The sequence below is a fragment of the Dolichospermum sp. FACHB-1091 genome (genome assembly GCF_014697585.1).
In the GTDB taxonomy this organism is placed as follows: Bacteria; Cyanobacteriota; Cyanobacteriia; order Cyanobacteriales; family Nostocaceae; genus Dolichospermum.
The window spans coordinates 1-57,671 of sequence record NZ_JACJSB010000022.1; the positions used below are offsets into that span (position 1 = coordinate 1).

General features: G+C 36.7%; 49 protein-coding genes. 31 read left to right on the top strand and 18 right to left on the bottom strand.

Annotated elements, in window-relative coordinates; all coding sequences use genetic code 11:
• The first annotated feature begins 402 nt into the window (after window positions 1-402).
• Entirely contained in the window at window positions 403-1,476 is a 1,074-nt protein-coding gene (fba, locus tag H6G25_RS14445) for a class II fructose-bisphosphate aldolase (RefSeq protein WP_190393083.1), read from the top strand.
• Between the two features lie 179 nt (window positions 1,477-1,655).
• Window positions 1,656-2,138, top strand: a complete 483-nt coding sequence (locus H6G25_RS14450) for a DUF29 domain-containing protein (protein ID WP_190393084.1) — start codon at window positions 1,656-1,658, stop codon at window positions 2,136-2,138.
• Window positions 2,139-2,398: 260 nt separating this feature from the next.
• Here the strand turns inward: H6G25_RS14450 and H6G25_RS14455 are convergent, their stop codons facing one another.
• From H6G25_RS14455 to H6G25_RS14485, 8 genes are all read right to left on the bottom strand, one after another.
• Entirely contained in the window at window positions 2,399-3,211 is an 813-nt protein-coding gene (locus tag H6G25_RS14455) for a carbon-nitrogen hydrolase family protein (protein WP_190393085.1), read from the bottom strand.
• 287 nt (window positions 3,212-3,498) lie between these two features.
• Window positions 3,499-4,152, bottom strand: a complete 654-nt coding sequence (locus H6G25_RS14460; RefSeq protein ID WP_190393086.1) for an HAD family hydrolase — start codon at window positions 4,150-4,152, stop codon at window positions 3,499-3,501.
• Window positions 4,153-4,277: 125 nt separating this feature from the next.
• Window positions 4,278-5,471, bottom strand: a complete 1,194-nt coding sequence (locus H6G25_RS14465) for an NAD(P)/FAD-dependent oxidoreductase (RefSeq protein WP_190393087.1) — start codon at window positions 5,469-5,471, stop codon at window positions 4,278-4,280.
• A 38-nt stretch (window positions 5,472-5,509) separates the two neighbouring features.
• Window positions 5,510-6,082: a GNAT family N-acetyltransferase gene (locus H6G25_RS14470; RefSeq protein ID WP_190393088.1), complete on the bottom strand. Its 573-nt coding sequence runs from the start codon at window positions 6,080-6,082 to the stop codon at window positions 5,510-5,512.
• A gap of 166 nt (window positions 6,083-6,248) precedes the next feature.
• A complete protein-coding gene (locus H6G25_RS14475) occupies window positions 6,249-6,608 on the bottom strand; it encodes a hypothetical protein (protein ID WP_190393089.1) in 360 nt (119 codons plus the stop codon).
• Window positions 6,609-6,684: 76 nt separating this feature from the next.
• Window positions 6,685-7,056 carry an MATE family efflux transporter gene (locus H6G25_RS14480; RefSeq protein WP_242034975.1) on the bottom strand — a complete coding sequence of 124 codons (372 nt, stop codon included), beginning with the start codon at window positions 7,054-7,056 and terminating at the stop codon, window positions 6,685-6,687.
• Between the two features lie 3 nt (window positions 7,057-7,059).
• Window positions 7,060-7,251, bottom strand: coding sequence for a hypothetical protein (locus H6G25_RS21260; RefSeq protein ID WP_242034976.1), 192 nt, complete (start codon window positions 7,249-7,251; stop codon window positions 7,060-7,062).
• 494 nt (window positions 7,252-7,745) lie between these two features.
• Window positions 7,746-9,374, bottom strand: a complete 1,629-nt coding sequence (locus H6G25_RS14485; protein WP_190393090.1) for a DUF655 domain-containing protein — start codon at window positions 9,372-9,374, stop codon at window positions 7,746-7,748.
• Between the two features lie 163 nt (window positions 9,375-9,537).
• On the opposite strand from H6G25_RS14485, the gene H6G25_RS14490 reads away from it, so the two are divergent.
• Window positions 9,538-10,680 carry a cysteine desulfurase family protein gene (locus tag H6G25_RS14490; protein WP_190393091.1) on the top strand — a complete coding sequence of 381 codons (1,143 nt, stop codon included), beginning with the start codon at window positions 9,538-9,540 and terminating at the stop codon, window positions 10,678-10,680.
• A 368-nt stretch (window positions 10,681-11,048) separates the two neighbouring features.
• Here the strand turns inward: H6G25_RS14490 and H6G25_RS14495 are convergent, their stop codons facing one another.
• The gene (locus H6G25_RS14495) at window positions 11,049-12,377 is read right to left on the bottom strand and encodes a DEAD/DEAH box helicase (RefSeq protein WP_190393092.1); all 1,329 of its coding nucleotides are present in this window, start codon (window positions 12,375-12,377) and stop codon (window positions 11,049-11,051) included.
• Between the two features lie 195 nt (window positions 12,378-12,572).
• Between H6G25_RS14495 and H6G25_RS14500 the strand changes: the two genes are divergently transcribed.
• Entirely contained in the window at window positions 12,573-13,334 is a 762-nt protein-coding gene (locus tag H6G25_RS14500) for a DUF1995 family protein (protein WP_190393093.1), read from the top strand.
• Window positions 13,335-13,420: 86 nt separating this feature from the next.
• Window positions 13,421-14,572 carry a DNA polymerase III subunit beta gene (gene dnaN, locus H6G25_RS14505; RefSeq protein WP_190393094.1) on the top strand — a complete coding sequence of 384 codons (1,152 nt, stop codon included), beginning with the start codon at window positions 13,421-13,423 and terminating at the stop codon, window positions 14,570-14,572.
• A gap of 273 nt (window positions 14,573-14,845) precedes the next feature.
• Here dnaN and H6G25_RS14510 read toward each other — a convergent pair whose 3' ends face one another.
• Window positions 14,846-16,222: a response regulator gene (locus tag H6G25_RS14510; RefSeq protein WP_190393095.1), complete on the bottom strand. Its 1,377-nt coding sequence runs from the start codon at window positions 16,220-16,222 to the stop codon at window positions 14,846-14,848.
• Between the two features lie 757 nt (window positions 16,223-16,979).
• Here H6G25_RS14510 and H6G25_RS14515 point away from each other — a divergent pair.
• The 23 genes from H6G25_RS14515 (at window position 16,980) to H6G25_RS14625 (ending at window position 44,450) form a co-directional block, all read left to right on the top strand.
• Complete coding sequence (locus H6G25_RS14515; RefSeq protein ID WP_190393096.1) at window positions 16,980-17,654, top strand: VWA domain-containing protein; 675 nt, start codon at window positions 16,980-16,982, stop codon at window positions 17,652-17,654.
• 60 nt (window positions 17,655-17,714) lie between these two features.
• Window positions 17,715-18,515: a PP2C family serine/threonine-protein phosphatase gene (locus tag H6G25_RS14520; RefSeq protein WP_190393097.1), complete on the top strand. Its 801-nt coding sequence runs from the start codon at window positions 17,715-17,717 to the stop codon at window positions 18,513-18,515.
• Between the two features lie 212 nt (window positions 18,516-18,727).
• On the top strand, window positions 18,728-20,917 hold the full coding sequence (locus H6G25_RS14525; protein ID WP_190393098.1) for a tetratricopeptide repeat protein: 2,190 nt from the start codon (window positions 18,728-18,730) through the stop codon (window positions 20,915-20,917).
• Between the two features lie 298 nt (window positions 20,918-21,215).
• Window positions 21,216-21,989, top strand: a complete 774-nt coding sequence (rfbF, locus tag H6G25_RS14530) for a glucose-1-phosphate cytidylyltransferase (protein WP_190393099.1) — start codon at window positions 21,216-21,218, stop codon at window positions 21,987-21,989.
• A gap of 44 nt (window positions 21,990-22,033) precedes the next feature.
• Complete coding sequence (gene lhgO, locus H6G25_RS14535; protein ID WP_190393100.1) at window positions 22,034-23,245, top strand: L-2-hydroxyglutarate oxidase; 1,212 nt, start codon at window positions 22,034-22,036, stop codon at window positions 23,243-23,245.
• Window positions 23,246-23,376: 131 nt separating this feature from the next.
• A complete protein-coding gene (locus tag H6G25_RS14540) occupies window positions 23,377-24,414 on the top strand; it encodes an SDR family oxidoreductase (RefSeq protein WP_190393101.1) in 1,038 nt (345 codons plus the stop codon).
• A 140-nt stretch (window positions 24,415-24,554) separates the two neighbouring features.
• Window positions 24,555-25,523 (top strand): glycosyltransferase, encoded by a 969-nt coding sequence (locus tag H6G25_RS14545; protein WP_190393102.1) that lies wholly within the window; start codon window positions 24,555-24,557, stop codon window positions 25,521-25,523.
• 57 nt (window positions 25,524-25,580) lie between these two features.
• Window positions 25,581-26,594, top strand: coding sequence for a glycosyltransferase family 2 protein (locus H6G25_RS14550; protein WP_190393103.1), 1,014 nt, complete (start codon window positions 25,581-25,583; stop codon window positions 26,592-26,594).
• A gap of 27 nt (window positions 26,595-26,621) precedes the next feature.
• On the top strand, window positions 26,622-27,470 hold the full coding sequence (locus H6G25_RS14555) for a phytanoyl-CoA dioxygenase (RefSeq protein WP_190393104.1): 849 nt from the start codon (window positions 26,622-26,624) through the stop codon (window positions 27,468-27,470).
• Between the two features lie 53 nt (window positions 27,471-27,523).
• Window positions 27,524-28,069: a dTDP-4-dehydrorhamnose 3,5-epimerase gene (gene rfbC, locus H6G25_RS14560; protein ID WP_190393105.1), complete on the top strand. Its 546-nt coding sequence runs from the start codon at window positions 27,524-27,526 to the stop codon at window positions 28,067-28,069.
• Window positions 28,070-28,071: 2 nt separating this feature from the next.
• The gene (locus H6G25_RS14565; RefSeq protein WP_190393106.1) at window positions 28,072-29,385 is read left to right on the top strand and encodes a Gfo/Idh/MocA family oxidoreductase; all 1,314 of its coding nucleotides are present in this window, start codon (window positions 28,072-28,074) and stop codon (window positions 29,383-29,385) included.
• A gap of 401 nt (window positions 29,386-29,786) precedes the next feature.
• Window positions 29,787-30,878 carry a glycosyltransferase gene (locus H6G25_RS14570; protein WP_190393107.1) on the top strand — a complete coding sequence of 364 codons (1,092 nt, stop codon included), beginning with the start codon at window positions 29,787-29,789 and terminating at the stop codon, window positions 30,876-30,878.
• A 53-nt stretch (window positions 30,879-30,931) separates the two neighbouring features.
• The gene (locus tag H6G25_RS14575) at window positions 30,932-33,160 is read left to right on the top strand and encodes a polysaccharide biosynthesis tyrosine autokinase (RefSeq protein ID WP_190393108.1); all 2,229 of its coding nucleotides are present in this window, start codon (window positions 30,932-30,934) and stop codon (window positions 33,158-33,160) included.
• A gap of 710 nt (window positions 33,161-33,870) precedes the next feature.
• Window positions 33,871-34,557, top strand: coding sequence for a heterocyst development glycosyltransferase HepC (gene hepC / locus H6G25_RS14580; RefSeq protein WP_190393109.1), 687 nt, complete (start codon window positions 33,871-33,873; stop codon window positions 34,555-34,557).
• Between the two features lie 129 nt (window positions 34,558-34,686).
• Window positions 34,687-35,631: a hypothetical protein gene (locus H6G25_RS14585; RefSeq protein WP_190393110.1), complete on the top strand. Its 945-nt coding sequence runs from the start codon at window positions 34,687-34,689 to the stop codon at window positions 35,629-35,631.
• Between the two features lie 64 nt (window positions 35,632-35,695).
• Window positions 35,696-37,540, top strand: a complete 1,845-nt coding sequence (gene hepA, locus H6G25_RS14590; RefSeq protein WP_190393111.1) for a heterocyst formation ABC transporter subunit HepA — start codon at window positions 35,696-35,698, stop codon at window positions 37,538-37,540.
• Window positions 37,541-37,607: 67 nt separating this feature from the next.
• Window positions 37,608-38,594 (top strand): glycosyltransferase family 2 protein, encoded by a 987-nt coding sequence (locus H6G25_RS14595; protein ID WP_190393112.1) that lies wholly within the window; start codon window positions 37,608-37,610, stop codon window positions 38,592-38,594.
• A gap of 25 nt (window positions 38,595-38,619) precedes the next feature.
• Complete coding sequence (locus H6G25_RS14600) at window positions 38,620-39,822, top strand: glycosyltransferase (protein WP_190393113.1); 1,203 nt, start codon at window positions 38,620-38,622, stop codon at window positions 39,820-39,822.
• Window positions 39,740-40,702, top strand: coding sequence for a glycosyltransferase (locus H6G25_RS14605; protein WP_190393114.1), 963 nt, complete (start codon window positions 39,740-39,742; stop codon window positions 40,700-40,702). The genes H6G25_RS14600 and H6G25_RS14605 overlap by 83 nt, the downstream gene beginning before the upstream one ends.
• Window positions 40,703-40,785: 83 nt before the next feature.
• On the top strand, window positions 40,786-42,210 hold the full coding sequence (locus tag H6G25_RS14610) for an O-antigen ligase family protein (protein ID WP_190393115.1): 1,425 nt from the start codon (window positions 40,786-40,788) through the stop codon (window positions 42,208-42,210).
• Window positions 42,211-42,388: 178 nt separating this feature from the next.
• Window positions 42,389-42,823, top strand: coding sequence for a hypothetical protein (locus tag H6G25_RS14615; protein ID WP_190393116.1), 435 nt, complete (start codon window positions 42,389-42,391; stop codon window positions 42,821-42,823).
• A 5-nt stretch (window positions 42,824-42,828) separates the two neighbouring features.
• A complete protein-coding gene (locus H6G25_RS14620; RefSeq protein ID WP_190393117.1) occupies window positions 42,829-43,059 on the top strand; it encodes a PIN domain-containing protein in 231 nt (76 codons plus the stop codon).
• A 509-nt stretch (window positions 43,060-43,568) separates the two neighbouring features.
• Complete coding sequence (locus tag H6G25_RS14625) at window positions 43,569-44,450, top strand: aspartoacylase (RefSeq protein ID WP_190393118.1); 882 nt, start codon at window positions 43,569-43,571, stop codon at window positions 44,448-44,450.
• On the opposite strand, the gene H6G25_RS14630 is transcribed toward H6G25_RS14625, so the two are convergent.
• The 3 genes from H6G25_RS14630 to H6G25_RS14640 all read right to left on the bottom strand — a co-directional run bounded on the left by H6G25_RS14630 (window position 44,433) and on the right by H6G25_RS14640 (window position 49,144).
• Window positions 44,433-45,542, bottom strand: coding sequence for a glycosyltransferase family 4 protein (locus H6G25_RS14630; RefSeq protein WP_190393119.1), 1,110 nt, complete (start codon window positions 45,540-45,542; stop codon window positions 44,433-44,435). The genes H6G25_RS14625 and H6G25_RS14630 overlap by 18 nt on opposite strands.
• A 114-nt stretch (window positions 45,543-45,656) precedes the next feature.
• On the bottom strand, window positions 45,657-46,439 hold the full coding sequence (locus tag H6G25_RS14635) for a PIG-L family deacetylase (RefSeq protein WP_190393120.1): 783 nt from the start codon (window positions 46,437-46,439) through the stop codon (window positions 45,657-45,659).
• Window positions 46,440-46,897: 458 nt separating this feature from the next.
• The gene (locus H6G25_RS14640) at window positions 46,898-49,144 is read right to left on the bottom strand and encodes a hypothetical protein (protein ID WP_190393121.1); all 2,247 of its coding nucleotides are present in this window, start codon (window positions 49,142-49,144) and stop codon (window positions 46,898-46,900) included.
• A 336-nt stretch (window positions 49,145-49,480) separates the two neighbouring features.
• Here H6G25_RS14640 and H6G25_RS14645 point away from each other — a divergent pair, with 336 nt between their 5' ends.
• The 3 genes from H6G25_RS14645 (at window position 49,481) to H6G25_RS14655 (ending at window position 53,309) form a co-directional block, all read left to right on the top strand.
• A complete protein-coding gene (locus tag H6G25_RS14645) occupies window positions 49,481-50,650 on the top strand; it encodes a glycosyltransferase family 4 protein (RefSeq protein WP_190393122.1) in 1,170 nt (389 codons plus the stop codon).
• Window positions 50,651-50,679: 29 nt separating this feature from the next.
• Window positions 50,680-51,816, top strand: a complete 1,137-nt coding sequence (locus tag H6G25_RS14650) for a glycosyltransferase family 4 protein (protein WP_190393123.1) — start codon at window positions 50,680-50,682, stop codon at window positions 51,814-51,816.
• A gap of 245 nt (window positions 51,817-52,061) precedes the next feature.
• The gene (locus H6G25_RS14655) at window positions 52,062-53,309 is read left to right on the top strand and encodes an ATP-binding cassette domain-containing protein (protein ID WP_190393124.1); all 1,248 of its coding nucleotides are present in this window, start codon (window positions 52,062-52,064) and stop codon (window positions 53,307-53,309) included.
• 51 nt (window positions 53,310-53,360) lie between these two features.
• On the opposite strand, the gene H6G25_RS14660 is transcribed toward H6G25_RS14655, so the two are convergent.
• From H6G25_RS14660 to H6G25_RS14680, 5 genes are all read right to left on the bottom strand, one after another.
• Window positions 53,361-53,879 carry a thermonuclease family protein gene (locus H6G25_RS14660; RefSeq protein WP_242034977.1) on the bottom strand — a complete coding sequence of 173 codons (519 nt, stop codon included), beginning with the start codon at window positions 53,877-53,879 and terminating at the stop codon, window positions 53,361-53,363.
• Window positions 53,880-53,943: 64 nt separating this feature from the next.
• On the bottom strand, window positions 53,944-54,726 hold the full coding sequence (locus H6G25_RS14665; protein ID WP_190393125.1) for an RNA methyltransferase: 783 nt from the start codon (window positions 54,724-54,726) through the stop codon (window positions 53,944-53,946).
• A gap of 162 nt (window positions 54,727-54,888) precedes the next feature.
• On the bottom strand, window positions 54,889-55,503 hold the full coding sequence (locus H6G25_RS14670) for a 2OG-Fe(II) oxygenase (RefSeq protein WP_190393126.1): 615 nt from the start codon (window positions 55,501-55,503) through the stop codon (window positions 54,889-54,891).
• A 277-nt stretch (window positions 55,504-55,780) separates the two neighbouring features.
• The gene (locus H6G25_RS14675; protein ID WP_190393127.1) at window positions 55,781-55,945 is read right to left on the bottom strand and encodes a hypothetical protein; all 165 of its coding nucleotides are present in this window, start codon (window positions 55,943-55,945) and stop codon (window positions 55,781-55,783) included.
• A 10-nt stretch (window positions 55,946-55,955) separates the two neighbouring features.
• Window positions 55,956-57,635, bottom strand: a complete 1,680-nt coding sequence (locus H6G25_RS14680; protein WP_190393128.1) for an AIPR family protein — start codon at window positions 57,633-57,635, stop codon at window positions 55,956-55,958.
• Window positions 57,636-57,671 lie beyond the last annotated feature (36 nt).

Consider the following 57,671-nt stretch of genomic DNA (forward strand, 5'->3'; position numbering starts at 1 on the left):
AAGCTGTTCTGGAATGGCTTGCATAATTGCTGTATTTGAAGATTAACCATAACTGCATTTGTTGATTTCACCCACTATAGTATTTCTATGGTGGGTTTTTTATTGAAAAAAAACAAAAGATTAGAATTTTATTTTTTGTGACACTTACGTAAATCCTAAAATATTTTTGTTGTTACTGAAACTTGATTAAATACGATACTAGTATTTAGTATCTATTTATGCGTTCATGATACATAAATTGAGAAAATCAGCCAGGAAAATTTTTCAACATAAGCAACCACTACTAGATATAATTTTCTGTAAGTTGAAAAAAACATTAAGATTAGCGTAAAAATTACATTAAAATAAAGATTACGCTTCTATTAAATTGACTGGCTGATACCCAAATTAGGAGGAATATATATGGCGCTTGTACCTATGCGGTTGCTTTTGGATCACGCTGCTGAACACGGTTATGGCATTCCCGCTTTTAACGTTAACAACTTGGAGCAGATTCAGGCAATCATGAAAGCAGCGACTGAAACAGACAGTCCTGTGATTTTACAAGCTTCTCGCGGCGCTCGTAATTATGCAGGGGAAAATTTCCTCCGCCACTTGATTTTAGCTGCGGTAGAAACTTATCCTCAGATTCCCATTGTCATGCACCAAGATCATGGTAATGCTCCTTCTACCTGCTACTCAGCTATTAAGAACAACTTCACCAGTGTAATGATGGATGGTTCTTTGGAAGCTGATGCTAAAACTCCTGCCAGCTTTGAATATAATGTTAAAGTTACCAGTGAAGTTGTCAACGTCGCTCACTCTTTAGGTGTCAGCGTTGAAGGTGAACTAGGTTGTTTGGGTTCTCTAGAAACCGGCGCTGGTGAAGCTGAAGACGGTCACGGTTTTGAAGGTACACTAGACCATTCTCAACTATTAACTGATCCTGATGAAGCTGTTGACTTTGTAGAAGCTACTCAAGTGGATGCTTTGGCTGTAGCTATCGGTACTAGTCACGGTGCTTATAAGTTTACCCGCAAACCAACTGGCGAAATTTTGGCTATTAGCCGCATTGAAGAAATTCACCGTCGTTTACCTAATACCCATTTGGTAATGCACGGTTCTTCTTCTGTCCCTGAAGATTTGTTGGCGCTAATTAACCAATATGGTGGCGAAATTCCTGAAACCTACGGTGTACCTGTAGAAGAAATTCAAAAAGGTATTAAGAGTGGTGTACGTAAGGTAAATATTGACACTGATAACCGTTTAGCGATTACTGCGGCTGTGCGGGAAGCTTTGGCGGCTAACCCCAAGGAATTTGATCCTCGTCACTTCCTCAAACCTTCTATTAAATATATGCAGAAGGTTTGCGCTGACCGTTATATACAGTTTGGTACTGCTGGTAATGCAAGCAAGATTAAGCAAGTTTCTTTGGAAGATTTTGCTGCTAAGTATGCTAAGGGTGAATTGGTCATGAGGGCTGCTGCTAAGGTTTAATCTTTCTTAGCAACAAATTAAGGTGTAGCTAGGCTATGCCTTTACAGAAATAAACTGGGAAACGTTACTGTTTCCCGGTTTTTTATATTAATTGTAATTACTTATAAATTTACTTGAGAATAACATCCCTGTGATGAATGTGATATAGTAAGACAATGGCGTAAATAAGGCTATCTCTTATGACTACCAATTTACAATCTACATTATTAAGTAGTTATATTTATGATCAGGATTATTGTTTGTGGATAGAAACTACAGCTAATTTATTACGTAATCACCAACTAGAACAAGTTGATTTTGAGCATTTGATTGCAGAAATAGAGGACATGGGGAAAGAAAAACGACGTGAATTAAAAAACCGACTCATAGTTTTACTAATGCACTTGCTTAAATATCAATTTCAATCTGAAAAACGTTCTTCTAGTTGGGTAAGTACAATTTGGGAACAGTTTTATCAAATTGAATCTTTATTGGAGGATAGTCCTAGTCTCAAACCTTATTATTTAGAACTATTTTCTGATTGTTATTTAAAAGCTGTTCGCGCTACCAGTACGGAAACTAAATTATCTATTCAGGTTTTTCCTATTGACTCTCCTTTTGAGCCTTTGGATGTCATTAATTCTGATTTTATCATGACACTGCTGAGTCAGGAGGAAATTTAATTTTTATTTTTGGTTCAATTAGTCTAATTGTCATTAGCTAAACCTAAATTTAGTTTAAGTTAATTATATTTTAAATCTTCTATTTGGCGGTGATTTGTAATTCAATATAACGTTCGCGTAGCGTGTCGATAGCTTGCGTAGCGACGCAGGAGCTATAGACATACCACTCCAGGCACAGACAACAGATATGGGGGTTTAGGGGGGGATATTTTGCGTAAGTCCTGTGTAGAAATGATCGCGGGCAAGATGCCCGCACTAGATTAAAATACGCGATGTTGTAAAGATGGCATTTGTCTGCGTACTTGTTCTAATCGAGTAGGTTTAATTTCGGCGATCGCTATTCCCGGTTTTTCGCCGGCATCTGCTAAAATTACACCCCATGGGTCTATAATCATAGCGTGTCCATGGGTTTGGCGACGGTGATAATTAGTACCAGTTTGAGCGGGGGCGATCACATAGCAGGTATTTTCTATTGCCCTAGATTGTAATAATACTTGCCAATGGTCTTTCCCTGTAAAAGCCGTAAAAGCAGCGGGTATAAATAAGACATCTGCACCGTGACTGGATAAATGGCGATATAATTCAGGGAAACGGACATCATAACAAATAGACAGGCCAATTTTGCCCAAATCAGGGGAAGAATAGACAGAAGGTAATTCTTGTCCAGCTTTGACGGTACTTGATTCTTGATAAGTATTACCATCAGGGACATTGACATCAAATAAGTGTACTTTTTGGTAACGGGCGAGTTCTTGACCGTTAGGACTGACAAGTAACGCTGTATTATAGACCTTACCATTACCATTTACAGGGATAGGGAAGCCGCCGCCGAGAATGGTAACTTGAAAACGTTGTGCCATTTGGTGAAGAAATGTTTCCGTGGCTTGGGCGATCGCACTTCCTTGTGCTATTTTATCTTTTTCTTCACCCATAAAAGAGAAATTTTCTGGTAAACCCACCAATTCCGCACCTTGACGCACGGCCAGATCAATTAATTCTTCTGCTTGGTCCAAATTTTTTTGTAAATCCGGTACACTGGTCATTTGAATAGCGGCGGCTAAATAAGACTTCATAGATTCAAGAACAAACGGTAGATTGAAACAATACAGATATTCAATAAGTAGGTTATCGTAAAAAATTGTCGTTATGACAAGAGGGAAGAGAATTGGGGAAATTTTACTTTTCGTTACATACTGTGGTTTTTTGTGCCTCTCGACTCCTATCTTTATATCATATCAGTTTGAACAACTGAAAACACCTATCCTCCGCATTCACCCGATGGTTCAAAATCTAGTTCACAGATGATATTTTTATTGTCTGTAAAAGCAAACTACAAGCTAGAATATTATGCTGGATAGTATTACAGACTGGGATTACGGTTAATCCAAATCCCCCTCATTCCTGCTGCTTTAGCACCTTGATAGTCATCCCTAATGCTGTCACCAATGTGCCATGCGTCTTCCGGGGAGCAATTGTGCTTTTTTAAAGCGATTTTAAAAATTTCTGGATCTGGTTTAGCGGCACGGACTTGAGTAGAAATGGTGACAGAAGTAAAATATTCTTTCAGACCCAAACCTTGTAATACTAAATATAAACGGGAATCAAAATTAGATAAAACACCCAATTCAACTCCTAAGCGTCGCCAGTTCATTAAAGCTAAGAGAACATCAGGATAAACATACCAAGGTTCAGGAGTACCAAAGTGAATATAAAGTTCACTAAAAAAAGCGGAAAAATCAGCAAAATCTTTGAGAACACCCGCGCCTTCAAAAGTATTTAAAGCAATAATACGCCACCAATCATATTCGCGTTGGGGAATATCTTTAATATCTGTATCAGGAAATACAGGTGGTGGTGCGGCTTTAAAGCTTTTAATAAAGTTTTGATCCAAAATTTGAGCAGAAACTTCCACACCAAATTCCTGGGCGATTTGTCGGTAAATTTCACCTATACTACTTTTAACACCAAACAATGTACCTACAGCATCTAGAAAAATGACTTTGGGTTTTTTCATAATAATTAATATTTAAGTCCTCAGTAGTCGGTAAATACATAGCAATCATATCTGAATTTGTGTGGCTTACGTTTCAGATCCCCGACTTCTGCGAGAAATCGGTGATCTTGATCTTAATTTTGAAATTATTGAGAAATGGCTTGTATTATAGGGCTAAATAACCAATTAAAACCGACTTTCAACTGATGATTTAATGTGGGTAAACGATAGAGATAAGCCAGACGACGGGCTAAATACGCAAAAGAACCGTCTAATTGCACACCTAAACCTGTGAGGGTAGCGTTATCTATTCCTAAAGCCATCATTTCCCCTAATGGTTGATAGCGGAAGGGAAGGAGAGGACGATTGGTAATAGCAGCCCAGATGTTCCAGGCGGTATAATCAGCTTGTTGAAATGCGACTTGGGCTGTTGCGGGGACTTGTTTTCCTTCTGCGTCGAGACAGTCTGCTAAATCTCCCAACGCGAAGATCTCAGGATGTTCCAGAACTTGTAATTGGGGTGTGGTGGTAATTTGTCCGCGCTGATTTTGCTTGAGGGGTAAACTTTTCACCACTGGGGAAACCTTTGTTCCTACTGTCCAAATTACTAAATCTACGGGAATGGTGTCTACTTGACTTTTATACTCCAAAGAGATACTATCTTTCTCAATGGCGACTACTTTGGTTTCTAAGTCAATAAATACGCCTTTGCTATCTAAGGCTTTTTTAGCGGCTTCGCGGTTAAATTCTGGAGAAGTTCGTAAAATTTGATCACCGACCTCAATGAGGCGAAAACGTCCCTTTTGGCCAATTCTATCTGCTAATTTACAAGCTAATTCTACCCCACTGTAACCCCCACCAACTATGGCAACACGGATTTTTTCTGAGTTTTTTGCTTCTAAAACTCGCAGCCGTTCTTCCAATCGGTAAGCATCAGTAATAGTACGGAATGGGTAGGCATTTTCAGTAGCACCAGGAACTAAATCTAGGGGGGTTTCGCCACCTAATGCTAATACTAAGCGGTCATAATTGAGTTCTGATTTATTTGCTAATTGGACTGTTTGCTGGTTGATATCTATGGCGGAAACGGTGGATTGGTAAAATTGAATACCCGTTCCTTGGAGTAATTCAGAGTAAGGTGGGGCTATTTCCCAGGTTTGGAGTTCTCTGGTCAGGAGTTCGTAAAGTAGGGGGGAAAAGACAAAGCGATCGCTTTGATCTACTAAAATAATTTCAGGTTTTGGTGTAGATTCCCAGGGTAATTGGCTTAAGCGTAGCGCGGTATAGAGGCCACCAAAGCCACCACCGAGTATACAAATTTTTGTAGTTGGTTGAGTCATAATTTTTTTAGCAACTAAATTCCAGTCAGATATTTATTTTAGTGTAACGATTTATTGCGTTCTCTTGCCATTAGCCAACAATCCTGATATTTACCTTCATGTAGATCATGACCTGATAAAAGCTTGACTTTGACAAAACCACATTTTTCATAACAGCGAATAGCGCGGAAATTTTTCACATTAGGATCAATGACAATTTTAGCAGCTTTTAGGCGATTAAAAAGATAATTTATTGCTGACAGAAGGACTTTTGTGCCAATTCCCTGATTCCAATATTGAGTTTCACCAATAAATAAGTCAATACCATAAACATTATTAGTGTTTTCTAGCAAATACATTTGTTTAATATTTTCTGGTAATTTATTTAAATCATAATATTGTAAATAGCCAACTTCCAGATTTTGATACAAGAAAATACAGGGAATCATAGCTTCTTCTCCTGTAATTCTAGGTTGATAAATTTCTATAACTTTTTCTAAATCAAAAGGATTATCTCTACCACCATAAAATTGTAATACTTTTTCATCACTACGCCATTTTTCCATTAATTGATAATCATGGATATGATTTTTCATGGGACGAATAGTAATTTCATTTTTGATCATCAACATGGAAATTAAATACTTCTAATTACAAACTACATAGTCCCCAGGAAAAATTCTCCTTAGTTAACAGAATCTCGATAAAAATATTGAATACTATACGACTTAATTCTGATTATTAAATCGGTGTTATATTATGTAAATTGAGTTAATAACTACCCTGCCATGAAGGTTTTCAAGTAACAGCAAAGTTATCATAACTTTCATTAGTTGTAGGTGAAATAGTAGGAATTTTTATTTCATTTGTAAATGTATCTAATAGTTTAAATGAAAATACCACAATAGCCGTTATTGAAAATAATATCATTGCTAACCATAAAAGATGGTTACTGTGAAAATACCAGCCAGCTATAGGCATGAAACCTCCTGCAAAGGAAATGACGGCAGAATTACGTAACGTTCTTCCTGCGGTTAAACCTCCGAAGAATCCTTCCAAGATTACGGTAACTGCAAAAAACCCTTGGAATGGTAACAACCATCTGACATAGTAAGAAATGTTTTCAGTTACTTCAGTAGCGAATAATAAATACAGCACTTCCCGATGTTATGAGGTACAAGAACCCCACCCCCAACCCCCTCCCCGCAAGCGAGGAGGGGGCTTAAGATGTACCTCATAAGAGCGGAAACCCCTGTAAGTAGTCCAGCACTACATTAGTTAGGCTTTCTACTACAGATATCAGCGCCACAAAAATATTAAGTTCTCGGCCAAAAAACCAACCAACTAAGACAAAGTTAAGTAAAACCGCAGGTGCGCCCCAAATACAAGCTTGAAAATAGTCAAGACCGGCATCTTTTACCTCTGTTGCACCCACTAGGAAGGTAAACCCTACTTGTTGTAAAGGGTACTGAAGAATCAGGATAAGTGTACCTATCCCCAAAGCAATCAGACCATTCCGCAGTAATACTAATAGTATGGCTTCTGGATCATCTGTTCCTACAGCTTGTGCCGTCATACCATTGCTGGAAGAACGTAAAAAATTCAAAACTCAGTATAAGTAGCTAAAGAGAATTATAGCTAAAGAAACTCCTGCTAGGTAACGGATATCAGGTAAATGTCCCAAGTAGGTTAGGTCTATTAAACCCGATAGCGGCACAACAATACTAGAGAGAATATTCGTAAATGCCAGTCGGTAAAAGCGAGATAGGAAGTTATATTCTTGAGGGATTGTAAAATTCATCGTTCTGAATTGTTAATATCTTGGCAATATTGTCAGTAAATTTTTATAGCGTTTTTCAATTCAGTGAGGTACGAGAACCCCACCCCCAACCCCCTCCCCGCAAGCGAGGAGGGGGCTATAATATACTAATATATTGATTCTAGCCTCATGTTATAAATGCGCTAATGCCCAGACGTGATAGCTGTTTCTCCATCAATACCTTCACAAAATTAAGAGACTAAAAAAAATTTGTTTTTTTGCCAAGCCAGAGACAGTTTATTTATAGCTAGAACAACTTTACTTTAGCGATACAAAAATGTAAATAAATTAATATATCTAAAGAGGAATAAAATCACAAAAAGCAAGTTAAAAAGTGGAATATTCGAAATAGTTGGAATCATAAATAAAATTCTTGCGGTCGTGAAAATAATGAACAGACTACTACAAAATGAATATTATATAGCATAAAATTTAAAAATATCCTTTTTCTCTATTTCTGTGCCTGGAGTGGTTCGTTAAAATATGATCACTCCTTCCCATTTTACCAACATTTTAGCACTAATTCCTGGTACTTTATCAACATCTTGTAAAGAAGTAAATTTTTGCTTTTGACGGGCTATAATTATTCTTTCGGCTAACTTTTCACCCACACCAGGAAGAGTTTCTAATTCTGCTTTAGTTGCGGTATTGAGGTTAATTTTAGTAGTAGAAATTCTCGAAGATAATGGTTTTTGTATTTGGGAACATTGTTTAAATTCCCCATCAATTTTAGCTTGAATATTTGCTGGTAAACCTGGCTTAATTTTACCATAAAGGCGGTCAAATTCCCTTTGATAATGTACTGCTACTGTGGGATTTTCAATCACAATTAATGTTTCATCATTGCCATGATTAGCAGCTTCTGACCAATTATGTGAACCTGTAATAACAGTTTGATGATCAATAACTGCAAATTTATCATGTAATAAATCTCCTTTAGGTAAAATTGGCACTCCCACAGTAGAAATCGGATTTTTCCAAGGACGGTTATCAACTTCATATTTACAGTTATCACTTAAAGCAAATCCCATCATATCTAAACCTTCACTGTAGGGACGATAAGCAAATTGTGGTTCAATTAAAGCCCGAATTTGGACTTTTTGATCATGAAGGTTTTCTAGGGTATTAGCAAGTTGTTGATCAGAAAATACAAATAATGCTAAATCAACGGTTTTTGTACTTGCGGATAAAGTTTGATCAATTAACCCATTACTGCTAATATTCCAGGGTTGAGTGGGAGAAATTGGGGAAAAATGAACTGTGATTTTGCTATTACCTAAAGTGATTGTTTTGGGTTGACGGGGAGGTTTTTGAAGTCCGAATTTACTATCTAGTTTTCCTCCTATTCCGTCACCCCACATAATATTAAACTCTTCTGTGAGTAAACTTGCTAATTCAGGACTATCAATTTTTAGTAAATTATTGTTATTTCCTAAACTACTAGGATTTGCAAAATCTCCAGAGGTATCACTGAGGGTAAAATTTGCAGAAGTAATAATCACAAAACTATGATCAACAACCACAAATTTATGGTGCATTAAATTACTACCTTTTGAACCATCAGCAGTATCATCTATTAAAGGAATTTTGGCATCTTTAATAATTACTAAAGCATCTCGTTGACTAATTTCTTCTGATGTGATTTGATGATCTTGATTGATATCAACAAATTTCTGAAAATCTTGATATCGTTCTTGTTCTCTTTTTCCTAATTTGGCTATTTCTGCGGAAGTGAAACTACTCCAAGGACGAGAATAGTTACTTTCTAAAATCAACCTAATTTTTACGCCTTCTTTTTGTTTTTGTGCTAATATTTGGGCAACTTTTGGTAAACGCAATTCCTGTACAGCTATATCAACAGTAGATTTAGCTTGAGCAATAGTATTAACAATTTGCGTTTCTAAATCGTCCCCTAAGCGAGTTTTTTGACGATAGGTTTCCCGATATTCGGAAGATTCAGAATTATTAAAGTAAACTTGAATTAAAGGATCTTGTGGTAATGGTGCTAAACGCTGGTTTCCTGATTTGACTCGTTCACAAATAGTCAGGGTGAATAGCAACAAAAATATACAGGAAAAATAGCGGATTTGTGGGAAAATAGACACAGCAATCTAATTAAAGTAAATTACAGGGATTTGAATACGATTTTAATATAATAATTAAATCACAATCTGAATTAATTTCTTTTTTTCTTGGCGATTTGACGCGAAACTTTTACCTAAAAAAGACAATGAGTAAATTATTACTCCCACTCAATGATTAATTTTTATGCAAGTATATTTAGACTATAGTGCAACTACTCCCACTCGTCCAGAAGCGATCGCTATGATCCAGACAATCTTAACTCAACAGTGGGGTAATCCTTCTAGTTTACATGAATGGGGCAACCGTGGCGCATTGGTTTTGGAAACAGCGAGAATGCAAGTTGCGGGGTTAATTAACGCTGTTCCTGAAGGGATTATTTTTACTTCTGGGGGAACGGAAGCGGACAATTTAGCGATGATGGGGGTGGCGGGATGTTACAATGATCCCCAGCATATAATTATTTCCAGTGTAGAACATTCGGCTATTTCTGAACCGGCGAAAATGTTAGAAAATTGGGGTTGGGAAATTACCCGTTTGGGTGTAAATCATCAAGGAAGAGTCAACCCCGAAGAGCTAAAAGCAGTATTGCGAAATAATACAGTATTGGTATCTGTGATTTATGGACAAAGTGAGGTAGGAACAGTCCAACCCATTCATGAATTAAGTAAAATAACTGAAATGCACGGTACTTTATTTCACACTGATGCGGTGCAAGTTGCTGGACGTTTACCGATAGATGTACAGAGTTTGTCAGTAGATTTATTAAGTATATCTAGTCATAAATTATATGGTGGCTTGGGAGCGGGGGCTTTATATGTACGTCCAGGGGTGAAATTAAAACCGTTGTTGGCTGGAGGTGGACAGGAGGCTGGACTGCGTTCAGGGACGCAAGCAACCCCGGCTATTGCTGGGTTTGGGGTAGCTGCGGAGTTAGCAGCACGGGAATTAGAGACGGAAAGGGTGAGATTAATGGAATTACGCGATCGCTTATTTGCTATTTTAGCAGATATTCCCAGTTTAATCCCCACAGGAGACAGAATTAACCGATTACCCCACCATCTTAGTTTTTATTTAGCAACTGCGGACGGGGAAAAAATCAGCGGAAAAACTTTGGTACGTCAGTTAAATTTAGCAGGTATTGGTATTAGTGCTGGTGCTGCTTGTCATAGCGGAAAATTAAGCCCCAGTCCGATTTTATTAGCAATGGGATATTCTGAAAAGGCGGCTTTGGGGGGAATTAGATTAACTTTAGGAAAACAAACAACAGCAGCGGATATTGACTGGACAGCAATGGTTTTGAAACAGGTTTTGCAGAGGTTGAATTAAGAATAACCAAAAAAAGTCAAAACTCTATTGCTCAAGCTGTTACTCTTTAGGGCTTGCTGAATAATTTGTCTGTGAGGGGAGGGAAGAGGGAACTCTTAACTGGGAACTCTTAACTGGGAACAGTTTTAACTGTCTGGATATCCTCAATTTTCCAAATCCGACAAAGAAAAATGCAATTCATTTTGAGACACCATTAGCCAAAACCTGGCACTTTTTTGTGGTAAAAATCCGCGAAACCCTTTGTTAATAAATGGTTTTAGGTTTATATGGCTAACGCCACGCTACGCTATCAGCAAGACCTCTTTATGCCTAGATATCCTCTGGGTGATATACATTCATAATATTCAGCAATGCAGCCAATTCAGTTATTACCTACCCTTACCAGAACGACGTGGTGCTGAAGAACCAGAACCAGAACCAGACTTTTTACCTCCTGCTGCTGTCCGTGACGAAGGCTGTTGAGGGGATTTTTGGGAAACAGAACGAGGAGTGCGGGAAGCACCACCAGCAGGGGCTTTACGTCCGTTAGGAATGGGTTCAGCTTTAATTTCCGGGTTAACAGCAAAACCAGCGACAACTTCTTTCGGTAAACGCTGCTGAATTAGTTCCTCAATATCCGCTAATAAATGATGTTCATCAACACAGACAAGGGAAATCGCTTCACCTTCTGCTCCAGCGCGTCCAGTCCGTCCAATGCGATGTACATAATCTTCTGGTACATTCGGTAAATCATAGTTAATGACATAAGGTAATTCGCTAATATCAAGACCACGGGCAGCAATATCCGTTGCTACTAATACCTGTAGTGTCCCTGCTTTGAACTTACCTAGGGCGTGGGTTCGCGCTCCTTGACTCTTATTACCGTGAATAGCCAGCGCTTGAATGCGGTCTTCACCCAACTGCTTCACTAACCTATCAGCACCATATTTAGTGCGGCTAAAGACTAATACCTGATACCATTTATTTTCTCGAATTAAATGGGAAAGTAATTGTCGTTTCCGCTCCCGGTCTACATGATAAACTTTTTGTGATACTGTGGCCGCTGTCACATTCCGACGTGCTACTTCAATCATTGTCGGGTTATTTAGTAACCCGGCTGCAAGAGTTTTAATTTTATCGGAGAATGTGGCGAAAAATAACAAATTTTGCCGCTGTTTGGGTAAAAGCGAGAGAATGCGCCGGATATCATTAATAAAACCCATATCTAGCATTCGGTCCGCTTCATCTAATACCAACACTTCCACACGGGATAAATTCACAGTTCCCTGTTGAACATGATCTAGCAGTCGTCCGGGGGTTGATACTAAAATATCTACACGGGTTTTCAATTTCTGTTTTTGGGGACCAATACTGACTCCCCCAAACATGACCATGGAATTGAGATTTAAGTATTTACCATAGTCGCGGACGCTTTCTTGTACTTGTGCTGCGAGTTCTCGCGTAGGTGTAAGAATTAATGCCCGAATTGGTGAAAATCCGTTAGTATTGCTTTGAACCTTGTGAGTAGATAACTTATGTAGCAGCGGTAGAGTAAAGCTGGCGGTTTTACCAGTACCCGTTTGCGCTCCAGCTAAAATATCACCACCAGATAATACCACAGGGATAGCCTGTTTTTGAATTGGTGTAGGCCGATTATATCCTCGCTCAGTGACAGCACGGACAATTTCAGGGGACAAGCCGAGATGAGAAAAAGACATATAACTCCAGAAATAACATCGGCCTGTCGCCCATTACGGCTTCAGTCTTAGGCGGACGAATGGTTTAAAATACTCAATGGGCAGCAAGCACCAAGACTAGGGGCAAATGCCATAATCCCCTATGATAGCAGAATTAAATAACTATAGTGAGAGAATTAAATATTCACCCAGCGACTTTGTAAGACTTTATAAATTATGGCTGAACTACCTAAAACCCTAGAAGATGCGATCGCTCAGTCCTGTGAAGCGGTAAAATCAGCTGTAGCTGATGGTATAATGCGGATTCAAGTTGAGTTATTATTTCCAGAACTCAAATTCATGACAGTTGCAGAACAGTTTCTCCCTTTATTTACTGAATATGAATCCGGTCTAAAAGTCTTCTTTGCTGACGCGGGTGCGGCTGCTTTAGCTCGTCGTGACTGGACATCAGCAGAGTCTAACTTAGGCATTAATCTTGTACGCGAGAGAATTTTAGATATCGGTACAGGTAGGGCTGCTTCCTTAGAAGCCAAAATTCAGCCAGAAGATGAAATTTTTCTGTTTATTGCCCCAACTTCCGTAGAAGTACCACAATTAGAAAAGCTGTGTGAAATTATAGGGGAACGCCCGGTAATTATGTTAACTCCCCGGTTGGAAGATTCTAGTATCGTCGGTATTGGTTACACAGCCAGGGAAACCCGTCGTCGCTTTATTAGTACCATTGAATCTTCTTACTATATCCGTGCTGTTGATGATCAATCTGCCCTATTTCGTTGCTATCCTGGACAATGGGAAGTATGGTTAGAAACAGAGGGAGAATATCAAAAACTTGCAGAACTCCCTAAAAAACCATCTGGTGACGAATTAGACGCAATTCTTATGGGGGGACAAAAGGAAAACACCAGCGACGGGACACCTGCTAAAAAACCCAGTCTATTTAAGAGTTTACAGCGGTTCATTAAAGCTTTAAGCAATTAGAATCACGTAGTGATGGGAAAATTGGTGAATACCTAATTACCCATTACCAATTACAATAACCAATTCCCCCATTATTGAATTTAAAGATGAAATTAATTTGTTCCCAAAGTGATCTCAGTAGTAATCTTTCCCTTGTCAGCCGTGCAGTTCCATCTCGACCAACTCACCCGGTTCTTGCTAATATATTATTACAGGCCGATGCCCAAACTAATCAAGTTAGTTTAACAGCCTTTGATTTGAGTTTAGGTATCCGTACTAGTTTTAGTGCTGAGGTATTAGAAGGTGGGGAAATTGCTCTCCCGGCCAAACTACTTGTAGATATCACTTCTCGTTTACCAGAAGGGGAAATCACCCTTGATGATCAATCAGGAGACAGTAGTGGAGAAGGTATACTTGTAACACTAAAACCCAGAAGTGGACGTTATCAAGTGCGGGCTATGGGTGCGGAAGAATTTCCTGAATTACCCGTAATTGAAAACGCTGAAGCAATTACCCTTACCACTGCTGCACTTATTGAAGGCTTAAAAGGTTCTTTGTTTGCTACTAGTTCAGATGAAACCAAGCAAGTCCTCACAGGTGTACATTTAACATTAAAACAGGATACATTAGAATTTGCTGCTACCGATGGACACCGTTTAGCAGTTCTAGAAACCACAAATGAGCGTTCTGTTGAGGGTAGCGAACAAGTAGAAGTAACAGTACCAGCGAAAGCATTAAGGGAACTACAAAGGATGTTAGGGCATAATTCCGCATCTGAAGAAACAGTAGATGTATATCTTGATCAAGGTCAAGTTGTATTTGCTTGGGCATTTCAACGTTTAACAAGCCGGACATTAGAAGGACAATATCCCGCTTATCGGCAATTAATCCCCCGACAATTTGAACGACAAGTAACATTAGAAAGAAAGCAATTTATCAGCACTTTAGAACGAATTGCTGTGTTAGCAGACCAGAAAAATAATATTGTCAAAGTTAGCATTGATAATGCTAATCAAGAAATTACTTTATCTTGTGAAGCGCAAGATGTAGGTAGTGGAACAGAATCAATACCGGCGCAAATTTCGGGAGAAAATATAGACATTGCTTTTAATGTTAAATATCTCATGGAAGGCTTGAAAGAATTACCATCTTCAGAAATTCAAATGCACCTAAATCAAAGTTTAACTCCGGTTATTTTCACTCCCTTGGGTGGGTTAAAAATGACTTATTTAGCTATGCCTGTACAACTGAGAAATTAGTTTTTTATCTGTTAGAGGTTGCTTGAAAAGTATTAGATGAAACTGATAATTTCCAGAAACCTAACCCCCCGCCCCCCAGGGGGCAGCTAAATTGTACAATCCTAATATGGCTAGATATTGTGGTGCGGGCATCCTGCCCGCTATAATTATACAAATTAAATGCAGTACAGATTAGATGGTTTTTGGCTGGCATAATTTAGAAGCGATATCTTAGTTACTTAATTCTATATTATACCATTTAGGTGCATAACAGCTTAACTCCTCACTTCTAAATTAGGGCAAGTGCATAAAAATAATTTTTAGCAGTTCAGCGCGAGTAAAGGGTTTAGTCAAATATCCAGAAGCACCGACAAATCTCGCTTTGACTTTGTCTATAATCCCTTTATTACTAGTCACGAAAATGATGGGGATATTTTTAAACATAGAATTATTGCGAATAATTCGACATAGTTCATAACCATCAATTCCTGCCATATTCAAATCCAGTAAAATTAGATCTGGTTTATGTCTAATAATTGACATTACGGCCTTAACTGGTTCATTAATAGTCACCAAAACAAAATTTTCATCTTCTAAATAGCGGCTGATTTCCCTGAGAATCGTGGGACTATCATCTACAGAAATAATTTTGTAAGTTTTGTGTGTAGTTATCCTATTTGTATTTACTTTTTGTAAATCCCCATTTATTTCTGGTAAAAAATCCTCTTGAGGTAGGTTAGAAATATCTGGTAGTATCTGTGGAATCACTAGATTTTCCTGAGGAATATGAGAAATAATTGAAGTTTCTCCAGGAGGATTTGTGATCGGTGCTACATCTGAAATAAATAATTTACTCCCGGCTGATTCTGTGCTATTATAAGGAGGCGACAATGAATATCCACAGGTTTTTGGTAATTTATCAAATGGGGGATCTGGTTCATGTAAGACTATCGAACCTTTGGCAATATATGGGTATAAACTTAAAGCTAATTGTAATTCATCCTGATTCATAATAATCGCTAGATGACGCAAGCTAAAACCCTTCATCCAATTGGTGATATTTTTTGGTAATGGTGGTAGTCTTTTGTCATAAAATTTGCTGCTAACCAATAAATATGGACGCTGATAGGGAGAAGATATATACCTACCAAGATAACGCCAGTTTTGTAACTGATTTTGACATTGTTCTATGATAGAAGAGACATCTAATTTACAAATTATGCTGAGGTTATTTGGCGTTTGTGTAAGTTTATAAGTGCCTGTTTTGACCAGGATAAATGATTCAATTACTTCTTTAACTAATTCCTGAATAAGTAATGCTGCTTGGGGAAGAAGAAGATGTTTTTGAGTTACCAGCCAATTAATAGCTTCATATTCTGGAGGTTGGGTTAGTAAATTTTTGGAATCCTGATTTTCAAACAGGAGACGCATTTCTGTACGCACTTCATTATCTAGCAGAGGAATTTGTTGATTTTGACCACGTATATGTCGTTCTAGTCTATCAAAGGGTTCTATTGAATGAGTGCCATAGATAATTTTTCCTTGTTCTATATATATCAACCAAGATACAGAGTTACTAACTGCTTGTAAACAGGTACTTTCATAACAATTAGTCAGTTGTCTTAATAAACCCTGGGGGGATAGTTTGGTAAACGTGCCAGTATTCTGCATATTTTCACAATTTTTTTTGCGGATACATCAACATACTATTGGAAAAGATTAAATATCAGGTTGGAATATGATATCACATTGAAAAGTTGTTGTCATCAGAGTTATTGGATTATGAATATCAATGATAACCGTCTTCTAAAAACCATCTAATTTAGACCTAAGAGACTTTCTGGTTTTTTGTGCGGAGTTTTGAGAATTTGTTGAATTTTATCTTGAGAAATCAGATGGTAATGCTAGGAACTATGCTGAGATTTTCTTGATAATTCAAATTCATCAAATTTCATCTCAATAGTTCTCTAGCACCGATTTTGCCAAAGATGAATTTATTTATGTTAAGAGAGACGAAATCCCACATAGAATCTTTAAAAATTTATGGAGGTAAATGTATATATTGATTATTACAGCAGATTGCAGGTAAACAGACTGGAAAATTTATGTAAAAACTCAGTCATTCAGACCATTTTACTCCTAAATCCTAACTTGGTGATTCCCAAACTCGCTGTTACTTTAGGTAAAATCAATTATGGTAGAGACTCGATAACAAGTAAGATTAAACATCCTGAGAAATAGACAGTGACTAAATAGTGATGAGGAGTTGGAGAGGTATTTGATAAATATTACCCAAATCAATGTCTGGGCTGAAAAACTCAAACATCCCCCTTAAAATACCATAATTTTAGCCATATTAGCCCCATAAACTATATACTTTGAGTAAAAGGAAAATAAAGCCTTGGATTATAACATAACACAAAAAGTTATGATTGATACATTTAACCTTGATGAAGTTGTAGAATTTGCGGAAAATCCTGAACCACGTTGTCCATGCGTGCTATTGCTAGATACATCTGGCTCAATGCAAGGGGAACGAATCGAAGCTTTAAATCAAGGTTTGCTGAGTTTAAAGGACGAACTGGTGAAAAATTCCTTAGCAGCCAGAAGGGTAGAGATAGCGATCGTTACCTTTGATAGTAGTGTGAATATCGTGCAGGACTTTGTAACTGCCGATCAATTTGACCCTCCCATTTTAACAGCCCAGGGTTTAACAATCATGGGGTCAGCAATTCATAAAGCATTAGATATTATTCAAGAGCGCAAATCCCAGTATCGGACTAATGGTATTGCTTACTACCGTCCTTGGGTATTGATGATTACCGATGGTGAACCCCAGGGGGAACTAGATCATGTTGTCGAACAAGCAGCCCAAAGGCTGCAAGGGGATGAGTCCAATAAGCGTGTAGCCTTCTTTACGGTGGGTGTAGAAAATGCGAACATGAGCAGATTAAGCCAAATCGCTGTGCGGAGTCCACTGAAGCTAAAAGGATTAAACTTCATTGAGATGTTTGTTTGGTTGTCCGCCAGTATGTCAGCAGTGTCCCATTCTCAAGTACATGAACAGGTAGCACTACCACCTATTGGTTGGGGATCTGTTTAACTGTTTAATTAAAATTACAGCTTGATCTTCAAACCGAACTAGCTGTGGAAAACAAATTATATGAATAGACCAAAACAGATTTCTCAATGGCGGATAGTAGCTGCCTCTGTGTGTGGAACTAGTCACGCCAAAAACCAACAACTTTGTCAGGATGCTCACCATTGGCAACTATTAGCAAACAATGTATTGGTAATAGCAGTAGCAGACGGCGCTGGCTCTGCTAAACTAGGAAAAGTGGGATCAATGATTGCCGTAGAAACCGCAATAGAATATCTTTCCCTCCAGGAGATAACCAGTGATACCCTTGCTAATGATGATTTTTTGCGTAATCTACTAACTAATACCATCTTAGTCGCTCGCAAAGCCATAGAAACCGAGGCAGATGAGTGTAAGAACCAACCTCATGATTTAGCAACCACCTTAATTCTGATGATAGCTACACCTGAGATTGTGGCCGTGGCTCAAATAGGAGATGGTTTAGCCGTGGCCAAGAATGGCGCAGGTAAGCTGATGGCTTTAACCATGCCTAATAATGGTGAGTACATTAATGAAACTACTTTTTTGACATCTCCCCATGGCTTAGAGACCGTACAACTCAATTTATGGCGAGAGGAAATCACTAATGTTGGTGTTCTGACTGATGGACTACAAATGCTGGCTTTGAATATGATTGTTGGTGATAGTGGTAATGTAACTGCCATACCTCACAAACCCTTCTTTATGCCTTTATTTGAATTTGTCCACAATGCTGAGGATAAAATATTGGCGAAAGAGCAGCTACATCGGTTTTTAAGCTCCGAGAGGATTACCCAGCGGACCGATGACGATTTAACCTTAGTTCTGGCTGCATTGAAAGACTAATAGGTTTTACTCCCTTCTCCTCTCCTTCGTCTCCTGGTAGAGTGTGCTGATTTCGTGATGTTAATTAACTCTAAGTAGGTGAACGGAAAAAAACCGACATAAGTAACGAAAAGTAAAGTTGCCCAAAACCTCTTCCCTGTTAAGAGTTAAGAGTTCCCTTGTCATAACGACAATTTTTAACGCCAACCTACTTACATATTTTTAAATTTTCCATGCAGGTACTACGTCGTCTTCCCAACCGAGAAATTCTCAAGCTCTCTGTCAGTGTGGGACATGGTGGTGAAGCTTGTATCTATGCAGTGCCATCAGATGAACATTTGGTAGCTAAAATCTATCATAAACCAACAATCCCTCATGGCGAAAAACTCCAGTCCATGCTTGCCAATCCCCCCGTCAATCCTACAGCAAATTTAGGGCATATTTCCATCGCTTGGCCACGGGAATTGTTAGAAGCTGCAGATGGTAGTGGCAGGATTGTTGGCTTTATCATGCCACGAATTAGGGGAATGCGGCCAATCATGGATTTTTACAATCCGGGGACTCGCCGACAACATTGCCCATTATTCAATTATCAGTATTTAATGCGGACTGCCCGCAATCTGGCCGCCGCCTTTGCCGCCTTGCACTCTAGCCAATACTGCATTGGTGATGTGAATGAGTCGAATATTCTGGTTAGTGATACCGCTTTGGTGACCTTGGTAGACACCGACTCCTTCCAGGTTCGAGAACCGGCGGGGAATCTTGTCTATCGTTGTGCCGTAGGGAAACCAGAATACACTCCTCCAGAATTACAGAATAAAACTTTTGCTGACCATGACCGGGAAATTTATCATGATTTATTTGGTTTGGCAGTGTTGATCTTCCAGTTGTTAATGGAAGGAACTCACCCATTTTCCGGCATATTTCAAGGTGCTATAGAACCTCCGCCCTATCAAGGGAGAATTCTTGAGGGACATTTTACCTATAGTCAAAAGAAACAAGTACCATACCTGCCAACACCTATTTCACCTCCCTGGAATTTGCTTCATCCCAGTCTGCGGGATTTATTCGTACGTTGTTTTGAAGATGGTCACGACAATCCCCAGTTGCGCCCTAATGCCCAAACCTGGTTGTCCGCTTTGACCTTGGCGGAAGAGAGTTTGGTCGCTTGTGCTGCTAATCCCCAACATCTCTATCATCATCATTTGCATAAATGTCCTTGGTGTGAACGGACCGAGGGATTAGGTGGAAGAGACCCGTTTCCTTCTCTAGCAGCAATTAGTCGTAATCAGCATCTCCAACCTCGTCCAAAATCTCAACGGCGCCATATTCCTAACCGACGAATTACCCAGCCAGCGAGACCAAATTATCCAATCGGTGGTTGGCGGCGGGGATTTAGTCCGCATTTTTATCATTCTCCTTCTTCTAAAAAGTTAAACTCGAAAGTCTACAGTGGGATTCTGGGGGTTCTGGGGTTGGGTATTTTGGGTTATTTAGACCTAATGATTAAATTTACTCGTCCTTTTGTTTCCCAAAATTCTTATACTCAACAAAGTTTGATATCTCAACAAAATAATCAAACTCTGGAACCGAAAAATCTCTCTTTTATAGATTACTATCGCCTTGGTGACACTGCTTATCAACGGCAAGATTATAAGGAGGCTGTTGTCAACTTTACCGAAGCTATCAAAAAGAATCCCCAAAACGCTAAATGCTATGTAAATTTGGGTAATGCCCGCTATAATTTAAATGATTATGAAGGTGCATTGGCAAACTATAACCAAGCCTTAAAGATAAACCGTCAAGAAGTTAAGGCCTATGTAAATCGTGGGAATGCCTATTATATGATGGCCGACTATAGTACGGATCCCGAGAAAGAATATAAACAGGCGATCGCCGATTTTACTACTGCTATTAATATAGATAAAAATGATGTTGAAGCTTATATCAGAAGGGGAATTGTCAGATTTGAAATTACCAAATACATTAATAATTCTCTTCAGGAATATCAGAAATCAATTGCCGATTTTACCGAAGCAATTAAACTCAATTCATCCAAGGTAGAAGCTTACTTTCAACGGGGTCTAGTTCGTTATCAAATTGCTCAATATAGCAGTAATTATGTGGCAGAATATAAACGAGCGATCGCTGATTTTACAGAAGCATTAAAAATAAATCCCCGATTGGCCAAAGTTTATCTCAAACGCGGTATGGCTTACTACGAACTGGCACAATATAGGGAAAATGGATATGATAAAAAGCATGTCCAAGCAGTTGCAGATTTACAAAAAGCCGCAAAAGTTTCCCTGGAGAGGGATGATATGGATAATTATCAACAGGCATTGAGCAGCATTTGTATTGTTGTAGCTGACAAATGTGACAGTTTATTACCTAAATCAACTCTAGTGAGGCAAAATAATTGATATACAGGATTCCTATTTGATTTTTGAATGTTGATAGTTTTAGATCCCCGACTTATCTAAGAAGTTGGGGATATTGTTGTTGAGAAATTATTGAGGATTCCTACTATAAAGATTTTACAGATAAAATATGTTAATTTACTTATTCTTCATCATTTTCTAGAAATTTACGGTTAAATTATGTTTATCTACCTAACAAAGAGAAAGAAATAATTATTTAGTTTCTCTCATATCATACTGCATTCTCTTCATCTCAAATTTGTGAAATTAGAAACCATTAGCAAATCTTTCAAGCAATTATATGAAAGCAGTGATTTTAGCGGGAGGTTTGGGTACAAGGTTAAGCGAAGAAACCAGTATCAGACCCAAGCCCATGGTTGAAGTTGGTGGTAAGCCAATTCTCTGGCACATTATGAAGATTTATTCTGCTCACGGTATTAACGATTTCATCATTTGTTGCGGCTACAAAGGGTACATTATTAAAGAATATTTTGCCAACTATTTCTTACATATGTCAGACGTGACATTTGATATGCGATTTAATCAAATGAATGTTCATTCTGGATATGCTGAACCTTGGCGCGTCACCTTAGTAAATACAGGTGATCATACAATGACAGGTGGACGTTTAAAACAAGTTCGTGAACATATTGGTAATGAAACCTTTTGTTTTACCTATGGTGATGGTGTAAGTAATATCAATATTACAGAATTAATTAAATTCCATCAAGAACAAAAAACCTTAGCAACACTCAGCGCAGTGCAACCAGCAGGAAGATTTGGAGCAATTTCTCTAGGACAAGAACAAACTAAAATAACTAGTTTTAAAGAGAAACCTGAAGGTGATGGTGCTTGGATTAATGGTGGTTATTTTGTTCTAGAACCACAAGTAATTGATTTTATTGCTGATACCTCAACTGTGTGGGAGAAAGAACCATTAGAGAAGTTAGCTGATTTAGAACAATTATCGGCTTATAAACACCATGGTTTTTGGCAACCAATGGACACATTAAGAGATAAAAACTATCTAGAGGATCTCTGGAAAAGTGGTAAAGCTCCTTGGCAAGTTTGGTAATAGTAATTTGAGATTTTAGATATTGGATTAGGGAAAGATTACTAATGTATGATTTTGCGATTATTGGTGGGGGAATAGTTGGACTTTCCACCGCAATGGCTTTAGGAGAGCGTTATCCCCATGGGAAAATATTAGTAGTAGAAAAAGAGAATCAATGGGCATTTCATCAAACTGGTAATAATAGCGGTGTAATTCATTCTGGTATTTACTATAAACCGGGAAGTTTTAAAGCTAAATTTTCCCGTGATGGTAGCCGTTCTATGGTAGAATTTTGCCAGAAATATGGCATTGATCATGAAGTTTGTGGTAAGGTGATTGTGGCTAGTAATGAAGAAGAATTACCACGCTTAGAAAATCTCTACAAACGCGGTTTAGAAAACGGTATTCCTGTTAAAAGAATTAGCCCAGAAGAAGTTAAAGAAATTGAGCCTCATGTTAGTTGTATTGGTGGAGTTCAGGTACTTAGTACAGGAATTGTTAACTACAAACAAGTTTGTTTAAAATATGCCGAATTAATTAGAAATCAAGGGGGAGATTTACGTCTCAATACCCAAGTTTTAAAAATTGTCCGCAGGGGAAAAAATCAGATATTAGAAACTAACAGTGGCAGTTTTGAAACTCGATTTATAATTAATTGTGCCGGATTGCATAGCGATCGCATGGCAAAATTAGGTAAGGCGAACCCCGAAGCCAAGATCGTTCCCTTTCGCGGCGAATATTACGAACTAACCCCCGAAAAACGCTACTTGGTGAAAACTCTCATTTATCCAGTTCCTAACCCTGATTTTCCCTTTCTTGGCGTGCATTTCACCCGCATGATTGATAACAGCGTTCATGCAGGACCAAATGCAGTTTTGAGTTTGAAACGTGAAGGTTATAAAAAAACCGATTTTGACCTTCGAGATTTTGCCGAAGTTATCACTTATTCTGGGTTTTGGAAACTAGCAGCAAAACACGCTGATGAGGGAATTAAGGAAATAATTCGTTCTTTTAGTAAAGCAGCTTTTGTGAAAAGTTTGCAAAAACTAATTCCCGAAGTGCAAGCAGCAGATATAATTCCTACCCATGCAGGAGTTCGCGCACAAGCATTAATGAATAACGGTTCTCTGGTAGATGACTTTTTAATCATTAACGGTGACAATTCCATTCATGTTTGTAATGCACCTTCACCCGCTGCAACTTCTTCCTTGGAAATTGGGAAAGCTATAGTTAAGCAAATACCAGAACCAACACATTTACACAGTTTAGTAAGTTAGTAGGGTGCGTCAGATACTAAAAATCGCCTAACTTTACTAACAAATCAAGTCTGACGCACCCTACAAAAGAATTTTATCAGCGGACTCTTCAAGAAACAAGTTAATTCCACACATCAAAAGTTTTAACAATCATGAAAATTTTAGTAACTGGAACAGAAGGTTATCTTGGTTCTTTATTACCTTCTTTATTAATGCAAAAAGGACATGAAGTTATTGGTGTTGATACTGGTTTTTATAAAGTTGGTTGGCTATATAACGGAACTAACCTAACAGCTAAAACCCTAAATAAAGATATTCGTGATATTAATCCCGAAGATTTAGAAGGGGTAGAAGCCATTGTTCACATGGCAGAATTATCTAACGATCCTACTGGACAGTTATCCCCCACTATTACTTATGATATTAATCATTTAGGTTCGGTTCGTCTAGCTAATTTGGCAAAATCAGTTGGTGTTCGTCGTTTTGTTTATATGTCTTCTTGTAGCGTTTATGGTGTAGCTAGTGAAGGTGATATTACAGAAGAATCACCAGTTAATCCGCAAACAGCTTACGCAGAATGTAAAACATTAGTAGAAAGAGACGTTCAACCATTAGCTGATGATGATTTTTCGCCTACTTTCATGCGGAATGCTACTGCTTTTGGTGCTTCCCCCAGAATGCGATTTGATATAGTTTTAAACAACTTAGCCGGGTTAGCTTGGACTACAAAAGAAATTAAAATGACCAGTGACGGCACACCTTGGCGGCCATTAGTTCACGCTTTAGATATTTGTAAAGCCATTGTTTGTACCTTGGAAGCACCAAGAGACATTATTCATAATCAAATCTTTAACGTTGGTGATACAGCGAATAATTATCGAGTTAAAGAAATAGCAGAAATAGTTGCTGATGTTTTCCCTGGTTGTCAATTATCTTTTGGTAATAATGGTGCAGATAATCGCAGCTATCGAGTTTGTTTTGAGAAGATTAACAGTATTTTACCAGGATTTAAATGTGATTGGAATGCTCAACTTGGGGCTGAACAACTATTTAATTTGTTCAAACAAATTGACATGACAGAAGATACATTTTTATTTAGAGGTTTTACAAGATTAAAGCAATTAGAATATCTGATTCGCACAGAACAAATTGATCGGGATTTTTTCTGGAATAAACAGGAAAATTATTAATTTATTCCGAAAATATTGTAGGTTGGTTTGAGCGACAGCAAAACCCAACACGATTAATAATTTTCTTGAGTTTCCTTGAGTCAACCCAACCTACATTTCTTATATACCAGGCTATTTTCTCATATCGGTATTACCATATCATGCAAAAACTACTTACCATTGCCATTCCTACCTACAATCGTGCTGCATTGCTAGATAAACAACTAGCTTGGTTAGCAACAGCAATTAAAGGTTTTGAATCAGAATGTGAAATTATTATTTCTGATAATTGCTCAACAGATAATACACCAGGAACTGTAAAAAAATGGCAATCTACCTTTAATAATACTGTATTTATAGCGAATAGAAATCGGGAAAATATAGGATTAATGCCAAATATTGTTTTTTGTCTTCAGGCTGCTGGTAGTAAATATGTTTGGACTGTAGGTGATGATGATCCAATTCAAGAAAGAACTCTGGCTTATGTAATAACTAAACTTAAACAAAATCAGAGTTTAAATTTAATGTTTCTCAACTGTTGTGGACGAGATAAAAACACAAATAAAGTTTTGGTAAAACACTGGTTTACTAGTGATAGTGATGAAATTATTGCTGACAGTAAACCTGTATTTCAAAGGTATTTACAGAATAGTTTTGGTGGGGTACTGTTCATGACAGCTACCATTTATAAAACTGAACTTGTACAGCAAGCTTTACAAAACTGGGCTACTTCTTATAAAAATTTAGCATCTCAAGCCTATTGGACTGGATTTTGTGCTGCTCATGGAAATATCATTGTTACTCAAGATAATTATTTGGAATGTACAATGCACGCTAGTTCCTTAGAAGAAAATCCTCGTTGGTCATTAATGATGCGATATGTGTACATCCCAGAAATTTATCTAAAATTGTTAAGTTTAGGATATTCTTCTAAATTTTGTCAACGGATGATTCTAGAAAATATTTTCAAACTTAGTGATTGGAAAATATTATTCGGCGCTTTGAAAAGGTGGCCGATTTTAGCCACAAATATTATAATTACCTACTTGCAATTGATAGTAAAATTCATCTACAAACTGAATTTTAGTCCCAAAAAATCAGAAATAAATATCTCACACCTAAGCAATTAAATAAAATATCAAATCCACCTTAATAAACATTCTCAAATATTTTTTGTATCAAAGACTATGAACAAATTACTAACTATTGCCATTCCTACTTACAATCGAGCCGAGTTATTAGATAAACAATTAACTTGGTTGTCCAAAGCTATTAAAGGATTTGAAACAGAGTGTGAAATTTTAGTTTCTGATAACTGTTCTACAGATCATACTCAATCTATTATTAGTAAATGGCAAAATATCCTCAAAAACATCACATTCAAATCAAATAAAAATCCTGAAAACATAGGCGTAATGCGAAATATTTTTCATTGCCTAAGTGCTGCCACAACCAAATATGTGTGGACAATTGGTGATGATGATCCAATTCAGGAAAGAGCAGTTACTTATGTGATGGAGAAAATTAAAAATATTGATAATTTATCATTATTGTTTTTGAATTTTTCTGGTCGAAATCAAATTACTGGTGAAGCAGTACATCCACCAAAAATAGTTGGTAATCGCTGGTTTGATGCCGATACAGAAGATGGTAAAGGTGATGGTAAAGCAATATTTGAACATTGTTTTAGTAAAAGTGTAGGAGCAGTAATTTTTCTAACTGCTACAGTATATCGCGCTGATTTAATTAAACGCGCCCTAGAAATTTGGCCAACTGCTAGTAATAATTGGATATCTCTAGCATATTTAGCCGGCTATTGTGCTGCTAATGGCAAAGTAATTGTGACTAAAGATATCTATTTAGAATGTATTGTGGGTGTTAGTTATTGGCAAAAACAACCAAAGTCTGCACTTTTAATGCAATACCAACATATACCCGAAGTTATTTTAAAACTTCAGCAAGTTGGCTATTCTAAAGCATATTGTTGTCGGATGCTTTTACAAAACTACCATGAAGTAGACTTGAAAGTTTTTTTAGGAGCAATGAGAAGATGGCCTGTATCAGCTATTAAGACAGTAGTTCCTTTTTTGGCTTTAGCTAGTGTAGCTGCATTGGAATTAATACCCATGAGAGAATTTAAAGTAGCGGAAGCAGAACTGGAGAGAACAACGACTTTAGAAGTCAGAAGCAATAGAGGATAAAGATTAGTGTTAATTGGTAAGTATACGATGCTTCAAAAAATTCCAGAAAAAATCTCAACTTTAAGTTCTGAGTTAGATTATCGAATGTCACTTCGGCATCATGCTAAAAATTTACCTGCCATTAATTCAACAGATAAATTGATTGTTGATACGCTCAAAAAATCAGGTGTTTACATCACATCTTTGGAAGATTTAGGCTTTTCATCTACTTCTAAAATGTTAGCTACTGCTAATATTTGTACTGATAATATGCTAAATCCCAGAGATATTCATGCAGGATATAAATTACCCCAAATTTATACCGTTACAGATTTACCGGAATTTTTTAATTGGGGAATTGAAACCCGACTACAGAATATCATTGAGCATTATATAGGTTTACCTATCGCTTTTCATGGTGTTCATGTGCGGAAAGACTTTCCTAATGAAAAACAATTGGAAACTTTACTATGGCATAAGGATTCTGAAGATAGACGCATGATTAAAGTCATTATCTATCTCAATGATGTGACTGAAGAACATGGACCATTTGAATATATCCGACTACCAAAAAATCCTCTAGAACGATTAAATAATTATCGAGTTGATTATGAATTATGGCGTGTTAATTTTTTAGGAATTAACGATGATAAAATGATGAAAGTCATTCCTAAATCAGCTTGGAAATCATGTCCTGGTAAAGCTGGAACTGTGATTTTTGCAGATGTAAGAAATATTTTACATCACGGAACTGTCAGAACCCAAGAGCGTTCAACCTTATTTTTCACATACACGGCTAACTCTCCTAAACGACCTGAACTTTGTACACAATATTATGATGATACCTTTCCCAAAATAAATCCTCAACTGGGATTACAATTAGGATTAAAGGTATAAACCTAAAATCAAAACCCATTCCATTATCCTCAACAAAAACTTTCTAAACAGCCATGATTTTTACCTCTACTAAACTTGCTGGTGCTTTCATTATTGACTTAGAAGAAAAGCCCGATTCTCGCGGCTTTTTTGCTCGGACTTTCTGCGCTGATGAATTTATCGCTCATGGTTTAAAACCCACAGTTGCCCAATGTAACCTTTCTTTTAATTATAAAAAAGGTACATTGCGAGGAATGCACTATCAAACTCTCCCCGCAGCGGAAACAAAATTAATTCGCTGCACACAAGGGGCTATTTATGATGTAATTGTTGATATGCGTCCTGAATCTCCAACTTATCTAGCGCATATTGGTGTAGAACTGAGTGCAGAAAATCGTCGCGCTCTTTATGTACCAGAAATGTTTGCTCATGGTTATCAAGCTTTAACAGATGGTGCAGAAGTTGTATATCAAGTGGGTGAATTTTACACTCCTGGATATGAACGAGGTTTACGTTATGACGACCCAATTTTAGAAATTTCTTGGCCGTTGAGTGCTACAGAAATGTCTGATAAAGATCGGAATTGGCCTTTACTAGAATCTATTTTGATAGGAGTTTAATTATGATTATTGTTGATAAGGCTTTACAAGCACGGGCTGCATTAGGTAAACCAGTAAAAGTGGCAATGATTGGCGCTGGTTTTATGGGTCGAGGCATTGCTAATCAAATTATCAATTCTGTGCCAGGAATGGAGTTAGTGGCTATTTCTAATCGTCACATTGATACAGCCAAACGAGCTTATTTAGAAGCAGGAATTGAAAATATCAAAATTGTTGCCAATTTAGCTGATTTGGAAGATGCCATAGCCCAAAATGAATATGCCATCACGGAAGATGCTATGCTCTTATGTGAAGCAGAGGGCATAGATGCAATTATTGAAGTTACCGGGACAATTGAATACGCGGCTCATTTGGTCATGTCTGCGATCGCTCATCATAAACATATCATCTTGATGAATGCGGAACTTGATGGCACAATTGGACCGATTCTCAAAGTCCATGCAGACCGCGCTGGAGTCATCCTGAGCGCCTGTGACGGCGACCAACCGGGGGTAGAGATGAATCTCTACCGTTTTGTCAAAAGCATCGGTTTAAAGCCCCTTCTGTGTGGCAATATCAAAGGTTTACAAGACCCCTACCGCAACCCCACCACCCAAGCAGGTTTCGCTCAACGCTGGGGTCAAAATCCCGCCATGGTGACAAGTTTTGCTGATGGTACAAAAATTTCCTTTGAGCAAGCGATTGTAGCCAATGGTACAGGGATGCAAGTAGCCCAGCGGGGGATGTTGGGATATGACTATACAGGTCACGTTGATGAAATGACCAAAATGTATGATATTGACCAACTCCAAGAACTAGGCGGTATCGTTGATTACGTAGTTGGCACTAAACCAGGTCCGGGAGTATTCGTTTTTGCTACCCATGAAGACCCCAAACAACGTCATTATCTCAACCTGTATAAACTAGGTGAAGGACCTCTCTACAGTTTCTACACCCCCTATCACCTGTGCCATTTTGAAGTTCCCCTATCAGTAGCCCGTGCTGTCCTCTTCCATGATGCTGTACTGACACCAATCGCAGGTCCTGTGGTTGATGTTGTCACCACGGCCAAAATTGACCTCCAAGCCGGAGAAACCCTTGATGGTATTGGTTATTACATGACCTATGGACAATGTGAAAATTCCCCCATTGTTCAACAACAAAACTTACTACCAATGGGTATTGCAGAAGGATGTCGCTTGAAGCGCGATATTCCTAAAGACCAAGTTCTCACTTACGATGATGTGGAATTACCCGCAGGTAGACTTTGCGATAAATTACGGGCTGAACAATCAGTTTATTTTGCTCCTGCGAAAACTTTGGCATTAACAAAATAGTTTTCAAATCAGCGCCAAGATAATTCAGAGGTTTCCTGATATTTTCATTTAACCTCTGAATTTACATATATAATTCCAGTATAATTCCAGAGGCTTCTGTTGAGTCTAAAATTATTTTTTTAACTAACCACTTCCAGCACGGAGGAAAGGGAGGGAAGAGAAAATATCTAACTGAAAGACTTGGATATAGAAAGATGTATTTTAGCGGGGATTATTTTCATAAATTCGTGAGGTTTTTTATGGTTCACACTCCTATTAAACAAGATAAATTAATTGATAATCAACCGATGATACAACCGGGGAATATTGGTCAAAAAATTTATCAAGAGATTGGTATAAAAATCAATTAGTAGAGAACAGTAATTACCAATTACCCATGACAAAATTATAGGTAAACCCTTATGAAAATTGCTCTCGTCCATGATTACTTAACTCAGCGCGGTGGAGCAGAGCGCGTATTTGAATTATTGTGCAAACGCTATCCCGAAGCCGACATTTTCACCTCATTATATGATGCACAAAAGAGTATTGATCTAGGGGAAAGAATTATCAATACCACATTTTTGCAAAAAATTCCTGGTGCAACAAAATATTTTCGGATGTTAGCCCCTCTGTATTTTCCAGCATTTCGGTCTTTGGATCTACAAGACTATGACTTGATTATTAGCAGTAGCACAAGTTTTGCCAAAGCAGTACGGAAAAAACCCCAAGCCAGACATATTTGTTTTTGTCATAATGTTACCCGGTTTTTATGGGATACAGAAACTTATTTACGGGAATACGGAGACTATAGATACTTTGCTCCTCTGATCGAAAAAGTATTTAAGATCATGAGAAATATAGACCTCAAATATTCTCAAGAGCCGGATATTTACATTGCCAACTCTAGCATTGTTGCCAGCAGAATTCAAAATATTTATCACAAACAAGCTATGGTTATTAACTATCCAATTGATACTAGTAACTTTGTTTTTTCCGATACTAAAGAGGAATACTACTTGGCATCGGCGCGGATGATAAGTTATAAACGTCTTGATATAATAGTGGAAGCTTTTAATTGGCTAGGCTGGAATTTATTAATATCAGGTGATGGACCAGAACAAGAAAAATTAAAAGCTCGGGCATTACCCAATATCCAATTTCTCGGTCATGTTAGTGATAGGGAACGTAAAGACTTATTTTCTAAAGCCAAATCAATTATTGTTGCAGCTTTAGAAGATTATGGATTAGTCCCAGTTGAGGCAAATGCTAGTGGTACACCAGTAATTGCTTATGGGGCAGGTGGTGTCTTAGATACTCAGATACCAGGTAAAACAGGCGTATTTTTTAAGAGACAAACACCATGTTCTTTACAAGCAGCTTTACTAGAAGCTGGCGGAATATCTTGGGATTACGAAAACATCCGTAATCATGCGGTTAGCAATTTTTCAGAACAGTCATTTTTTAGTAAGGTGGGGAAAATCATTGATCAAGAAAGTGGTGTGTATTGTTAATTGATTTTTCAGGTGTTTGGGTAGTGTATCGCAGATAAATAAGGATAATAAAAGTGGTTCAAACTAGTCTAAATCCAAATATAAATCCCGCTTCAGAAACAGATCCAGGTTATGGACAAATCTTTGCTGTAATTCTACGACGATTTCCCTGGTTATTATTAGTATTGTTGAGTTCTACTGCTATTGCTGGTATTATGGCCTTAAAAACAGAACCCAGTTTCAAAAGCACCATGCAATTGTTAGTAGAACCTAACTATCAAGGGAAAAAAGAAACTGATAACACTGAAAGTCAGTTTACCGATACTAATGTCGAGGTAGATACCGCTACTCAATTGAACTTAATGCAGAGTTCTGGACTGATTCAAAAAGCAGTTGATCAACTCAAATCCGAATATCCAAACCTAACAGTTATGGATCTGAAAAAGTCCTTAGTATTAACTCAGATTAAAAATACAGAGGATAATATTGCGACTAAAATTTTTCAGGTTGATTATAGCAGTAACGATCCAGAGAAAACTAAAAAAGTTCTGAATACCATTCGCCAAATTTATTTAGAATATAACAAACAACAGCAAGATTCACGCTTACAAAAAGGGTTACAAGTCATTAGAGATCAATTGAGAAAAGCTACTGATGAAGTAACGGCTTCTGAAGCAAATCTACAACGATTTCGGAGAAATCAGAATTTAATTGATCCAGAAAGTCAGGCTAAAACCATAGAGACAACTTTAAATACTGTTCAACAGGAACGACAAACCACTCGCTCTCAATATGAAGAAGCCTTAGCTAGGCAAAAATCTTTGCAAGCACAACTAAACCGTTCTCCACAAAATGCTCTGGTTTCTTCTCGTTTGAGTCAGTCTACCCGCTACCAAGGTTTACTCAACGAAATCCAAAAAACAGAATTAGCTTTAGCACAGGAACGCTTACGCTTCACTGAAGATACTCCCAGCGTTCAAAAATTACAAGAACAACTGCAAGGTCAAAAACAACTTTTGCAAACAGAAGTTAGCAGAACTTTAGGAGAAAGAATTAATCCTGTTTTTAGTTCTGGAGAAAATCTTCTAGAACAGGGACAACTGGGACAAATTGATCTTAATCTCACGGGTCAATTAGTAGAAACCCAAACTACCATAGTTGCACTCAGCGCCCGCGATCAAACTTTAGCAGCAAAAGAGAAACAATTACAAACGGATCTGAAGCGTTTTCCTTCTCTATTGGCTTATTACAATCGCATACTTCCCCAATTACAATTTAGCAGAGAAAGATTGGAGCAATTATTAAGATCTGAACAAAAATTACGTCAAGAACTTTCTAAAGGTGGATTTAATTGGGAAGTAGTAGAAGAACCGCAAGAAGGGGTTCAAACTGGTCCTAATATCAGACAAAACCTATTATTAGGAGCAGTAATTGGTTTAATGTTAGGAGGTATTGCGGCCTTTATTCGTGAAGCCTCTGATGATTCTGTACATACTACTGCTGAATTAGAAAAACAGGTTTCTCTGCCCTTATTAGGAACAACTGCTAAATTGCCACCTGCTAAACCCAGAGAATCAATGATTAAATTGCCATTTGGCAAACCAGAAGTTCTTGCTCCTTGGACAATTCAGGTACTACAATCTCCTCCCCGCTGGGAATCACTTGATCTCATTTACAAAAATATTGAACTACTCAATAATGTCTCTGATTTGAGATCCTTAATGGTGACATCAGCATTACCAGATGATGGTAAATCAGCTTTGGCATTAGGTCTAGCCATGAGTGCGGCTCGTCTGCATAAAAAGGTCTTACTCATTGATGCTAACCTCCGCGATCCTAATCTGCACAAACAGCTAAATCTTCCTAATGAACAAGGACTTTCAACTTTATTAGAAAGTGAAGTTAACCTACCTAATCACATCAGTGTTCCCTACTCTGGCTCATCTTACATTGACATTTTAACCGCTGGACCAATACCGACTGATCCTGCCCATCTTTTGAGTTCTCCTCGCATGAAGCAATTGATGGCCGCATTTGAAGAAAATTATGATTTGGTACTCATAGATGCCCCTTCCGTTCTTGGTTTAGTGGATGCTATGCTCACAGCATCATCTTGCAGAAGTGTAATCATAATGGCAAGTATTGGTAAAGTGACACGCACCCAACTTAATCAAGCTACAGCGATGTTGAGTAAGTTAAATTTGATTGGAGTTGTGGCTAATGGTGTATCTTCATCTGATAGCACCTATGTTCCTTATGTGAAGCCTAAAAAGTTGGTATTGCAACCAGCAATGGAAGAATAAACTAAAATATTTGATAGTCATTCAACCCGATACGATAGCAACTACCAAGTTAGTCAAGACATTCTTAAACGACAAAATCATTTCACCTTTGACTTCTACAAAAACCCCCGTATTCCAATAGGGACTTAAGGGGGTTTTTACATTGAATAAATTCTCGATAAATTATCTAAGAAATTATCTAAGTAAGGCTTGCTGAAAAAACGGATTTTTCTGAAGGAACTACAGAGGACACAGAGGTAGAGAAAAAAGAGGTATTCACCTCTTATTTTATTTAGTATCTCTATATATTTAATAATAATATGTTTGATAAAAACAAAATATTGGTTAACTTTATTTGGTTATAATTAATTCATTTTATCGTGGCTTAATATTTTGCAGAAAAAAGTAATATCTATCTAAAGAGTGAATAAAGAACTTGCTGATTCAGAATCTATTTATCAAAAACATTATATCCTAGAGATTGAAATACCAAATCTTCAAAGGTAAAGGAAATATCATTATCCTTAACTCCCAGTTATCTTAGTTAATTTTTGCTATCTATCTTGATATATACAGATATTGTCAGAAAAAACTAGTTAGCAATGAAAGTGAACTTCACTTATATTTAATATCTGTTTTTACTGTGGAGAGAACGACAGAAAAATACTTATCCTAATTTTCTCTACCGGGGGATAGACTCACTCTTTTACTACTTTATCACTGCTAATATTATGCCAACCTCAGTCATTTCTAATCTAAACCCTATTGTACCTGAGCAATCTGAAAATATTAGATCCCTATCCTGTATATTAAAATGGCGCAGGGGAAAGTTATTGGTAAAAACTTCTGGAAAATTACCACAACAGTATTTAGCTTCACTAGAGAATGAAAACTCTTTAATAGAGTGCTTAAAACATTCTCCAATTACCCTAGTAAGCATAGATCCAAAAATTGGAGATTCTCTATTAAAAATTTGGGCAGATGCTTGTCAAAAAGCTGATAAACCCATATTCATAAACATTCCTGCACATCGTAAATTACCAAAAAAAAGTAATCAATTTTTCAGAAAATTATCAAGAGTAATTGATTGGATTTTGGCCTTATTTTTGCTAATTTTTATGGGTCCGTTTATTTTGGGATTATTTACTACAATGCAAATATATTCTCCAGAATTACTGTTTGATTATCAGTGGTATGTTGGAGAAAATGGGCGAATTATTAAAGCCATAAAGTTTAGCTCAACTGTTAAATATGAGATCACCAATTTTCTTCCTGCTATAGGTCAATACTTTTTAGAAACTGTATCTAATATATTAAATGTATTGCAGGGAAAATTTTCCTTAATTAATAACTGTTGTTTACCTTTAGAAGATGCAGTTAAATTAACAGGAGTTTATGAAGAACAAAATCACCTATGATCTAGCCTATGATCTAGGATGAATATATAGTTGTGTATTCTCAAATATTATTTATCTAAATCATGACTTTTTCCTGTTTTCGTATTTATGATCATGAATTATGTAGGTAATTAAAAAATAAGGAAAATCATGCAGACAGCGATTTGTACTGTATTTGAAAAAGACTATCATTACGGTGTAGGTGCATTAGTAAATTCCTTGTATCACCACGGTTTTCGAGGCATATTTTGGGCTGGTTATCGTGGAAATTTACCCCATTGGGCTAAATCTCTGAAAACAGAAAATGGTTATCAAGAGTTTTCTGTGGCGGAAGGTTGTAAAATCCGATTTGTTAAACTAACAACACCAAAGCATTTCGGTTTTTATAAACCTGATTTTATGTGCCAATTATGGGAAAATTATTGCCCAGATATTGATGCATTATTTTACTTTGATCCTGATATTGTTAATAAATGTGAGTGGGATTTTTATGAAAATTGGGTAAGTCGAGGAATTGCTCTTTGTGGTGATTCTTGGTATCTTGTTTCGGCGAACCATCCTCGACGGTTAGCATGGAAAGAATTTGCTGAAAATAATGGTTTTGCTTGTGAACGTGAGTTAGATTATCACTACAATAGCGGCTTCATTGGAGTTCATAAAAACTACAAATCTATCTTGGAAATGTGGCAGAAATTAGAAGAATTGGGTGAGATGGCAGGATATGCCAATTTAGAGGATCTTTATAACGGTAATACCTTTAATCATTATCCATATCTTTATGGAGATCAGACTTATTTAAACTTAGCATTGATGCTGACTAATTATCCTTTAAGTACCGTTGGACCAGACGGAATGGATTTTATTCCTGGTGGTACTATTATGTCTCATGCTACAGTTCCAAATGTTAAACCTTGGCGCAAAAAATTGCTTTTCAGTGCTTTAGATGGTAGTTCTCCCACCATAACTGATAAATTATATTGGCGACATAGCCAAACACCTATTCAACTGTATTCAATGGCAAAAATATTATGGCAAAAATTTGAAATTCTCTGTGCTTCTGCTCTTGGTCGTTTTATCCGTCGTGTTCCTATGTAAAGATGTATTTTCTTCTAATTGATGCTTCTGTGCTTAATTATCAAAATTATTGGCCAAAATTTTTATGACTTCCAAATTCATACCTTCAACCGTGAAAATCTTCCAGGCTACAAATTTTTGGCAAAATAATCGCTTAATATTACGAGAATTTAAACACTTTCGATTGGTGGCAATTTTAGCTGTAGTATTTTCGGCTTTAGCTGCAAGTTTTGAAGGGTTTGGTTTAGGATTTTTGCTGGTATTTCTGCAAAGCTTAACCACTCCTGGCTCTGAACCTGTGAAAACAGGAATGGACTGGTTTGATATTTTGATCTTAGGAATTAATGCTTCAGCAACGGAAAGATTATATCGCATATCAGCTTTAATTGTTGTTACAACTTGTATGCGAGCATCCTTTAATTATATAGGACAGATTTGCATCCAGTTTAGTGAAATAAGTTTAGTAGATAATCTCCGACAACGAATTTTTCAACAGTTATCTGCTCAAAGTCTCAGTTATTTTAATCATAAAAAATCTGGAGATTTAGTTAATATTCTTACCAGTGAAATGGAGAGAATTAGGCAGATTTTTGGTGGACTAGCTTTTTTAATTACTAGAAGTTTTACACTCATTGTCTATTCTGTTTCCTTATTTATTCTTTCATGGAAACTTACTATAGTTTCTATTTTGCTATTTAGTCTTTTAGCGGTGGCATTATCCACACTCAATAAACAAATTAGAGAACGTAGTTTTGCTATTACTACGGCTAATGATAATTTTACTGCTAGGGTGCTAGAGTTTATCGAAGGTATTCGCACAATTCATGCTTTCTCTACTCAAGAATTTGAGCGAAAACGGTATTATCAAGCCAGTGAAAAAATAGTTAATACTTGGAAAAGTGTTTATTGGATTTCTTTGATGGTTAAGCCTTTGGCTGAGAGTATATCTACACTAATTCTAATTAGTATGATTATTGTGGCTCTCGTCACAGGCTTAATGAAAGTTTCGGCTTTATTAACTTTCTTTTTTGTACTGTTTCGCATTATCCCTATGACTCAAGATTTGAATGGAGTTGTAGCTTTTTTAAGTACCCAAGCAGGAGCAGTAGAAAATATCAAAAATTTGTTAAAAACTGATGATAAAATCTACTTTCAAAATGGCACATTGAGATTTCCAGGTTTAAAAAGATCAATTGATTTAGTATCTGTAGATTTCGATTATAGTTCTAATCAACGAGTTTTACATAATATTACTCTCTCAATTAAACAGGGTGAAGTGACGGCTCTTGTTGGTTCATCTGGGGCTGGAAAAACTACGCTTGCAGATTTAATTCCTCGCTTTCATGATGCAACTGACGGCTATATCTATATAGATGAAGTTGATATTCGCAAATTTGAAATAAATTCTCTTCGTTCCAAGATAGCAGTTGTTAGTCAGAATACATTTATTTTCAATACTTCTGTTGGGAAAAATATTGCCTATGGTACACCAACAGCAACGGAAACAGAAATTAAGGAAGCTGCTAAACAGGCAAATGCTTTAGAATTTATTCTAGAAATGTCTGAAGGTTTTAATACACAATTAGGAGATAGAGGTGTGCGGTTATCAGGAGGACAAAAACAAAGAATTGCGATCGCTCGCGCATTGCTAAAAAATCCCGAAATTCTGATTTTAGATGAAGCTACAAGTGCTTTAGATTCTATGTCTGAGCGGTTAATTCAAGAATCACTAGAAAAGCTATCTGTTGGCCGCACAGTAATTACTATTGCTCACCGTCTTTCTACTATTGCTAAAGCAGATAAAGTTGTAGTTTTAGAACAGGGAAGAATCGTTGAACAAGGTAAATATCAAGAACTTTTGGAACTCAAAGGTAAGCTTTGGCAATATCACCAAATGCAGTATAAAATAAGTTCTAAATCTGACAGTTAATATTAGTTAATCAATCATTAATCCGTTACGAGTTTACAAATTGTCAGCAATTATCATTTTCGAGCTAATGTTAAATATTAATTCTCCTGAACCTCTGGTAAGCGTTATTATCCCTACCTATAATCGTCCAGAATATCTCAAACAAGCAATTTCTAGTGCTGTTCAACAAACTTATCAAAATTTAGAAATTATCGTTTCTGATAATTGTAGTTCTGAAAATCCTCAAGCACTGGTTGAATCATTTCAAGACTCACGCATCAAATTTCACCGACATCCAGAAAATATTGGGATGTTAGCTAATCAGTTTCATGGTTTTAAAATTGCACAAGGTAAATATATAGCTAGTCTCCATGATGATGATATGTGGAATGAGGATTTTTTATCTAAACTTGTACCACATTTAGAAGTAAATCCTCATTTAATTCTGGCATTTTGTGACCAATATATTATAGATGGTGATAGTAAAATTAATGTAGCTGCAACTGAAAACAATACCCGCAGTTATAAACGGGATAAAATCACTCCCGGAGTTCATGAAAATTTTACTCACATTGGCTTAATTGATAAAAGTATTCCCACTGCGGCTGCTTGTGTAATTAGAAATGGTGTCCTAAATTGGGATGATATTCCGGTAGAAGTTGACGGAATGTGGGATTTATATTTAACTTACCTTTGTTGTATTTCTGGCTATGGAGTTTACTATGTTCCTGAAAAATTAACCAAATATCGAGAGCATGAACAAACTGATACTATGCTTAGTGGTAGTCGCAATGTTCAAGCAAAAATCCGTAAAGGTAAAAGTGAGATATTCTGTTATCAAACCTTTATTGAAGATCAACGGTTACAGGAATTTAAGTCCTACTTTAAAACCAAATTGTTAGAAGCTAATACAACTTTAGGAATTGGGTTATTGCGCGATCAAAAAATCACAGATGCTCGCCGTTATTTTTGGCAAACTTTAAGTGAAAATAAATTCAATTTGCGAACTTTAGTAGCTTTAACTATAAGTTTTATTCCTACCAATTTAACGAATAAAATTTGGAAGATTTCATAATTTAGTAAATGCAGAGAGGTTATGAGTGAAAATTTGTATTGTTACTCACAAAATTAAAAAAGGTGATGGTCAAGGAAGAGTTAATTATGAAGTAGCTCAAGAAGCAATTCGTCGGGGTCATCATCTGACATTATTAGCTAGTGAAATTGCTCCAGAGTTAGCAGAAAATAGTGCTGTTAATTGTATTTATATCCCAGTAGAATGCTATCCTACGGAATTTCTCCGCAATTTCATCTTTGCTAAAAAAAGTGCCGATTGGTTGCGTAAAAATCGAGCTAATTTGGATTTAATTAAAGTCAATGGCGCGATTACTATGGGGGCAACTGATGTGAATGCTGTACATTTTGTGCATGGTTCATGGTTAAAATCGCCTGTGCATATTTCCCATAACCGTAAAGATTTGTACGGATTATATCAATGGTTATTTACTGCGGCTAATGCTTATTGGGAAAAACAAGCTTTTTGCCAATCTAAAATTATTATTGCTGTCTCAGAAAAAGTTGCCCAAGAATTAGTAAATATTGGTATACCTCGTTCACAAATTCGGGTGGTTGCTAATGGTGTAGACTTACAAGAATTTGCTCCCGGTGTCAGTTCTCGGACGGCATTAGGATTACCTGAAAATGTCAATTTGGCCTTATTTGCGGGCGATATTCGGATTTCCCGGAAGAACTTAGATACTGTACTTCATGCTTTGGTAAAAGTTCCCGAATTACATTTAGCAGTTGTCGGTGGTACTCAAGATAGCCCTTATCCGGCAATGGCAAAAGCATTAAATATTAGTGAACGAGTGCATTTTTTAGGTTATCGCCATGATATGCCCCAAATTCAACGGGCATCAGATTTATTTGTGTTTCCGTCCCGTTATGAACCCTTTGGACTTGTAGTGATTGAAGCGATGGCTTCAGGTTTGCCCGTGATTACTGCCACTACTACTGGTGCGGCTGATTTACTCAATCCTGACTGTGGCATCGTTTTAGAAGATTGTGATGATGTTAATGCTTTAGCTGATGCGCTTGGGTTGTTAAATAGCGATCGCTCACTGCGTCAACAAATGGGTAAAGTTGCCCGTACTATTGCTGAACAATATAGCTGGTCAACAATGGCACAAACCTATTTAAATATATTTGAGGAGTTAATCACCCATGAGAAACACAGTTCTCATCCCCACCTATCGCCGTCCTCAAGACCTAGCCCGCTGTCTGAAAGCACTGCAACAGCAAACTAAATCCGTTGATCAGGCGATCGTTGTTGTCAGAGATACAGACACAGAAACCCAGCAATTCCTCGGACAATTCCCTCCCCACCTCCTCCCGTTAGAAATTGTCACCGTTACCCAGCCGGGAGTCGTCGCCGCCCTCAACGCCGGACTGTCACAAGTACAGGGAGACATTGTTTCCATTACTGATGACGATGCAGCCCCCCATCCAGACTGGTTAGTTAAAATTAATACCCATTTCTTGGCTGATCCTCAGATTGGTGGCGTTGGTGGCCGTGATTGGGTTTATCAAGGGGGAAAACTAGAAGACAAATCCCAACCAGTTGTTGGTAAATTACAATGGTTTGGGCGCGTTATAGGCAACCATCATTTAGGAATTGGCGCACCCCGTGAGGTTGATGTTCTTAAAGGTGTGAATATGAGCTTTCGCACCCAAGCGATTGGAGAATTACGCTTTGACGACAGGATGAAAGGAACAGGCGCACAAGTACATTTTGAAATGTCCTTTGTTCTCACCCTAAAACGAGCCGGTTGGAAAATGATTTATGATCCTAGTATTGCAGTAGATCACTATCCAGCCCAACGATTTGATGAAGATCAACGCCACAATTTCAACGACCTTGCATTAATTAACTTAGTTCACAACGAAACCTTAATTTTATTAGAACATTTTTCTCCCCTGCGTCAAATTGTATTTTTATCCTGGTCAATTTTAGTTGGGACAAGGGAAAGTTTAGGAATATGTCAATGGTTAAGATTATTTCCCAAACAAGGGCAACTTGCTAGTAAAAAATTCCTTGCATCCTTGCAGGGAAGATGGCTAGGATATCAAAAATATAGAATGAACTCTCAAAAATTTGACATTAAAAAACAACATTTTGGCTATTAACTATCCCACCCAAATCCCCGACTTCTTCAAGAAGTTGGGGATCTATTTCCTAACTAAACTTTTTATAGAATATTCAGATAAAAATGATTTCTAAACCACTACTTTTCAATACTGTTTTAAAAGAACAATTTTCTCCCCAAGATCGATCAGCCCAAAGTTGGATAATCATCCTTGGTTTTATCTTTCTAATGGCAGCTTGCTACTTTACTAGTACAGGCAGTTTGCGCCTCGTTTATCCCGCCAGTGCCTTTCTAGTAGCCGTGTTTTTGTACTTACGGCATCCCATCCACTATATCGGCTTCACCTGGTGGATATGGTTTCTCACCCCCTTGATTACTCGTTTAGTTGACTATAAAATTGGCTGGGACCCCACCAGACAAATGTTAATTGCACCTTATTTAGTCGTATTCCTGACTATATTCACCTTTTTAAAACATCTACCTAGTAGTCTTCGTCAAGGGGGACTGCCATTTCTCTTAGCAGCCATAGGAGTTTCTTATGGATGTTTAATAGGTTTAATTTACAATCAACCACTCCCTGTAGTTCGGAGTTTCTTAGATTGGTTAAGTCCGATAATTTTTGCTTTTCACCTCTTTTCTAATTGGCGAGATTATCCCAGTTATCGTCAACATCTGCAAAGAACATTTATTTGGTGTGTACTCATCCTTGGTGCTTACGGTGTCTATCAATTTGTTGTCGCTCCTGAATGGGATAGATATTGGCTAATCCAATCGAAAATGTTTACTAGCGCTGGACACCCTATCCCTTTTGGAATGCGAGTTTGGAGTACCTTGCACTCACCCGGACCATTTGGGACTGTAATGCAAGCTGGTTTACTATTATTATTTACTAGCACTGGTCCGTTAATTTTCCCTGCTTCTGCTCTGGGTTATTTATCATTTTTACTTTCCCAAGTGCGGACAAGTTGGGGCGGCTGGTTGCTAGGAATAATTATGATTTTTGGTTCAGTAAAACCTAAAATTCAAATGCGATTAATTACCATAATTTTAGTAATGTCAATCTGCGTTATTCCCTTGGTGACTATCGAACCGCTTTCTAAAGTTATTACCACTCGATTTGAAAGTTTTTCCAATCTCGAACGAGATGGTAGTTTTAGAGATAGATCCGCAACTTATGACAGAAACCTGGGTTTAGCCCTTTCTAATGTTGTCGGTAACGGCTTTGGAAATATCTGGAAAGTGAATGAAAAAACTGGACAAATAGAGGTAGTTGTTATTGATAGCGGCATTTTAGATATGTTTTTTACCTTGGGTTGGATTGGTGCTATACCCTATATTAGTGGGTTGGTATTAATGCTAATTACCGTTAGTAATTATACAGAAGGTCGTTTTGATAGTTTTCTCAGTGCTGCCCGCGCTATTGGTATCAGTTCTTGCGCCCAGTTAATTATTTATAGCGGGATGCTGAGTATTGCAGGGATGATTATGTGGGGATTTTTGGCAATGGCTATGGCAGGTCATAAATACTATAGCAGACCACATAGTTGAATTAAAACCTGAAGGTGGGGAAATAAAAGAAATTGCCTTATTTGCTCCTTTGTGCGATGACACCACAGAGGAGTTATAATTATTATGATCACATTTTCTTGATAAATTGTGATAAAATCTAGTACAAATATTTCCTGTCTGAAAAGTAGTTGAACTATTAAACAAGAGGTAAAATACAATGTTAAAAATACAACTTCCAACTGTAATTGATTTTCAACCAGCAATTGCTGCTAAAGATAAAGATGATAAATCTATTTTGATGATAGATGTGAGATTTTCCGCTATGTATTCTTCCCCGAATATTAATATCTTAAAAATGGAACAATACCAGCATATTCCTTTTTTAATGTTTGTTAATTCTAATGTCATGAGAATCTTTAAGAGTCCGACTTTTACAGAAGTAGCAAGATTGGACACTAAAAATGTTTTAGAGCATTATGATGCAGGCCGTATTGAAGGCATCATCTATCAATCTACTTTAATAACTTTAACTCAATCATGGTTAAGAGATTTAGCTTATCATTGGAAAAGTGAAACCCCCCCTTACATTAAGGAAATGAAGGAAATTGGCTTATTTACTCTTTTGTTTGATGGTAAAACAGAGGAGTTATAATTATTATGATTATTTATTTAGAAACTAATTCAATTATGGCAATTGCCAAAGGAAGAAACAAAGAATTAGAAGATTTTGTCCATCATTCTTCAGAAAACTTAAAATTTGTTATTCCTAGTATTTGTTTAATGGAAACTCTGGTAGCGATAGAAAGAGAAGAAAAACGTAGTCAATCTTTTTCTCAAACTATTCAAAAGATAGAGGAAATCTGTTTTTTACCAAATTATTGGGTCTGAACATATCTGGAAAAATCTTAAATTATCTAACTCTTTAAATTTTATTTAAACAGAAATATTTACTGAATTAAACGTAAATAGCCAAGATATAAATACCAACAGCTTATTAAATCAATCCCTAGAATTATTTAATCAAAAACGCTGCTTAATTATTCTCGATAACCTTGAAAAAGAGATATTATTAAAAATCAGTCAAAATGAGCAACCTATATCTAGAGATGAGATAAAACAGCTTTTATCATTGTCATCAATGGATATAATTAAAGGGTTACAATCATTAACAAGAAGATTTTTAGTAACCAAATTAGAAAATGATCAAAAACTATATACTCTCTCTGCCGTTTTTAAAGAATATCTAAGAATTTATCATCATTAATCATACTCCCTTCCTCTTGCTATTGGCATCTGGACTGTGAGAAAATTATTTATGCAGCATCTCAGCACAAAAGCCTATGGACTGATAGAATGTGTTCACTTTCATAGCTAAGTTGCTTGTAAACGGGGTATTTATGAATCAAATTCATCGGGTGGCGATTGTCGGCGGAAATCACGGTAATGAGTTAATGGGAGTTTACTTGGTGAAAAAGTTTCAGCAATATCCCCATTTAATTCATCGAGGCAGTTTTGAAACTTTATCATTACTTGGTAATCCTAAAGCTATTGCTGCACGGACAAGATATATTGATACGGATCTGAATCGTTGCTTTAATCAAGATAAATTATCAAGTTCAAATATCTCAAGTTATGAAGAATTAAGGGCGCGAGAAATTCAACAAATATTACAACCAGAAAATCAAGAATCTGTAGATACAATTATTGACTTACATACAACTACTGCCAATATGGGATTATGTATTATTCTGGGAAATTGGCATCCTTTCCTGCTCAAATTAGCTGCTGATTTGAGTGCAATTAATCCTTTGGTGAAGGTTTATATTCATGAACAACCTCAAGGTAGTGGTTTTCTACGTTCTTTGTGTGATTTGGGTTTTGCAATTGAAGTTGGTGCTGTACCTCAAGGGATTTTAAATGCGGAATTATTTCAACAGACTGAACAACTTATTTATAGTGTTTTAGATTATTTTGAAGACTATAATCAAGGAAAAGATTTGCCAAAAAATAATACACTAACAGTTTATAAATCAATTGGTGTGATTGATTATCCAAGAAATGAAGTAGGGGAAATTCAGGCCATGATTCATCCCCAACTTCAGTTCCAGGATTATGAACCTTTGCATCCTGGTGATCCTATTTTTATGACTTTCACAGGAGAAGAAATTTTCTATCAAGGAAATTCTACTGTTTATCCGATCTTTATTAATGAAGCTGCCTATTATGAGAAAGGAATTGCGATGCACATTAGCGAAAAAGAATTAATTAAGATTGGCTAATTCTCTGGTTTCCATGACTCTGATGATATTGTCTTTTCTCATTAATTCACGATATATGGTTAGTGTTTCTTCATTGACTCTTGCTGCACTAAATCTTTCTAGATTTTGTTGGGCGCGGAATTTCCACCGATCTAAACGTTGGCGATCGCTCAATAATTGTGTCAAAGTATTAGCTAAGGCTGGAATGTCCTTGGGTGGCACTAAAATCCCCGCTTGACTATGATCTAAAGTCTCAGGAATACCATCTACATCACTGGCTATAATCGCACAACCAGCTTCCCGCGCTTCCGTTAGCACCAAGCCAAAAGATTCACAATGTGAAGCCAGAACAAAGATATCTGTGGCTAACATATAGCGTTGTGGTTCTGGTTGGAATCCTTCAAAATGAATGCGATTATTTAAGGTTGTATTTTTCACCATAGCCTCAAACAAAGGACGATCTGGTCCATCTCCTACTAAATATAAATGTGCTTGCGGAAAGTCTATGGAAACTATTTTAAATGCCTCAATTAACTCATAAATACCTTTGCGAGTATACATCCCAGCCACAGTAGTTATAGATGGATGTGGCATTTCTACTGGTTGATAATCTTGAAGTTTTTTATGTCGAGGACTTCCTAAAGTTCCATTACTAACTACTCGTAACTTTTGAGGTGGAATACCCCGTTTAATCATTGAATTAGCCACTGCATTACTAACTGCAATTACCTGGTCAGCTAATCCCATGAGGATAGCACTATCTTGAAATTCATTATGGACAGTAGAAACTAAATGATATTCTCGATTTTTTCTAAAAATTCCCGCTAAAATTGCTCCTGTCATCATGTGTACATGAACAATATCCGGTTGAAACTCTCTAATGATTTGGCGATAATTCCAAGTAGCTTTAATCAGATTTAATGGTGTCCGACATTGATTGAAATAAAAATGTTCAACACCATAATCTGCTAATAATGTTTCATATTCCCCACCAACAGAAGCTACAGCAATATCCAGACCACTTTTTGCCTGTAAACAAGCTAAGTCTATGGCTACATTAACAATACCATTGCCGATTTTTTGAATATGATTAGTAATATGTAAAATCCGCATTTAACTCTTCTCCACTGTAATTATTTACGGTTAATTTAATCTGAACATTACTGAGGTAACTAGTAGATTAGTAGAGTGCATTAGATATGAAAAATATGTTCTTTTGAGATAATACTAGGATTCAGATTTAAAAAATATTTCTTCCGAATTTAAAAATCTCTTGATAAATCCATAGGGTAACATCTGAATTTGGGAAGGATAAGCAGTAATAGCCCTTTGTTTTTTCTCTTTTACTGATGTAATTGAAAAGCGATAAGCTGCGGCAATATCTTGTAATTTTAAGAGAATAAATAATGGCGATCGCCAGAATATCCAAATAGGATATTGGAATATTTCTGTTGTAATTCCAGCTTGGTTAATTGCCTCTTTTACTAAGCTATAAGTAGCTTCATGATCTCGATGACAATCCTTACGATGAGGTACATAAACTTCTCCTGGTTTGTAAGACTGTAGCAGTTGAGAAATTTCAGTAATTATCTGTTTTTTTATCTCTAAATTGAGCGTTGATAAACTACCATCTTGGTAATTCAAAAAATGAATCTCTGAACTATTTACTCCCAAAATACTTAACGCTGTCAAAGATTCTTGTTGACGAATATGGATAAGATTTTGAGTATCTGTATCTAAACCATGAGAACCTCTACCATCAGTTAAAAAAGCTATAGCTACTGGTATTCCCTGTTCCCTTTTCCTTGCAATCATACCTCCACAACCAAAGGTTTCATCATCTTGATGGGGAGTAAAAACCATTGCTGATTTTTCAGAAAATTTTAAAGGCTGACTTCCCCAATTTAAAATCCACCATGAAACTAAACTGCAATGAATATATTGCATCTGATTTAGCAGTTTATTCGGCATAATTTTCTCTAAAGAGGTTAATGCTTTCTTTCTATTCATAATTCTAAATTTAATTCAAGACAAAATTTAATTTGTGTACATCGAGAATAATTATGATAACCATTGATTATTATCGGGAATTAGTTTGTGATAATAACTATTATTATGATAATTAACTTTTATGAAACTTATTTATTTTTTCGATTAAATTATCATCAAAATATAAAGGTGATAAAAAAATACAAATAAGTTTTTGCACAATATTTTCCCTGAATTTTATTTTCATGAATAATATCAATATCATGTCCGCCCAATCACTTACGATATAGTTCATCATTGTATTACCTTTTCCCAATTACCAATTACCCATTACCAGCCTCAACAGATATGATAAGTTTTCAACCGGACATGATATAATCAATTTATCAAAAGTCAAAATACTAACATAAATTCAGATTCCCGACTTCTTAGAGAAGTCGGGGATATTGTCACTTATTCAAGAAAATAAACGCTATATATCATAAGTTTAATTGGTAAACAAGCACCTTTCCTTGCCAATTTTCCTCCACAAACACGAGATATTGACCATTAGCACGACGAAAAGCACGGATACCGTAGGGAATATCAACCCAGCCACTTTTATTACCAACTTCTGGACCTGGACTCATCTTTTTGACTAATTCACCCGTTGCTGCTTTGTAAACATATACCTCTGCGGTTTTTACTGTTACTGCAAAGACATAATCACCAGCTATACTCATAGCTGCGGTCGAGACTTTTCGCTGACCAGTAGTATCATAAGGAACTACAGTTCGCCATTTTGGGGTGGGATTTCCCCGACTCCAATTATCAAAGCGCACAATTTCCGATCCTACTACTCCAGTGTCGTCACCAAATGCAGGATGTTCAATAGTAAAACCTGATAAATACATAGTATCTGTTTCGGGAAAATATTCAATTCTTCGCAAGTCATTAAAGATGCTAGGAGTCTTAATTTTTTGCATCGAACTATAGCTATAAATCGGGTTTCCTTTATTATCTATTCCCTGTAAAGGATAACGACGAATACCATCTTTAATTCGCAAAGTTTTCCAAACATCACCTTTACTATCTACCCACCAACCTCCCATATAAGGATAGTCTTCGCTACTATCATACTCATTTTTTTCAAATGCACCATTGCCATTAATATCACGCCAAATCCACTCTCCTTTTTCTGGTTGATAGGGTGGCCAATTTCCAGTAATAGATTTACCTTCATTATTAGTACCAACAAACATTCCCGCAGGAATAGCAATTTTCCCATCTGTATTCGGTTGAAAACGATAAATTTGTAAAAAACCGCCGAACATATCTGTCAGAAATAAAAAAGGTTTTCCTTGAATACGACGCACAAAAGTACCATCTGGTGATGTATGTAAACGGGGATCTTGAGAATATTTAAAAGGATTAACGGTGTAAGCTTTATAAGTCCATTGTTTACCAGCCGGCTTACTATAATCCATGACATATTGTTCTTGTTTAGTAAATAGATTAACACCATCTGTTTGTGGATCGGTATCTGCATTATCTACAAATATTAATCCTAGTAATTGCCATTGTATTTGTCCTGATGGAGAGAATTTTCTTAAATCTGTTCCTGATTTATTAAAACCATTATTGTTGATATAAATATTGCCTTTACTATCTGTACCAACTCCCGTAATTCCGTAGAGTTTTGATGTTTTTACCTCTCCTGGTACACCACCAAAAATACCTTTTTTATCGCCAAAACTATCTACACGAACTGGTTGATTATTGATATTATAAATCAGCAATTGTTGATTAATACCATTTTCTCCTACTAACAATCTACCTCGATTATCAATAGCTAATGCTGATGGTTTATCAATATCTATAATTTCTTGGGGTAATTTCTTGCCTGTTTGAGAATAATTGACAATTTTTCCAGATGTCCCACTTTTTTGATTTTCAATAATCCATAAACTGCCTTTTTTATCAACTGTGATATGTCCTGGATTAGTTAGAGTAAATCTATTTAATTCTTCCATGGTTTCAGTATTATAAACCCGAACAATGTTTTCACCAGCATTGCTAACAAATAGTTTATTATCTACCGTTGCTAGTCCAGTTACTTGATTGCTTTTGCTGGTAATTAACATACTTTTATCCCAGCCATTTCCTTTTTCAAAAGGTGCAGGTTTTCCTTTTAAATCATAACGTCTCACACAGTACCAAATTTGATCTTTGGGAGGATAATCTTCCTTGGTTTGATCCATTCCCCCTTGAGACATAGCAATATAAATATATTTGTTATCTACTGTTATTGCTTTACCTCCCAAACGATTCCAACCATGTGTATCTTCGAGGATAAAAATTGGTTTACCATCTTTATAAATTCCTGCTTCGCTACCAGCTTCATCCCAATAACTATTGGTATAAATAGTCCCATCATCCTTGACATACATTCCCTCAATATTATTTTGTACTCGCAATTTACCATTACCAATGGTATTTCCTAACCAGGAAGTTGTATAAGTAATTTCAGAACTTTTAGATACTTTATTTTTTAGCTGAATTTTGGTATTGGCCGTATTTCCTAAATCCATTTTCATTCCTATGAATGTGACTATTAGTCCACAGGTTACACCAAGAAAAATGTTAAATATTATTTTTTTTCGCCAATATCTACTCCGAAATAAAGTATTAATATATTGGTTAATCTTGTGGCGAATTTCACTAAGCTGAAATAATTTATTGTTCATAGCAATTTTTTAATTATCAGTTAATCAACCATTAAAAATGTTTCAAAAGCCAGGTAATCTGCTTGAAAAACTTCTAATTTACATTTCTTACTCATAAACTAACAAATAAACATGAATCTGTGTATTATTTCATCGAAACTTCATCAAATCAATAAAATATACTTTAAAAATAACTACATTATGGAATACTCTTATTCTCTTAGGTAGGTTCTGGAATACTCTAAATATATTTTTTTGATATATTTTGCTTATAGAAATAAAATATTTTTCAGATTTAAGCTGATTTTAATTTCCAGCTTTGTATGAGAAGATAATACTGAAAAAATGATCTTGGTAATGGAACGTAAAGATACAAAATCCAATACACAATCTGCGGCGATTTTGACCTTGGGTACGGGTTGGTTTCCTAAAACCCCCGGAGGATTAGAACGATATATTTATGAATTAACTCACAAATTAGCAGCACAGAAAGATGAAATAGAATTGTGTGGAGTTGGTTTACCAGCAGATGCAAAAAATACACAAATTAAGTTAACTAATTTAGCTAATCCAGATAGTAAAATTAGTTCTAGACTATTCTCAATTCGTGATAACTTTAAAAAAACAAGATTAGGCAAACCTGACGCAATTAATCTCCATTTTGCATTATACAGTTTTCCAATTTTAGACATCTTACCCAAGGGAATACCTGTTACCTTTAACTTTCATGGTCCTTGGGCTTCCGAAAGTCAAGAAGAAGTAATTAATAAAAAATTTGGTATTTGGCTAAAACAAAAATTAATAGAACAAAGCACTTATAATCGGTGTGATCGCTTTATTGTTCTTAGTAAAGCTTTTGGTCAGATATTACATCAAAAATATCAAATTCCCTGGCAAAAAATTCACATCATTCCTGGTGGAGTTGATATTGATCATTTTCAAAATAATTTATCACGTCAAGAAGCAAGAATAAAACTAGGTTGGCCAAGTGATAGAAGAATATTATTTACTTCCCGTCGCTTAGTTCATAGAATGGGAATTGATAAATTATTAGCAGCAATTGCTATGATTAAAATACAAGTTCCTGACATTTGGTTAGCAATAGCTGGCCGTGGTCATATTCAGGCTTTACTTCAACAAAAAACTCAAGAATTAGGTTTAGAAAATCATGTCAAATTTCTGGGTTTTCTACCTGATGAACATTTACCTCTAGCTTATCAATCTGCTGATTTAACTATAATGCCTAGTCAATCTTTTGAGGGGTTTGGATTAGCTATTCTTGAATCTTTAGCTTGTGGTACTCCGGTTTTATGTACCCCTGTGGGGGGAATGCCAGAAATTTTACAAGGCTTTTCTCCAGGTTTAATTACTGAATCAATCACGGTGGAAAGTATCGCTGATAAGTTAACACAAATTATGTTAGGTAAACTTCCTTTACCTTCTAGGGAAGAATGTCGTAATTACACAATTAAATATTATAATTGGACCAATATCGCTCAAGAAGTTCGTCAAGTTATCCTGGCTTAAATTGATTATATAAATTCCATGAAAATTGTATGAAAATTCTATTTTTAGATCAAAGTGGTAAACCTGGTGGTGCTGAATTGTGTTTAGCAGATATTGCTAAACCTTATGGTAAAAATGCTCTGGTTGGTTTATTTGCAGATGGTGATTTTAGAAAGTTACTCGAAAACCATCAAATTCCTGTGGAGGTTTTAACAACTCAACCAATTAATGTTAATAAAGAAAGTGGTTTATTACAAGCATTAAGCAGTTTAGGACAAATCATACCTTTAATTAATCAGGTCTGTCAACGGGCAAAGAATTATGATTTAATCTATGCTAATACCCAAAAGGCTTTAATTGTCGGAGCAATATCTAGTTTATTAGCTCGTCGTCCTCTGGTTTATCATTTACATGATATTCTTTCCTTAGAACATTTTAGCCAAACTAATCTACAAGTTGCTGTTAATTTAATTAATGTTTGTGCGGCTTTGGTAATTGCTAATTCTCAAGCTAGTAAAATGGCTTTTTTAAAGGCTGGAGGAAAATCAAATTTAGTTCACGTTGTTTATAATGGTTTTGATATAAAAAATTACGATGTTGATGAGTTAGAAGTTATCAATCTCAGGAAAAATCTCCAATTAGAAGATAAATTTGTGATTGGACATTTTAGCCGTCTTTCTCCTTGGAAGGGACAACATATTTTAATTGATGCTCTTTCCCTATGTCCAGAAAATGTGATAGTAATTTTAGTTGGTGATGCTTTATTTGGTGAACAGGAATATGTGCAGAATCTTCACCACCAAGTAACTGCATTGGGGTTAGAAAATCGAGTCAAATTTTTGGGATTTCGCTCGGATATTCCCCAATTAATGACTATGTGTGATTTAATTACTCATAGTTCTACCGCACCTGAACCTTTTGGAAGGGTTATTATTGAAGCTATGCTGTGCGGTAAACCTGTTATTGCTGCTGAAGCTGGAGGTGTAATAGAATTAGTAGAAAATGGTATTAATGGTTTTTTAGTCACACCTGGAAAACCTGAAGAATTAGCGCAAGTAATTAATAATTGTCTTCAAGATTCTGCAAAAACGGCGATGATTGCTAATCATGCTAAAATTACTGCTAGTCAACGTTTTGATGTTAATATTATTAATCAGCAAATTCAAGAATTATTAAAATTAATTTAAGTAGGTTGGCGTTAAAAATTGTCGTTATAGTCAGGGAACAGGGTACGGGGAACAGAAAAGAGGTTTCGAGCAACTTTACTGTTCGTTACTTGTGTCAGTTTTTTTCCGTTCACCTATTTAGCAGAACTCAGATCCTCGACTTCTTAGAGAAGTCGGATATCTGGATTTTAAGAAAAAATGTATACTATGGGTATGGGTGGAAATTCTCCGCTTCTATAAATTAATAAGTTGTGAAGTGAATTGTCGTGGCTAAAGTTGTATTAGAAAACGTTTATAAAAGCTTTCCCTCCCGCAGTGGGGAATCTGCAAAGGGACACACAGACGGTTCTGATGATGTCAGTGTTTTACGACGCATTAATTTAACTATTGCTGATGGTGAATTTATGGTGTTGGTGGGTCCTTCTGGTTGCGGTAAAAGCACTTTGTTGAGGTTAATCGCTGGTTTGGAGGTGATGACTGGTGGTAACATTTCTGTGGGCGATCGCTTAATTAACGATTTACCCCCTAAAGCTAGAGATATCGCCATGGTGTTTCAAAATTACGCTCTCTACCCTCACATGACTGTATATGATAACATCGCTTTTGGTTTACGTCGTCAGTTTGGTGATCAGGAAGCAGGGAAAACAAAATTTACTCAATGGAGTGAAAATCTATTGGTAGGTTTAACGAAAAAGTTACCTAAAAAACTACGCTATATTTCCCCAAGGGAAAGAATTGTCGCTGAACGGGTCGAAAAAGTTGCGGTTTTATTACAAATTGAAGCTTTGTTAAATCGTTTACCTAAACAATTGTCTGGAGGACAGAGACAACGGGTAGCATTAGGAAGAGCGATCGCTCGTAATCCGCAAGTATTCTTAATGGATGAACCATTATCTAATTTGGATGCTAAACTTCGCGCGGAAACTCGTAGTCAAATTGTCAAGTTACAACATCAATTGGGAACAACGACAATTTATGTTACCCATGATCAAACTGAAGCGATGACTATGGGCGATCGCATTGCTATTATGTCAGAAGGTAAGATCCAGCAAGTCGCACCTCCCTTAGAACTTTATCACCGTCCTGCGAATCGCTTTGTGGCTGAATTTATTGGTTCTCCACCCATGAATTTTATCCCAGTGGAATTTCACGCACCTTTATTAATTATCCATGCTAACTTTCGTTTCACTCTTCCAGATATTTGGGGAAATGCTTTACAACCTTATGACGGAAAAACCTTAATGTTGGGTATTCGTCCAGAACATTTAACTTTGAGTGTACCTGCTACCAAGAATTTACCAGTAAAAGTTGATTTGGTAGAAAATTTAGGAAATGATACTTTTTTATCTGTGACAATTTCTGATCCTGAGCTACACAATCCAGATGGAAAATCTTTACAGGTAAGAGTTACCTCAGATAGATTCATAAATATAGATGAGCAGCTTTGGTTATCTCTTGTACCTGATAAGCTGCATTTTTTTGATCCGGAAACTGAGTTAGCAATATTCCCATAACTCATGCGTAAGTATACTTAAAACGGTTTTAAGTTTCTACTTCATCTTTATTCACTTATTTGCTTTGCGATAATCCCAAGGGTCAATAAATTTACCATCACCCCAAATACCAATCTTTTGCTGTTGCGCTTGCGCTTCGGCTTCTTGTACTATATTCCTGCTAGGACATTTGTTTAAATACTGACGATATACTTTAGCTAATCCTTCTTTTAACAATACTTGCTGTAAAAACGTGCCATCTTTTAAACGCACTTCGGCAATTTTTCTCCCATAGCGATCACTATCTGTAATATTTAACTTAACGCGATTGTCTGTTTGTTTGATCAGTTCCTCTACCCGTGTTTTTGCTTTCACGCCCCAAGTAAACTGATTCACATCCTGAGTAATTTTACTCCTCTTTTCTGTCTGAGAATGGGGTATTTCTGGAGCATCAATACAAGCAAACCGCACTGTCAATTTTTTTTCATTGGCGATTTTTAATACCAGTGTGTCACCATCACTTACCCGTTCAACTATATCAGCTTGAGGAGTAAATAGACTATTGCACCCCATTAAGCTTATGGAGATCATAGCAGCACCTAGCAAAATTAACCCTTGTCTCATAAAAATAAGCAGTATTTAGAGAATTTCATTATTACCCATAAATTCTTTGTCTGTTAGCTTCATATAACATTAAAGCCGCAGTAATTCCCACATTTAAAGATTCCACCCCAGGACTGAGGGGAATTTTCACTTTAACATCCGCCAAAGCAGCTAAATCCTTTGATAATCCTGCTCCTTCATTACCCAATAATATTAAACTAGGTTTACGCCAGTCTACTTGCCAATAAGTTAAATTGGCATTGGGTAATGTGGCTACTATTTGCATTCCTGCTTGTTGACTTTGGTAAACTGTGGCTTTCAAATCTTCACTCACAGCCTTAGGTAAACGAAACCATTGACCAGCAGAAGCCCGTAAAACCTTGGGATTATCTAGATCTACACTATCTTCGCTTAACCACAAACCTGATGCCCCTGCGGCTGCGGCTGTACGAATGATAGTTCCCAAATTACCAGGATCTTGAACAGTTTCCAAAGCCAGAACTAAACCGGTAAAAGGAATTTTTTTTGGTTGTCCGTCTCTTTGGGCGATCGCTACTATACCGTCAGGATTGACAGTTGTGGCCATAGCTGCTAGGATTTCTGGGCTGACAACCTCTGCGCGATCGCACTGATTACAAACAACTTTCCATAATTGGGGATGAGCCATTTCCCATTGAGGGGTACAGCATACCGCATTTAAAGCATAACTAACCGTACAAGCCTCTTCTACCAAATGAGTTCCTTCCAATAAAAAAAGCTGCTGTTTATTTCTCTCCTTAGTGGAGTGCAACTTGCGGATTTGTTTAACTAGGGAATTTTGTAAACTTGTTAACACAATCTTAGATTTGAGATTTCGGACTTGAGATCAATCCAAAGTTGATATGCAGAATTTGGTAATAGAACCAAAGGACAATCCCAAATACTTATTATAGCGTTAGTTGATATTTGCTCACGACACTAAAAAATCAAATATGAGTCCTATATTAGCAGATCAAGCTTACTTCTTTTGTTTTTTCCTATTCCCTTGATTTACCCTAGACTCCAGTGTAAACTGTGGTATTTCCTCAAGTTCAGCTTCACTTAAACTATACTGTTCACAAACAAGACTTAAGCGATTACCCTCAGTTGTGACTGCATTCACAGAATGGGTTAAATCACCTTGAAAGTAAATTAAAGAATTGGTTTGGGGTTTAATTTGTCCAACTTGGCGTTTTTGCGATTTTAGCACCAATTCTCCTCCCTGCATATCCTCTGGTACACGAACATACAGAACGCTAACAAATGCAGGTGGTTCTACGGTTTTGCAATAGGAACGCAAAGATCGATCAATATGCGGATCAACACGAGAACCCGCTTTCAGTAGTAAAGGATTAAGATAAAAAGCATTACAATTAGGTAAAAGTGCTAAATCTAAATAGGGCTTAAAATAAGGGAATTTTTGGATAACTTCGACTAAACCATGATGCCGAAATACTACAGAAAAACCCTTAGTATTCACAAAATCCCGATTGAGATTATTCATAGCAAAATAGGGACAAGCTTGGATTTCTCCCCACAAGTCTTGGAGATATTGAGGAGAAAAGGCGTTAGAATGTTGCTGATAGTATTTCACGATATTAAATATTAAATCAATTTATTAACCACATTTGTTTACAGCCAATACACCTTTATTTTCAGGCTTCATTTTTTTACTTTTTTGGTAATTTCTTAGGACTTACGCACAAGTCACGGAATAATGAACCACGAAGGAGCGAAGATAACGAAGAAAAGAGGGTTTGAGAGGTATTTTGCGTAAGTCCTGTTTCTGTCCCCTTTGTAAAAAACATACACCTATCAAAAGGTAGGAGAGAGGTTTTTCTATGACTTTGTTGACTTGTCCATTCATCCTCTTAATAGTCATTATCAGCCACACAAATGCCTTTACATTTAATACCATTTGTAGCAGTCCGTTGACAATGGGGACATAAAACCTTTTCTGGTTTTGTTTCTTGACTTATTTCCACATTAGTGTTTTCTTGTAGATTGTCTTTTTCGGTCTGGAGTTTGTCATTCATAGGAATATATTTAATGAATTTCTATCTGTTGAAGTTTCTCTATCAAATCACCGCGTCGGAAAGTCGCAGAAAGTTGTTGTAAAGAAATTTCCTGGCTTCCGTAAAGCGCCTGAAGTGCCTTTTGAACATCTCGCACTGAATCATGGAAATAATTCTCCCCATTTTGATTAATTAACTGAGTTACATCTTCAAAATTACGGTGGTCAATTTCCTTCATTTGAAGATTCATTTTTTTGAGAAGTCTTCGCCCCATTTGCATAGCAATAAAGCACGAAGCATAACGGACACAAGCAGGATCATTTGGGTTTGGTCGTTTGCGTTGCTTTTCAGCAATTCTATACAACTGTACAGCGATTACGACTTGTGCGCCATTCAACTGCTCAGTAAAAATTACATTATACAGTTTACCAAAATGCTCACGAGTGAAAAACTTAGCTTGATGAGGCTTTTGTCGCCAAACCGCTAGTATCGCCTCAGCCGCTACACCCGAAGTAATATCTGTGGATTTAGTGCCTGTATCAGAGCGTTTACGGCGATAATTAAATCCTAACTGTTGGATATCCATTTCTAGCCGCTGCTGTAGATTATCATTAGCTCGGAGATCCTTTAAATCCACCGGGTTTTGACTATTGGTAGCATAAGTAATTTTTTGGACTAAATCATCATTATTAGTAGGTAATTGATAAAGCCGAACTAAAACATAAGCTTGAGTATTTTGCCCGAAGAAATTTGGCTGCTGAAGAGTTTTAAAAATGGTCATACAAGTTTGACCACCATTAATAATTTGTAGGTTCTCAACTCGTACCTGATAATCACCATTTTGCAGCGCGTTATAGGAAAAACTGTCGCAAGTTAAAGTAATGCCATTATTGTAAAAATAGAAATTGTTTTTTTCATCGCTATTTAAAGTATCCCGAATACCCTCATTGACCCGGTTGCCTTGTAGCCCTAAATAACGGCGGATATTGCGTTCTAACAAGCGTTCTCCGTGTCTCTCAATCAAAGCCGCAATTTCAGTTATAGAAATTCTGCCCACAAGTAACCGACTAAAATTCATATCTTCAACTATAGCTTTGCCACTTAATTGCAAAGTATCTTTAACTGGTTTAGAAGCTTGCAGAATTTTGATCAGATGTTCATGATTGATGTGTTCCCATGTCACCTGATCACCGAATCCAGATCGATCAATTGCTTCTTGAGATGATGCGTTCCATTTTATGCCATTATTACAAGCTAATGCCCGCACCTGGGGAATATATCCATCCCGAATTAAACTCCGGGCTTCTTCTACTTTGGCCAGTAAACGTTGATTAATATGCTCTAATTTTGCAGTGGGATCAAACAAAAATCGAATCGCATTAATGAGCGCCGTGATACCATTTTCAGGAAAATTAGTCTTACCTTCTAGATCATTTACATACTTTACCTGAAATAAACTAACTGTAAACTCACCATCATATTCTTCAGAAATGTGCATGGCATCCACACCAAAATCTCCACCACCTTCGGTCAAACAATCAAAGGTATTAGAGTCTTCTAAATCTAGAATAGTTTGCACACAAAAATATACAAATGCCAAGGATTTAAGTTTGCCAGCATCATTAATATTTAATTCTTCAGCAGCCCGTTGTCGAATGGCATCAATCACTGATTGCAAACGTTGATCAATAATAGAGGCATTAATATTCATGATTTGTATTTGAGAGAGTGACTTGATAGTTTACTA

Bases quoted from the DNA above. Each gene is read 5' to 3' on its own strand.
- lhgO (WP_190393100.1), top strand. From the start codon at position 22,034: ATGTATGATTTTGCGATTATTGGTGGGGGAATAGTTGGACTTTCCACC.
- H6G25_RS14595 (WP_190393112.1), top strand. From the start codon at position 37,608: ATGTTAAATATTAATTCTCCTGAACCTCTGGTAAGCGTTATTATCCCT.
- H6G25_RS14565 (WP_190393106.1), top strand. From the start codon at position 28,072: ATGATTATTGTTGATAAGGCTTTACAAGCACGGGCTGCATTAGGTAAA.
- H6G25_RS14500 (WP_190393093.1), top strand. From the start codon at position 12,573: ATGGCTGAACTACCTAAAACCCTAGAAGATGCGATCGCTCAGTCCTGT.
- H6G25_RS14460 (WP_190393086.1), bottom strand. From the start codon at position 4,152: ATGAAAAAACCCAAAGTCATTTTTCTAGATGCTGTAGGTACATTGTTT.
- H6G25_RS14450 (WP_190393084.1), top strand. From the start codon at position 1,656: ATGACTACCAATTTACAATCTACATTATTAAGTAGTTATATTTATGAT.
- hepC (WP_190393109.1), top strand. From the start codon at position 33,871: ATGCCAACCTCAGTCATTTCTAATCTAAACCCTATTGTACCTGAGCAA.
- H6G25_RS14540 (WP_190393101.1), top strand. From the start codon at position 23,377: ATGAAAATTTTAGTAACTGGAACAGAAGGTTATCTTGGTTCTTTATTA.
- H6G25_RS14675 (WP_190393127.1), bottom strand. From the start codon at position 55,945: ATGAATGACAAACTCCAGACCGAAAAAGACAATCTACAAGAAAACACT.
- hepA (WP_190393111.1), top strand. From the start codon at position 35,696: ATGACTTCCAAATTCATACCTTCAACCGTGAAAATCTTCCAGGCTACA.
- H6G25_RS14585 (WP_190393110.1), top strand. From the start codon at position 34,687: ATGCAGACAGCGATTTGTACTGTATTTGAAAAAGACTATCATTACGGT.
- H6G25_RS14520 (WP_190393097.1), top strand. From the start codon at position 17,715: ATGAATAGACCAAAACAGATTTCTCAATGGCGGATAGTAGCTGCCTCT.
- H6G25_RS14495 (WP_190393092.1), bottom strand. From the start codon at position 12,377: ATGTCTTTTTCTCATCTCGGCTTGTCCCCTGAAATTGTCCGTGCTGTC.
- H6G25_RS14610 (WP_190393115.1), top strand. From the start codon at position 40,786: ATGATTTCTAAACCACTACTTTTCAATACTGTTTTAAAAGAACAATTT.
- H6G25_RS14625 (WP_190393118.1), top strand. From the start codon at position 43,569: ATGAATCAAATTCATCGGGTGGCGATTGTCGGCGGAAATCACGGTAAT.
- H6G25_RS14545 (WP_190393102.1), top strand. From the start codon at position 24,555: ATGCAAAAACTACTTACCATTGCCATTCCTACCTACAATCGTGCTGCA.
- H6G25_RS14660 (WP_242034977.1), bottom strand. From the start codon at position 53,879: ATGATCTCCATAAGCTTAATGGGGTGCAATAGTCTATTTACTCCTCAA.
- H6G25_RS14615 (WP_190393116.1), top strand. From the start codon at position 42,389: ATGTTAAAAATACAACTTCCAACTGTAATTGATTTTCAACCAGCAATT.
- H6G25_RS14570 (WP_190393107.1), top strand. From the start codon at position 29,787: ATGAAAATTGCTCTCGTCCATGATTACTTAACTCAGCGCGGTGGAGCA.
- H6G25_RS14680 (WP_190393128.1), bottom strand. From the start codon at position 57,635: ATGAATATTAATGCCTCTATTATTGATCAACGTTTGCAATCAGTGATT.
- H6G25_RS14620 (WP_190393117.1), top strand. From the start codon at position 42,829: ATGATTATTTATTTAGAAACTAATTCAATTATGGCAATTGCCAAAGGA.
- H6G25_RS14525 (WP_190393098.1), top strand. From the start codon at position 18,728: ATGCAGGTACTACGTCGTCTTCCCAACCGAGAAATTCTCAAGCTCTCT.
- H6G25_RS14635 (WP_190393120.1), bottom strand. From the start codon at position 46,439: ATGAATAGAAAGAAAGCATTAACCTCTTTAGAGAAAATTATGCCGAAT.
- H6G25_RS14555 (WP_190393104.1), top strand. From the start codon at position 26,622: ATGCTTCAAAAAATTCCAGAAAAAATCTCAACTTTAAGTTCTGAGTTA.
- rfbC (WP_190393105.1), top strand. From the start codon at position 27,524: ATGATTTTTACCTCTACTAAACTTGCTGGTGCTTTCATTATTGACTTA.
- H6G25_RS14510 (WP_190393095.1), bottom strand. From the start codon at position 16,222: ATGCAGAATACTGGCACGTTTACCAAACTATCCCCCCAGGGTTTATTA.
- H6G25_RS14465 (WP_190393087.1), bottom strand. From the start codon at position 5,471: ATGACTCAACCAACTACAAAAATTTGTATACTCGGTGGTGGCTTTGGT.
- dnaN (WP_190393094.1), top strand. From the start codon at position 13,421: ATGAAATTAATTTGTTCCCAAAGTGATCTCAGTAGTAATCTTTCCCTT.
- H6G25_RS14470 (WP_190393088.1), bottom strand. From the start codon at position 6,082: ATGTTGATGATCAAAAATGAAATTACTATTCGTCCCATGAAAAATCAT.
- H6G25_RS14550 (WP_190393103.1), top strand. From the start codon at position 25,581: ATGAACAAATTACTAACTATTGCCATTCCTACTTACAATCGAGCCGAG.
- H6G25_RS14455 (WP_190393085.1), bottom strand. From the start codon at position 3,211: ATGAAGTCTTATTTAGCCGCCGCTATTCAAATGACCAGTGTACCGGAT.
- H6G25_RS14490 (WP_190393091.1), top strand. From the start codon at position 9,538: ATGCAAGTATATTTAGACTATAGTGCAACTACTCCCACTCGTCCAGAA.
- H6G25_RS14515 (WP_190393096.1), top strand. From the start codon at position 16,980: ATGATTGATACATTTAACCTTGATGAAGTTGTAGAATTTGCGGAAAAT.
- H6G25_RS14630 (WP_190393119.1), bottom strand. From the start codon at position 45,542: ATGCGGATTTTACATATTACTAATCATATTCAAAAAATCGGCAATGGT.
- H6G25_RS14645 (WP_190393122.1), top strand. From the start codon at position 49,481: ATGGAACGTAAAGATACAAAATCCAATACACAATCTGCGGCGATTTTG.
- fba (WP_190393083.1), top strand. From the start codon at position 403: ATGGCGCTTGTACCTATGCGGTTGCTTTTGGATCACGCTGCTGAACAC.
- rfbF (WP_190393099.1), top strand. From the start codon at position 21,216: ATGAAAGCAGTGATTTTAGCGGGAGGTTTGGGTACAAGGTTAAGCGAA.
- H6G25_RS14650 (WP_190393123.1), top strand. From the start codon at position 50,680: ATGAAAATTCTATTTTTAGATCAAAGTGGTAAACCTGGTGGTGCTGAA.
- H6G25_RS14605 (WP_190393114.1), top strand. From the start codon at position 39,740: ATGAGAAACACAGTTCTCATCCCCACCTATCGCCGTCCTCAAGACCTA.
- H6G25_RS14640 (WP_190393121.1), bottom strand. From the start codon at position 49,144: ATGAACAATAAATTATTTCAGCTTAGTGAAATTCGCCACAAGATTAAC.
- H6G25_RS21260 (WP_242034976.1), bottom strand. From the start codon at position 7,251: ATGAATTTTACAATCCCTCAAGAATATAACTTCCTATCTCGCTTTTAC.